This is a genomic window from Glycomyces mayteni (assembly GCF_042428885.1).
GTDB lineage: Bacteria > Actinomycetota > Actinomycetes > Mycobacteriales > Micromonosporaceae > Glycomyces > Glycomyces mayteni.
The window spans coordinates 1-50275 of the sequence record NZ_JBHMBP010000007.1; the positions used below are offsets into that span (position 1 = coordinate 1).

Annotated in this window: 39 protein-coding genes and 1 pseudogene; 21 read left to right on the forward strand and 19 right to left on the reverse strand. The window is 70.9% G+C overall.

Annotated features, from left to right (window positions below; all coding sequences use genetic code 11):
- Nucleotides 1-579: 579 nt before the first annotated feature.
- From rpmA to ACFFXY_RS25030, 3 genes are all read right to left on the reverse strand, one after another.
- Entirely contained in the window at nucleotides 580-849 is a 270-nt protein-coding gene (gene rpmA, locus ACFFXY_RS25020) for a 50S ribosomal protein L27 (protein ID WP_382357010.1), read from the reverse strand.
- A gap of 10 nt (nucleotides 850-859) precedes the next feature.
- Entirely contained in the window at nucleotides 860-1159 is a 300-nt protein-coding gene (gene rplU, locus ACFFXY_RS25025; RefSeq protein ID WP_359952230.1) for a 50S ribosomal protein L21, read from the reverse strand.
- Between the two features lie 290 nt (nucleotides 1160-1449).
- Complete coding sequence (locus ACFFXY_RS25030) at nucleotides 1450-4011, reverse strand: Rne/Rng family ribonuclease (protein ID WP_382357012.1); 2562 nt, start codon at nucleotides 4009-4011, stop codon at nucleotides 1450-1452.
- A gap of 521 nt (nucleotides 4012-4532) precedes the next feature.
- On the opposite strand from ACFFXY_RS25030, the gene ACFFXY_RS25035 reads away from it, so the two are divergent.
- Together ACFFXY_RS25035 and ACFFXY_RS25040 are read left to right on the forward strand one after the other, a co-directional pair.
- Nucleotides 4533-5216, forward strand: coding sequence for a hypothetical protein (locus ACFFXY_RS25035; RefSeq protein WP_382357014.1), 684 nt, complete (start codon nucleotides 4533-4535; stop codon nucleotides 5214-5216).
- 74 nt (nucleotides 5217-5290) lie between these two features.
- Entirely contained in the window at nucleotides 5291-6589 is a 1299-nt protein-coding gene (locus ACFFXY_RS25040; RefSeq protein ID WP_382357016.1) for a hypothetical protein, read from the forward strand.
- 143 nt (nucleotides 6590-6732) lie between these two features.
- Here the strand turns inward: ACFFXY_RS25040 and ACFFXY_RS25045 are convergent, their stop codons facing one another.
- A complete protein-coding gene (locus tag ACFFXY_RS25045; protein ID WP_382357018.1) occupies nucleotides 6733-8340 on the reverse strand; it encodes a hypothetical protein in 1608 nt (535 codons plus the stop codon).
- Nucleotides 8337-9593, reverse strand: coding sequence for a type VII secretion protein EccE (gene eccE, locus ACFFXY_RS25050; RefSeq protein ID WP_382357020.1), 1257 nt, complete (start codon nucleotides 9591-9593; stop codon nucleotides 8337-8339). Before eccE ends, ACFFXY_RS25045 begins: the two co-directional genes overlap by 4 nt.
- Before the next feature lie 186 nt (nucleotides 9594-9779).
- On the opposite strand from eccE, the gene ACFFXY_RS25055 reads away from it, so the two are divergent.
- Nucleotides 9780-11087, forward strand: coding sequence for a S8 family peptidase (locus ACFFXY_RS25055; RefSeq protein ID WP_382357022.1), 1308 nt, complete (start codon nucleotides 9780-9782; stop codon nucleotides 11085-11087).
- 167 nt (nucleotides 11088-11254) lie between these two features.
- On the opposite strand, the gene ACFFXY_RS25060 is transcribed toward ACFFXY_RS25055, so the two are convergent.
- Nucleotides 11255-11539 carry a WXG100 family type VII secretion target gene (locus ACFFXY_RS25060; protein WP_382357024.1) on the reverse strand — a complete coding sequence of 95 codons (285 nt, stop codon included), beginning with the start codon at nucleotides 11537-11539 and terminating at the stop codon, nucleotides 11255-11257.
- A 35-nt stretch (nucleotides 11540-11574) separates the two neighbouring features.
- Nucleotides 11575-11856 (reverse strand): WXG100 family type VII secretion target, encoded by a 282-nt coding sequence (locus tag ACFFXY_RS25065; RefSeq protein ID WP_382357026.1) that lies wholly within the window; start codon nucleotides 11854-11856, stop codon nucleotides 11575-11577.
- A gap of 513 nt (nucleotides 11857-12369) precedes the next feature.
- Here ACFFXY_RS25065 and ACFFXY_RS25070 point away from each other — a divergent pair.
- Nucleotides 12370-12957 (forward strand): hypothetical protein, encoded by a 588-nt coding sequence (locus ACFFXY_RS25070; protein WP_382357028.1) that lies wholly within the window; start codon nucleotides 12370-12372, stop codon nucleotides 12955-12957.
- 44 nt (nucleotides 12958-13001) lie between these two features.
- Nucleotides 13002-14258 carry a WXG100 family type VII secretion target gene (locus tag ACFFXY_RS25075; RefSeq protein ID WP_382357030.1) on the forward strand — a complete coding sequence of 419 codons (1257 nt, stop codon included), beginning with the start codon at nucleotides 13002-13004 and terminating at the stop codon, nucleotides 14256-14258.
- Between the two features lie 115 nt (nucleotides 14259-14373).
- Here the strand turns inward: ACFFXY_RS25075 and ACFFXY_RS25080 are convergent, their stop codons facing one another.
- Entirely contained in the window at nucleotides 14374-15624 is a 1251-nt protein-coding gene (locus tag ACFFXY_RS25080; RefSeq protein WP_382357032.1) for a S8 family peptidase, read from the reverse strand.
- 495 nt (nucleotides 15625-16119) lie between these two features.
- Here ACFFXY_RS25080 and ACFFXY_RS25085 point away from each other — a divergent pair, with 495 nt between their 5' ends.
- From ACFFXY_RS25085 to ACFFXY_RS25095, 3 genes are read left to right on the forward strand one after another with little or no spacing between them, the layout of a single operon-like run.
- Nucleotides 16120-16482, forward strand: coding sequence for a hypothetical protein (locus ACFFXY_RS25085; protein WP_382357034.1), 363 nt, complete (start codon nucleotides 16120-16122; stop codon nucleotides 16480-16482).
- Nucleotides 16483-16485: 3 nt separating this feature from the next.
- A complete protein-coding gene (locus tag ACFFXY_RS25090; protein WP_382357036.1) occupies nucleotides 16486-18207 on the forward strand; it encodes an alpha/beta hydrolase in 1722 nt (573 codons plus the stop codon).
- Between the two features lie 44 nt (nucleotides 18208-18251).
- Nucleotides 18252-18815 (forward strand): hypothetical protein, encoded by a 564-nt coding sequence (locus ACFFXY_RS25095; protein WP_382357038.1) that lies wholly within the window; start codon nucleotides 18252-18254, stop codon nucleotides 18813-18815.
- A 16-nt stretch (nucleotides 18816-18831) separates the two neighbouring features.
- On the opposite strand, the gene ACFFXY_RS25100 is transcribed toward ACFFXY_RS25095, so the two are convergent.
- Nucleotides 18832-19950 (reverse strand): hypothetical protein, encoded by a 1119-nt coding sequence (locus ACFFXY_RS25100; RefSeq protein WP_382357040.1) that lies wholly within the window; start codon nucleotides 19948-19950, stop codon nucleotides 18832-18834.
- 105 nt (nucleotides 19951-20055) lie between these two features.
- Nucleotides 20056-24090, reverse strand: a complete 4035-nt coding sequence (gene eccCa, locus ACFFXY_RS25105) for a type VII secretion protein EccCa (protein ID WP_382357041.1) — start codon at nucleotides 24088-24090, stop codon at nucleotides 20056-20058.
- Nucleotides 24091-24339: 249 nt separating this feature from the next.
- Between eccCa and eccD the strand changes: the two genes are divergently transcribed.
- From eccD to ACFFXY_RS25120, 3 genes are all read left to right on the forward strand, one after another.
- A complete protein-coding gene (gene eccD, locus ACFFXY_RS25110) occupies nucleotides 24340-25743 on the forward strand; it encodes a type VII secretion integral membrane protein EccD (RefSeq protein ID WP_382357043.1) in 1404 nt (467 codons plus the stop codon).
- A gap of 36 nt (nucleotides 25744-25779) precedes the next feature.
- Entirely contained in the window at nucleotides 25780-27360 is a 1581-nt protein-coding gene (eccB, locus tag ACFFXY_RS25115; protein WP_382357045.1) for a type VII secretion protein EccB, read from the forward strand.
- 129 nt (nucleotides 27361-27489) lie between these two features.
- Complete coding sequence (locus tag ACFFXY_RS25120; RefSeq protein WP_382357047.1) at nucleotides 27490-28263, forward strand: nuclear transport factor 2 family protein; 774 nt, start codon at nucleotides 27490-27492, stop codon at nucleotides 28261-28263.
- A 66-nt stretch (nucleotides 28264-28329) separates the two neighbouring features.
- Here ACFFXY_RS25120 and ACFFXY_RS25125 read toward each other — a convergent pair whose 3' ends face one another.
- Nucleotides 28330-29130, reverse strand: a complete 801-nt coding sequence (locus ACFFXY_RS25125) for an SGNH/GDSL hydrolase family protein (protein ID WP_382357049.1) — start codon at nucleotides 29128-29130, stop codon at nucleotides 28330-28332.
- 133 nt (nucleotides 29131-29263) lie between these two features.
- Complete coding sequence (locus ACFFXY_RS25130; protein WP_382357051.1) at nucleotides 29264-30067, reverse strand: GntR family transcriptional regulator; 804 nt, start codon at nucleotides 30065-30067, stop codon at nucleotides 29264-29266.
- A 224-nt stretch (nucleotides 30068-30291) separates the two neighbouring features.
- Here ACFFXY_RS25130 and ACFFXY_RS25135 point away from each other — a divergent pair, with 224 nt between their 5' ends.
- From ACFFXY_RS25135 to ACFFXY_RS25180, 10 genes are all read left to right on the forward strand, one after another.
- Nucleotides 30292-31191, forward strand: a complete 900-nt coding sequence (locus ACFFXY_RS25135) for a transporter substrate-binding domain-containing protein (RefSeq protein ID WP_382357053.1) — start codon at nucleotides 30292-30294, stop codon at nucleotides 31189-31191.
- A gap of 12 nt (nucleotides 31192-31203) precedes the next feature.
- Nucleotides 31204-31944, forward strand: a complete 741-nt coding sequence (locus tag ACFFXY_RS25140; RefSeq protein WP_382357055.1) for an amino acid ABC transporter permease — start codon at nucleotides 31204-31206, stop codon at nucleotides 31942-31944.
- Nucleotides 31944-32615, forward strand: a complete 672-nt coding sequence (locus tag ACFFXY_RS25145) for an amino acid ABC transporter permease (protein ID WP_382357057.1) — start codon at nucleotides 31944-31946, stop codon at nucleotides 32613-32615. The genes ACFFXY_RS25140 and ACFFXY_RS25145 overlap by 1 nt, the downstream gene beginning before the upstream one ends.
- Nucleotides 32596-33393: an ectoine/hydroxyectoine ABC transporter ATP-binding protein EhuA gene (gene ehuA, locus ACFFXY_RS25150; RefSeq protein WP_382357059.1), complete on the forward strand. Its 798-nt coding sequence runs from the start codon at nucleotides 32596-32598 to the stop codon at nucleotides 33391-33393. Before ACFFXY_RS25145 ends, ehuA begins: the two co-directional genes overlap by 20 nt.
- 184 nt (nucleotides 33394-33577) lie before the next feature.
- On the forward strand, nucleotides 33578-34258 hold the full coding sequence (locus ACFFXY_RS25155; RefSeq protein WP_382357061.1) for a potassium channel family protein: 681 nt from the start codon (nucleotides 33578-33580) through the stop codon (nucleotides 34256-34258).
- A complete protein-coding gene (locus tag ACFFXY_RS25160) occupies nucleotides 34255-35601 on the forward strand; it encodes a TrkH family potassium uptake protein (RefSeq protein WP_359952257.1) in 1347 nt (448 codons plus the stop codon). Before ACFFXY_RS25155 ends, ACFFXY_RS25160 begins: the two co-directional genes overlap by 4 nt.
- Before the next feature lie 91 nt (nucleotides 35602-35692).
- Entirely contained in the window at nucleotides 35693-38107 is a 2415-nt protein-coding gene (locus tag ACFFXY_RS25165; protein ID WP_382357064.1) for a sensor histidine kinase, read from the forward strand.
- Between the two features lie 11 nt (nucleotides 38108-38118).
- Nucleotides 38119-38526: a roadblock/LC7 domain-containing protein gene (locus ACFFXY_RS25170; protein ID WP_382357065.1), complete on the forward strand. Its 408-nt coding sequence runs from the start codon at nucleotides 38119-38121 to the stop codon at nucleotides 38524-38526.
- A gap of 228 nt (nucleotides 38527-38754) precedes the next feature.
- A complete protein-coding gene (gene ctaD / locus ACFFXY_RS25175) occupies nucleotides 38755-40431 on the forward strand; it encodes an aa3-type cytochrome oxidase subunit I (protein ID WP_382357067.1) in 1677 nt (558 codons plus the stop codon).
- Nucleotides 40432-40560: 129 nt separating this feature from the next.
- Nucleotides 40561-41115, forward strand: a complete 555-nt coding sequence (locus ACFFXY_RS25180) for an isochorismatase family protein (protein ID WP_382357069.1) — start codon at nucleotides 40561-40563, stop codon at nucleotides 41113-41115.
- Between the two features lie 58 nt (nucleotides 41116-41173).
- On the opposite strand, the gene ACFFXY_RS25185 is transcribed toward ACFFXY_RS25180, so the two are convergent.
- The 7 genes and pseudogenes from ACFFXY_RS25185 to ACFFXY_RS25215 form a co-directional block, all read right to left on the reverse strand.
- Nucleotides 41174-42424: a hypothetical protein gene (locus tag ACFFXY_RS25185; RefSeq protein WP_382357070.1), complete on the reverse strand. Its 1251-nt coding sequence runs from the start codon at nucleotides 42422-42424 to the stop codon at nucleotides 41174-41176.
- Entirely contained in the window at nucleotides 42421-42978 is a 558-nt protein-coding gene (locus ACFFXY_RS25190; protein WP_382357072.1) for an RNA polymerase sigma factor, read from the reverse strand. The genes ACFFXY_RS25185 and ACFFXY_RS25190 overlap by 4 nt, the downstream gene beginning before the upstream one ends.
- A gap of 110 nt (nucleotides 42979-43088) precedes the next feature.
- On the reverse strand, nucleotides 43089-43856 hold the full coding sequence (locus ACFFXY_RS25195) for an isoprenyl transferase (protein WP_360059792.1): 768 nt from the start codon (nucleotides 43854-43856) through the stop codon (nucleotides 43089-43091).
- A 64-nt stretch (nucleotides 43857-43920) separates the two neighbouring features.
- Complete coding sequence (locus tag ACFFXY_RS25200; protein ID WP_382357078.1) at nucleotides 43921-45777, reverse strand: phosphoenolpyruvate carboxykinase (GTP); 1857 nt, start codon at nucleotides 45775-45777, stop codon at nucleotides 43921-43923.
- Nucleotides 45778-46380: 603 nt separating this feature from the next.
- Nucleotides 46381-46935: an ATP-binding transcription factor AbmR gene (abmR, locus tag ACFFXY_RS25205; RefSeq protein ID WP_106366748.1), complete on the reverse strand. Its 555-nt coding sequence runs from the start codon at nucleotides 46933-46935 to the stop codon at nucleotides 46381-46383.
- Between the two features lie 96 nt (nucleotides 46936-47031).
- Complete coding sequence (locus ACFFXY_RS25210) at nucleotides 47032-47697, reverse strand: hypothetical protein (protein WP_382357074.1); 666 nt, start codon at nucleotides 47695-47697, stop codon at nucleotides 47032-47034.
- Nucleotides 47698-47740: 43 nt separating this feature from the next.
- A pseudogene (locus ACFFXY_RS25215) lies at nucleotides 47741-50065 on the reverse strand (FtsK/SpoIIIE domain-containing protein); the annotation flags it as partial.
- Nucleotides 50066-50275 lie beyond the last annotated feature (210 nt).

Sequence of the window (50275 nt, forward strand, 5' to 3'; positions counted from 1 at the left end):
CCCACACGCTGACCATCCAAACACCCTGTTGAGTTCTCAAACAACACGCCACAACAAAGACCTCATCCGATTTGGGATTCGTCCTCCGCCGGAGCAACCTCTCAACTCTAACAGTCTCGGATCGCTCTGCAAACTTCAGGTCGATTAACCTGTGTCACACACGATCGAGGCTCCAGTGAGTCTCTGAGATGTCCCGCGATTCAGCTTCCGGACCGCGCCTGACTCAGTGAGTCTGTCGCCGGTCTCCGGTGGCTTCCGGACCAGTCCTTCTCGGCTGTTCCGTTCCCCCGCGGGCAAAGACAAATATACACGGGGTTTTGAGCGCACGAAACAGGGGGGTCCCTTTCCGCTCGCGGCCGTGTTGAGCTGCGGCGATATGGCTGCACCCCAGGCTCATCCGCGGATGTTCCCGATCTGAACCTACTGGAGGGGTCCGACATTCTTGTGTCGTCGCAGTGAACGGACGGATGCGATCGGTGCCCGCATACGGGAGAACGGTGCCCGGGTACGGAAAAAGGGCCGGCCCCGTCTTTCGACGGGGCCGGCCCTCTCTGTCTTGAGAGCGTCGCCGCTCTGGTCTTACGCCGCGACCTCGATGGAGGCCGGGACGATGTTGACCAGCTTGCGTCCGCGCTTCTGCGAGAACAGCACCTCTCCCTCAGCGAGGGCGAAGAGGGTGTCGTCGCCGCCGCGGCCGACGAGGTCGCCCGGGTGGTACTTGGTGCCGCGCTGACGGATGAGGATCTCGCCGGCGCTGACGTGCTGGCCGCCGAAGCGCTTGACGCCAAGTCGCTTGGAGTTGGAGTCACGCCCGTTGCGGGAGCTGGATGCGCCCTTCTTGTGTGCCATGGTTCAACCCCTACTTGGTGATGCCGGTGATGCGCACGCGGGTCAGCGGCTGGCGGTGACCCTGGCGCTTGTGGTAGCCGGTCTTGTTCTTGTACTTGTGGATCTTGATCTTCGGGCCCTTGGTGTGCTCGAGAAGTTCACCGCTCACCGTGACGCCGGAGGCGTCGGTGACCACAGTGCCTTCGTCGACGAGCAACACCGCGGGCAGCGTAAGCGTGTCGCCGGACTCGCCCCGAAGCTTCTCGACTTCGAGGACGTCGCCCTCCGCGACCTTGTACTGCTTTCCGCCAGTCTTGACGATTGCGTACATGTCGACGCTGGTCTCCTTGGGTCCTCCCCGATGCGGGGACATGATGTCAGTTCCCCGCAGGGGAACGGTGTCTGTCAATTTCGCGGTGTCACGCACCGTGCCAACTCCGGCTTCGCGAACGTCGCCTGGGCTGGCCCGCCGATCGAGCTCCGCGCTCGCTCCCGCGTGAACGGGGGCGAAAAGCTGAGGGCTCTATAGGCCGCTCACTAGGGTACGTCATGTACCCGCTGGTTCCGGCATCGGTACCAGGCGGACGCCGCGAACGTCACAGTCCGCGGCGCCGCCCGTACCTAAGCCGGTGCCGATTCGGTCCCGGCCTCGTCGCCGTTGTCCGGTTCGGCGTCCGCGGGGACGGACGCCTCCGGGGCGGGAGCGGAGTCGGCCGCCTCAGTCTCGGCCGGAGCGTCGGCGACGGCCGCGGGGGCGGTCTCCTCGGCGGCCGGGACCTCGGTGGTCTCGTAGTCGTCGTCCTCGTGGCCGTGCTCCGAGGCGGCCGCGATCTTCGCGGTCGCGTCGGCGGTCGACTTGGACTGCGGCTCGGACTTGTCCTGCTTCCGCGACTGCTGCTGTTGCTGCTGCCCGGACTTGGACTTGTCCTTCTTCTTCTTGCCGCCGTTCTGGCCCTGGCCCTGGTTCTGCTGGCCCTGGCTCTGGCTCTGGCCGGAGTTGCCCCCGCCGCCGTTGCCCTTCTTGCGGCTGTTGCCGAGGATCTCGTCCGTGTGGACGATGACCCCGCGGCCCTTGCAGTGGTCGCACGGCTCGGAGAACGCCTCGATGAGGCCCTGGCCGACCCGCTTGCGGGTCATCTGGACCAGGCCCAGCGAGGTCACCTCGGTGACCTGGTGCTTGGTCCGGTCGCGGCCCAGGCACTCGGTCAGGCGACGCAGCACCAGGTCGCGGTTGGACTCCAGGACCATGTCGATGAAGTCGATCACGATGATGCCGCCGATGTCGCGCAGGCGGAGCTGGCGCACGATCTCCTCGGCCGCCTCCAGGTTGTTCCTGGTGACGGTCTCTTCGAGGTTCCCGCCCTCACCGGTGAAACGGCCGGTGTTGACGTCGATCACGGTCATCGCCTCGGTGCGGTCGATGACGAGCGAACCGCCCGAAGGCAGGTAGACCTTGCGGTCCAGCGCCTTGAGCAGGCCCTCGTCCACGCGCTTCTCGGCGAAGACGTCCTTCGTGCCGGTGTGGCGCTTGAGCCGCGGCAGCAGCTCGGGCGAGACCGACTCCAGGTACTTGTGGATCTCGTCGTACGCCTCGTCGCCCTCGACCAAGAGCTCCTTGAAGTCCTCGTTGAAGACGTCGCGGACCACGCGGATCAGCACGTCGGGCTCGGAGTGGAGCACCGCCGGGGCGTTGCTCTTCTTCGCCTTGGACTGGATCTCCTCCCACTCGATCTGGAGGCGGGAGATGTCGCGGGCGAGCTCCTCGGGACCGGCGCCCTCGGCGGCGGTGCGCACGATGACGCCCGCGCTCTCGGGGACCAGCTTCTTCAGCGCCGCCCGCAGGCGGGTGCGCTCGCGGTCGGGGAGCTTGCGGGAGATCCCCGAGGCGTTGCCGCCGGGGACGTAGACCAGGTGGCGGCCCGACAGGGCGACATGGCTGGTCAGGCGGGCGCCCTTGTGGCCGACCGGGTCCTTGGTGACCTGGACGAGCACCGAGTCGCCGGGACGGAGGGCCTGCTCGATCGAGCGGGCCTTCCCGGCCAGGCCGGTCGCGTCCCAGTTCACCTCGCCGGCGTACAGCACGGCGTTGCGGCCGCGGCCGATGTCGACGAACGCGGCCTCCATGCTCGGGAGCACGTTCTGGACCTTGCCGAGGTAGACGTTCCCGACCAGGCCCTGGGCCCCGGACTTGGAGACGTAGTGCTCGGCGAGGATGCCGTCCTCAAGGACGGCGGCCTGGGCGCGGCCGTTGCGGACGCGCACGACCATCTGGCGCTCGACCGCTTCGCGGCGGGCCAGGAACTCGGCCTCGCTGACGACCTGGACGCGGCCGCGGCCGGACTTGCGGCCGTCGCGGCGGCGCTGGCGCTTCGCTTCGAGGCGCGTGGACCCGGAGACGCCGCGCACTTCCTCATTCGAGGAGGGGCGGCGCTGCGGGGAGCGGACCTTGACGACCACTTCGGCGTCGTCGTCGGAGTCGTCGGGGCGCGACGAGCGGTCGGAGTCCTCGGACCCGGCCCGGCGGCGGCGGCGACGACGGCGGCGGGTGACCTCGGGGCCGTCGGCGCCCGAGTCCTCGTCGTCCTCGTCGGCCTGCGGCTCGTCGTCGTCCTCATCGTCGTCGTCGAGGCCGCCTTCGGCCCCGTCGACGCCCTTGCCGCGGCCTCGGCCTCGGCGGCCCCGGCGCCCGCGCCTGCGGCGCCCGGCCTCGGAGTCGTCATCGTCGTCGTAATCGTCGTCGTCGAAGTCCTCGGCGACCGGCTCGTCGGACTTGGGCTCGCGCTCGGCGGCCTTGTCCTCGGGGCCCTTGTCGCCGGGCCTGTCGGCGGAGCGCTGCTCGCCGCGGTTGCGCGTGCGCTTGCGCGTCGGCTGCTGCTCCTGGTTCTGGGCGGCCTTCTTGGCCGGAGCCTTCTTCGCCTGGCGGCGGGGCTCGGAGTCCTGGTTCCGGCGCGGCTCGGCCTCGTCCCGCTGGTCGCGGGCGTCGGCGCGGGAGCGCTCGGGCTTGGGTTCGGCCGCCTTGGGGGCCGTCTTGGGCGGGGGTGCGAACATCGCGGCGGTCGAGGCGGCGCGGGGCCGCTCGGTGCGCGGCGCCTCGGGCGCCGGCTCGTCGCTCTTGGGTTTCTGGGGAGCCATGAAGGTCACCGCGATCGCGGGCACCTGTTCGCGCGGCTCATTCTCGCGCATACGAATAAATCTCCATTCCAGCCGCCGCCCGGGCGCTGACGCGGATTGCGTCGGCTGCCGCACGGGCGCGGCATCAGCAGTGCGGTCCTCCCGACCGGGCGGGGGCCGGCGTCCGGCTCGCGTCGCCCAGCAGGCTCGCGAGCCTTGTTCCGGCGCTGTCCCCTGCCGTTCGGGCCGCTCTGTAAAGCCTCAACTCGCGCTGGGGAAACACCTCTGCCCCCAGCCGAGTCGTCAAGTCCGTCGCCGTCGTGAGGGACGCGGACAGGACATCTGCGGGTCGCACCGTCCGTGAAAATGTGCGGTACGACAAGGTCGAGTATCGCACACTCTGCGTCATTCGCCGAACAGGTGGACAAGCCGGTGCGGTGCCTCTCAGTGCGGCCGGTCACGATCGGGTGAGAAAACACGACTCCTCGTGGTTGGCACGGTTCGCCCGTGGCCCGTGTCCCATGTACTCGATAAGCTGACGGTTGGCGCGGCAGCAGAGCCCCCACAGTAAGGAAAGAGCCATCGCACTCCAGGTGATCGACTCCGACGAGACCGAGGAGCCCCGGGCGGACGGGAAACCCTCCACCTACCAGGGGCGGCATCGCGGTGCCGACCTCTTCCGGCAGCTCACCAGCGTCGGATGGGTCCTCGCGGTCGTCGCGGTCCTGCTCCTCGGCGGCGGGACCGTGCTGTTCTGGAGCTCCGGGATCGGCGACGAGAAGCCGCTCGTGGACGCCGACGCGGTCGGCGACCTCTGCGAGCGCGCCGTCAACGCCGAGCTGCTGGGCCCGTGGGCCGACACCGAGCAGGCGCGCAACCCCGCGGAGTCCGCGGAGGAGAAGGTCCGCAGCTTCGACTGCACCTACTCCGCGGAGTACGCCGGGGGCGACGCCTACCGGCTCGTGACGCTGTTCGCGACCGTGCAGGTGTACGAGGACCCGGCGAAGGCGCGGGCCGCGTACGCCGGGGTGCTGGAGTTCGAGGCGTCCGAGGGCCACGCGACGGCCGACGTCGGGGGCGTCGGCGAGCAGGCCGCCACCGCGGTGATCGCCGAGGGCGAGGAGACCGAGGTGCGCCTGCACGCGCAGGAGGCGAACACCACGCTGAGCCTGAACGTGTTCGTCACGGGCACGCCGCCCGAGGGCGGCGACGTGGCGGTGTTGGCGGAGGACCTGTCGGCGGGTCTCCTCGAATCACTCCCCCGGGCGGGGAATTAGGCGGCTCCCTTTAAGCTGACCGTGACTACCGCGGCGTCAAGTCGACACGCCGCAACCATTCGCGGAGGATCATCGTGAGCGCCACACCACCCTTTGGACCGGCATACGACGAGCAGCCCGACGACGGGCGGCGGTCGGGCTCCGGCCAGTGGAGGCCCCGTGCGGGCCGTCCGCAGGGGTCGGGCGAGCCGTACTCCGCGCAAGGAGACCAGGGCCAGTACCAGGGCGGGCAGCCGTCCCCCGGCCGCGGCCAGCAGCCGCAGGGCGGCGGGTACGGGCAGCAGCAGCCGGGGCAGCCCCAGGCGGGGCGTCCCTCGCCGCAGGCCGGACGGCCCTCCCCGCAGGCGGGTGCGCCGCGGGCGGGCGGCCCCTCGGCCGGGCGTCCTTCGCCGCAGGCCGGGCAGTACCAGTCCCCTCAGCAGCAATCGCCCCAGCAGTTCTCCCCGCAGCACGGCGGGTACGAGGCGCAGCCCGGAGGGTACGAGTCGCGGCGTCCGGGCGGTCCGGTGACCGGGTCGACGCCCCGCACGGACTCGCGGGGCGCGCTGCCGGGCGGGCGCGAGTACCGGCCGCGGCAGGGGGCTCCCGAGGGCGCGCCGCAGCAGCGCCAGGACCAGCCGTTCGAGGAGGCCGCGTTCGGCGACGACCGCGGCGGGGACGACTGGGGCGGCGGCGGCGAGACCACCGCGATCAAGGGCCTCGGCTCCAGGGAGCCGCGGCGGCGCTCGGACTTCCAGAAGGTGCGCAGCCGCGCCCGCAAGTCCAGCCCGTGGCCGAAGATCATCGCCGCGGTCGTGGCGCTGGGGCTGGTGGGCGGCGGCGTGTGGTGGTTCATGAACCGCGACACGGACACGGAGCAGGGCGGCGCGGCCGACTCGGGGCTGACGTACTCGGGTTCCGAGGAGCCGTGCGCGCTGGTGGACCCGGCGGCGCTGGGGTCGGCGGCGGGCGGCGCCGAGCCGACGGAGGCGGCGAGCGCCGAGCAGAAGACCGGCAGCTGGGACCAGAAGTGCGACCTGACGTACGGGGAGCCCGACCAGGCGGCGGCGATGCTGACGATCGAGGGCTCGGTGTACGAGTCCGACGCGATGGCCAGCGTCAACTTCGACCTGGGGACGCGCGACCTGGGCGAGATGCCCGAGCTGTGGACGGTCGTGGACCCGGCCCCGGCGGTCGGCGACGAGGCCGCGGCGGTGGCGCGCGTGGTGACCGACGGGACTTCGAACTACCAGCTCCATGTCAAGGACGCCAACGCCTACGTGGTGGTGCGGCTCGCGGTGTCGAAGGACGCCGCGGTGGACGAGGCGGCGCTGACGGACATGACGATGCAGCTCGCGGAGGCGTACTTGGCGAACTGGCGCGACGCGAGCTGACGTGAATCGCATTTCATAACAAAACGGACCCAAGAGGGACCCCTGGTTCAAAAATACCGAAAGGGTCCGACAGGCACGAAGGGCCGATCCCGCTGAGCGGGATCGGCCCTTTCACTCGTACGGGTGAAAACGCGCGGGGCGGGCTAGTACGTCCGCATCGGCGCGCCGAACATCTGCGACTCGATCGAGGTCGGCGCGCACCACAGGTAGCGCTCCTTCTGGCCCTTGCGGAGCATCGCGATCATGTCGTCGTGGAGCATCTGGAGCCACTGGAGGACCTCCTGGTTGACCCGGATCGCCGAGCGCGCGATCTGGGCCTCCTCGGCGGTGAGCCGCTGGAGGACCGTCATGTGGGCCTCGCCGGTGAGCGCGTCCGCGAAGTTCGTCAGGCGCGGGAGCACCGTGAGCTGCGTGCGCCACGGGCCGAGGACCGGCTTGGTCTGCGAGCCGCGCTCGCCCACGTCGTAGACGTACAGGGCCGGGGAGTGCTGGCTCGCCTCGACGGTCACCGGCTGGTCGCCGTGCAGGACCGCGAGGCGGTCGTTGCGGCCGGTCGCGGTCTCCCCCAGGCCGTTCCACTCCTGCGGGCGGGTCGTGCACACCGCGACGCGGGTGCCGATCGCCAAGGCGCGGAAGACGAGCAGGCGGGCGAGGTACACGCCGCCGATGAGGTTGATGCGCGTCTCCTCCGGGCGGAAGAACGGCGCGACGACCGGGACCTGCTCGGCGTCGCGGCCGATCACGAGCCCGGCGGGCGGGCTCGCCGACGTCATGAGCTCCAGGGCCCGAGCGGTCGGGATCTGCGAGACGGACTTGACCGGCTCGATCGGCTTGCCCGCGTCCCGGGCGGTCTCGACCGCGCGGTCGGTGACCGGGAGGCCGTAGACGGTGCCCTCCGTGGGGCCCGCCGAGACCTGCGACACGCCGAACAGGCCCGCGGAGGTCGGCATGGAGCTGACCGGGCCGCCGGTGATCGGGGCGCCCGCGCCCGAGTAGGGCACGCCGGAGTACGGCTGGGCGCTGGCGGGCTGCGCGGAGTACGGCTGGCCCGAGACCGGGCCGCCGGAGATCGGGCTGCCCGACACGGGCTGGCCGGAGACCGGCTGGGCCGAGACCGGGGCCGCGGACACCGGGGCGGCCGCGGGCGGCTGCGCGGGGCGCTGCTGCTGGGACGTCGGCTGCTGGTACTGCGGCTGGGACGGGCGCTGCTGCTGCGAGGACGGCCCCGGCGGGGGGCCGACCGGCCGCTGCGGCTGCGACACCGGCTGCTGGTACTGGGGCGGCGAGGACTGCTGCTGGGGCTGCTGCGGCCCGGGGCCCTGCGGCGGGCGCATCTCCGGGGGCCGCGGCGTCTGGTACTGCGGCTGCTGGGGATGCTGGCCGGCGGGCGGCTGCGGAGGCTGCGCGCCGCCGCGGGCGCTCGGGGGCTGGGGCGGCTGCTGCCCTTGGCGCGCGCCGTAGACGGCGCCCTGCTGGCCGGTCTGCGCGGGCCGTCCCGGCTGCTGCCCGGTCTGGCCCGGCTGGCCGTAGACGGGGCCCTGCGGCGGGCGGGCGGCGGGCGGCTGGGGCGCCTGCGGCGGGGAGCCGGGCTGCTGCTGGCCGGCGCGGGGCACGTTGAGGGTGCCGTCCTGGTCGTCGTCCACGGGGCGCTCGTCGTCGCCGGAGTGGCGGCCGCCGGGGCGCTGGTTCCCGTTCTGGTACGAGCCCCCCTGGTAGGTGCCGCCGCCGTAGACGTTGCCGCGGTCGGTCATCGGGGTCCTCCTCCGGTCGGGGCGGATGCGTAGGCGGCGGGGCCGTGCTCGCCGTCGAGGCGCTGCAGCCGCACGCCGAGCTGGTCGGCGACGTTGAGCAGCTGGTTCTGCGCGGACTCCCACGAGGCCTGGTCGAGCGCGAGGCGCACGATCCCGTCCACGGCGAGCTGGCGCCCCGTGATGCGGCCGTCGGGGTTGACCTTGCCGTTCGTCCCGGCGGTGACCACGGTCGAGACGGTCACGAACGCGGCGGGCACGCCCGAGAGCGCGTCCACGGTGCGGTGCAGGGCCACGGCGTCGGTGGGCCACTTGGTGATCCGGTAGGCGACGTGGCGCAGGCCGTCCGCGTACCAGTGGTTCCACTCCTCGGCGGTGCGCTCGCCCGGGACCGGCGCAAACGCGACGCCGAGCGACTGCTGGACCGCTTCGCGCACGCCCTCGGCGTCGAGGATCCGGTTGGGGACGCCGACGTTGCCGAGGAGCTTGCTGACGCGCTGCGCGGTCGAGGCCAGCGCCTTGTAGACGCCGTCGACCTCGCCGCCGCGCTCGGCGGTGGCCTCGCGGGCGTCGCGGGCGCCGAGGCGCACGGCGAGCCAGGCCTTGTGGTGGACCACGGCGGGGTAGTCGCCGAGGAGTTCGCGGTAGGACCGCGAGGACGGGCTGTTGTCGTAGGCGGCGAGGCCGACGGGGGTGGTGTGGCCGACGAGCTGCACGGTGGTGACGGGGACGGAGGTCTCGTCGAAGAGCCGTTCGAGGCGTTCGAGCGGGACGGCCTTGGTGCCCTCGTCGGTGGTGCCGATCTCGATGACCGTGAACCATCCGCCGTTGTCGTGGCCGATGCCGACGTTCTCGTCGCGGTCCTCGACTCCGGTGATGCCCAGGTCGGGGGCGATCCGGTGGAGGACCTCGGTGAGCTGCTGGGGGTCGAGGGCGCGGATGCGCCGGCGCATGCGGGACTTGAGCGGCCAGGTCTGGTACCACCAGTAGTCGCCCTTGCGCCAGAACACGACGACCAGCACGATGAGCGCGACGCCGCCTCCGGCGGCCAGCGCGATCATCCCGAGCGCCAGGCTCGCGAGCGCGATCGTGAGCGCGAGCTCCACCGCGATGAGCTGGGCGACGGTGAGCGGGCCGAGCCGTCCCGAGGAGCGGGTCGTGAACACGACCGACTCGCCGGCGACCGGGCCGCCTTGCTGCTGGGCCTGCACGGACGCGGTACCGCGTGCTTGCTGCTGCCCCTGAAGCATCGTCATTGGCGACGTCTCCATCATGAAGGTGAGTGGTCGTACCTATCGTAAGCGGACGAGACCACCTCTTGGTCCCCCGCCCTTGCGGTGTTTCGGCCCGGTATACGGCGGACCGGCCCTTTGGCGCTGCGGCGTTAGACTGTGCGGGTGCGAATCCTCCCGCGTATACCTCTCTATTCTGCGGCAGTCGCGATGGCGGCGGCCGGGTCCATCCTGCTGACCACGGCTCCAGCTCAGGCGCAGCCGCCCGTGGTGTCGGACGACGACCGCTCGCCGTGCACGACGGGCGAGGGCAACTCGGACGATCTGACGGCTCGGGACTGGGCCGGCGACTTCATCGGGCTCGGTGAGGCGCACCGGTTCAACCAGGGCGCCAACGACGACGGCGTGCCGGTGACGATCGCGGTGATCGACTCGGGGGTCTCGGCGGAGCGGACGGACCTGTTCGGGAGCCGGGTCAAGGCGGGTTGGGACGCTTGGGATGCCGAAGGCGACGGGACGTGCGACGCGTTCTACCACGGGACGGCGGTCGCGGGGATCGCCGCTGGTGCGGCGCAGGGCGAGCAGTTCGTGGGGGTGGCGCCTGAGGCGGACATCCTGCCGCTGCGGGCGTTCAAGGGCGACGAGGGGGCCGACGCGAACTCCGCGAACATGGTCGCGGGGCTCATCGAGTACGCGGTGGACCAGGGCGCGGACGTGATCAATGTGTCGATCGCGCTGCCGGACACGACCGCTTTGAAGGCGGCGGTGGACTACGCGATCGCGAGCAACGTGGTCGTGGTGGCGGCGACGGGCAACGAGAACCTGTACATGGACGATCCCTCGGTGAAGGCGGACCCGGAGAAGGCGAAGTTCTATCCGGCGAACTACCCCGAGGTCATCGCGGTGGGGGCGCACAACCGGGACGGGAACTTCTACCTGAAGACGAACTACGGGGAGAACATCGACCTGATCGCGCCTGGCGACCAGGTGATCGTGCCGCTGGCCGGCGGGGGCTGGATGGAGGACAACGGCACGAGTTTCGCCACGCCGTACGTGGCGGGCGCGGCGGCGCTGCTGAAGGCGGAGTTCGGGGACGAGGCGTCTCCGGCGTGGATCGAGCACCGGTTGCGGACCACTGCGCTCCACCCGCCGAACGACTTCAACATCTACCAGGGCTACGGCGTGCTGAACGTGGGCAAGGCCGTGTCGACGCCGGTGTCGCCGGGTGAGGACATCACGGCGACGTCGTTCGATGACGAGGTCACGGACGGGGAGTCGCCGTCGGTGGACGTCCCGGAGGGGGAGCCGTCGTCGATCGCGGCGATCGACGTCGACTACGACCCGCTGGCGTTCGAGAAGACGGTCGCCTGGGCGAGCGTCGGCGGGGCGCTGGTGCTCATCACGCTGGTGCTGGTGCTGCGGACGATCATTCCGAAGGGCCGCAAGCGGGGCTGGCGGCCGGGTTCGCGGAGGCCGGAGAAGGCGGCGCCTTCGCAGGAGGTCGAGGGGACGGCTTAGCGGCCGTCGTGTGAATACTCGGCGAACGGGGCGCCGGTCGGACCGGCGCCCCGTTCTGCTTGGTTCTGCTTGCCGGTCCCGGATCTGGGGCGGGGACGGCGGAAGACCCAGGCGATCGGGGGGATCGCCTGGGTCTTCGTTGAGAATCGCGTGCCGTGGGTTCCGGTCTAGCGGAACCGGGCGGCGTTGGCGGCCTCGGCGTCAGCGTAGTTCTGACGGGCGCGGTCGACGGCGCCGCCGATCTGCTCGAGGATCTCGTTGATCTTCGCCATCGACGAGTCCCACTCGGCCCGCTGCTCCATGTAGGCGTCGCGGTCCGCGCCTTCCCACTCGAGGGCGTCGAGCTTGGTGGCGAGGTCCGAGAGCCTGTCGTTGATGGAGCCCGACTCGCTGATGATCTGCGAGTACGCGGCTTCCATCTCTTCGTAGCTAAGGGCAATCTGTCCGGCCATGGTGGTTCACCTCTTCCTTGGGGTCTTGGGGGTTGCTAGAGAAGGCCTGCGAAGCCCTGCGAGCTGTCGTTGTCCTGGTCGGCCGTCGCGGTGGCGCTGTTGTCCAGCATGTTCGCGATGTTCTCCAGGGCCTCAAGGAGGTCGGTGGCTTCCTTGTCCCAGACGAGCATGACTTCCTGGAAGGACGCGGCGCCCGCACCCTGCCACGAGGCGGCGAGGGAGTCGCAGAGCGACTTCAGGCTCGCGAGGGTGCCGTCGACGTCCTGACGCGCGTTCAGGGTCTCAACAGCCGCATCGCGGACTGTCTCTTCTGTCATTGCGACCATGCGAAACACCTCCTGTTTCGTAACCGGGTGCCGCGGCGCTAGGTTCCTAGGCCGTCAGGGGTATCCCAGTGAGTTCTTCATCGATTCCGCAGTCACCATAACCCGTCCGTGCAAACTCACCGGGCTGGCGGTGCGCCTCCGAGTTTACTAGTAGTGACCGAGCCCGTGTATCCCCACTTAGTGCCACGTCGGGCGTACGGGGCAACCCGGGCGGACCCCCGGGTAGTCGGGTCGAAAGGGACGAGCCGTCACCCCTGATGCGGGAGTGGCCCCGGCTCGCGACCCGACGGGATCGCGGCTTCCGTCCCCGGTCGGGGGATCGGACTCGCTCCCTTGTGTCCCGATCTCCCCCGTTCGTGCCATGTCGTGCCGCCGCGGCGTCCGGATTGCGCCGCATCGGTATGCTGGAGGGAGCACAGATCGGAGCGGCCGTGTGCCCATCGCAGCGCGTCGAGGTTCGCGAGCGCCCGACCATACCCCCTGACGAATCTCATACCCGAGGTGATGACGTTGCTTCCTGAGGACATGGGCGGCGGTGCAGTCCAGAACCGCGACGGCTCCTACACCGTTACCGACTCCAGCGGCACCAGGTTCCAGATGACCGAGGAGTCCTTCGACGAGTTCATCTCGAAGATGGGCATCACCCTCGACGACCTTGAGCTGTACCGCAGCCAGGTCATGGGCGGATCAGTCGTCCGCCTCCGCGAGGGCGCCAACCCCGAGTACCTCAGCGCCGGCAGCTTCCAGCCCGTCGACACGGTGAACGTGCCGTTCGGCGGCTTCGACGACGCGCTGGAACTCGCCGAGTCGTACAAGTCGGTCTTCTACCCCGGCCGCGCCGAGCAGATCGACCGCGTCTTCCACGGCCTGGACACGGGCCGCGTGATCAGCGAGGAGATCAAGGTCGGCTACCTGGAGGCGGACGGCAACGTCACCGCCAGCGTCAACAGCGTCCAGAGCGAGTTCGACTCGCGCGGCGGCGGTCTCTCCCAGAACGACGTCAACGAGGTTCGCGGCGAGAACGAGCGCGAGACCGAAACCCCGGATTCCGGCGAGACGCCGGAGACCGACGACAAGCCCGAGATCCTGTAGCCCTGCGGCAGCAGACGACCTGAACCCCAAGGAAGGAGCCCGTCATGGTTGCCAAGGGCAAAGGCAAGGACTATTACAAGAGCACCTACACCCACGAGCAGCTGTGGGACATGCTTCAGGTAGGTGACGACTGGAGGGTCGAGCAGGCCGGCTCGATCTGGACCACCGCCGCGAGCGGCATGAAGGCCGCCCGCGAGGAGATGGCCGTCCACGTGACGACGCTGCGCACGCAGTGGACCGGCGCGGCCTCCGACGAGTTCCAGGGCCGCATGTCGATCGTCGAGGAATACAGCATCGAGTCCGAGAACGGCATGAAGCGCACCGGCGAGGTCACGATGCCGGACCTCGCGGGATACCTCAGGTCTGCCCAGACCGATGCCCAGGGCGCCGACCTGTACCCCAGCTCCACTGAGACGTACGACGAATGGCTTGAGAGCCAGGACATCGACAAGACCAAGCCTGAGTACGAGACCAAGAAGGTCCAGTACCAGCAGCAGTACGAGCAGTACCTCGACCAGCGCCACGAGACCATGGCGCAGATCGTGGCCGACCTCGGCGACCGGTACGCCCGGGTGAGGGAAGAGGACTTCGCCGAGCCCCCGCCCCCGCCCCCGAGCGACATGCCCGGGAACACGACGTACCAGGCGCCGACCGGAGGCGTCTTCGCCGACAGCGGGCTCTCGAACTCGAACGACGTCCCGGACGCCCCGGGCGGCAGCGACTCCTCCGTGAGCGGGGACACCTCCGGCGCCGACGGCATCGTCGGCACCGACGACGACCTGGACCCGGTGGACTCTGACTGGACCCCCGGCTCGTACGACGACGTCGACAACGGCGGTCTCGCCGGCGGCGGCGGCGTGGTCACCGGCGGCGGTGGCGGCTACGTCGGCGGCATGGGCGGCGGCGCAGGAACCACGGGCATCGGCGGGGCCAGCCTCACCGGTGCGGGCGCGGGCCTGTTCGGTCCGGCGCGCGGCGCCACGCCCGTCGGCGGCGGCGCGGGCAACGCTCCCGGCCGCGGCACGGGCGGCACGAGCCCTGCCCGCGCGGGCGCCTCTTCCGGTTCGGGCCGTGGCGGTTCGGGCAGCGGACGCGGCGGCCTGAACAACGGCAGCGGCGGCCGGGGCACCGGTTCGGGCAGCCGTCCCGGCAGCAGCAACAGCAATGGGCGCGGCGGCACCCGCTCCGGGTACAACGACGATGACGACGACGAGACCTACACCAGGGAGACCTGGCTGCGGGAGGACGACGTCGACTGGGGCCGCAACCGCGTCAGCGACGACGAACTCGACGAGGACTAGTCGGCGCTGACCAAGTCGATGAGGGGCGAGCGGGACTGACCGCTCGCCCCTTTCGTTTGCCTGGGAGACAGCGAGGGCCGCAACCGATGAATCGGTTGCGGCCCTCGCTTGCTGATCAGCGCTGGTTGGGTTCGCTCGGCCGCCACGGCGGACTCGGCTCACCCGGATTCGGCTGGCCGTACCCCTGCGGCGGGCTGCTGAAGCCCTGGCCGGGGGGCGGACCGGCGTAGGTCTGGCCGCCCCCCGGCGGGACGTACGGCTGCTGCTGCGCCCCTTGCTGGTACGGCGCCTGTCCCGGGCCGTTCCCGGGGTTGAACTGGCCCTGCTGTTGCTGTGCGGCGGCCTTCCGGCCGCGGCCGCGGAGCACCAGCCACACCGCGATGGCGGCGCCCACGAGGACGACGGCCGCCGCGACGACGATGATCGTGGAGAGGTTCGACTCCTTGTTGCCTTCGGCCGCAGCCGAAGGGCCGCCGGTGGCGGCACCGGGCTCCTCCGCGGAGTCGGACGGCGCGGGGTCGTCGGGGGTGGCTCCACTGGCGCCGGGCTCGCCCATCGGGTATCCGAGCGGGTTCTCCTGGACAGGTTCGATGCCTTCCGCGTTGACGGCCTGGTCGGCGTTCAGGAGCCCGAAGCCAGTGTCGTCATCGCGCTCGCCGTTCCCGTCTCCGGCGGTCTGGATGAGCCGCTGGATGACGTTGCTCGCGTCGAGGTCCGGGTGCGCGGCCCACGTCAGGGCCGCAACGCCTCCGGCGAACCCTGAGCCCATAGAGGTACCGCCGACGACCGTCCCGTAGATCTCGTCGGACCCGAGCGAACCCACCTGCGGTTTCGGCACCGTCATCTCATCGGCCGGAGCCGAGACCACGACCTCGGGGCCGGTCGTGCTGGTCTCCGCGAGCAGATTGCCGTTCGTGTCGGCACCGGTGACGGCAACGACCCCTTCAGTGGAGGCCGGGTACAGCACGGGGTCGCTGGGGTCGTTGCCGGCGGAGGCGATCACGATGAGGCCCTTGTCAATGGCGTACTGGAGGACTTCGATCGGTTCGCCTTCCACCACACCGTCGATGTGCCAGGGCATAACGAGGATGTCGGCGCCGTTGTCGATCGCCCACTTCACGGACTCGACGTCCGTTTCCCCCATGGCACCGCCGAGATCGGCCTCCGCTCCGGTGTCCATGCGGACAGGGAGGATCGTGGCCTCGGGCGCGGCGAGCAGCACTGCCGCGGCGACCGCGGTCCCGTGCCCGTCGGTGTCGTTCCAAGCATCAGCTTCATCGGAGAAGGCCGTATAACCCGGCAGGATGTCTTTGTCCTCGAAGAACGGGTGCTCGGTGATGCCGGTGTCCAGCACCGCGACCGTCACCCCTTCACCCTGAGTGGTCCCCCATGCCTCGGGAGCCCCGATCAAGTCGGTCGCCCAGGCATTGTCGTCGTTGAGCGTCGTGTCCTGTGCCAGCGCGACTCCCGGCCAAGCCGTGACCGCCGCCGTGGCGGCAAGGGCGGTGAGGGCGGAGGCGAGGGCGGTGCGGCGTGTTCGGCGTGGGGTTCGGGGAGCGGCAAGGGTTGGCGTGAGAGGTGTGGCCATAGGGATGGACCCCTTCCGTGTGCCGGTCGTTACAGCGCTGTCCGCTCTGCCCCACAACATACCGGACCTGTTTCCGCCCCGCGAGTCACGGAGGATCGCCGGGGGAACATAACGATCTGGTCACAGACGGGACGTTCCGCGTGCCGCCACTATCGGCCGTTTGCCTGGGATTTGTACGCTGTGTGTTGATCGGCACACGAGAGATTGGACCCCCCGTGAGCGCCCCACCGGTCTGTACCCTTCCTGCCCGCACCGCTTCCCTTGGGACCCAACATGGTTGATCTGTCATTGGATCCGGAGGAGATCAAGCGCGGCGGCGTCTCCATGTTCGCGGCCTCCGACGGGCTGTACGAGGACTTCAAACAGGTCGCCAGTGAGGGCGGCGCGCTGGCGGGCTCGGTGGACACCGGGTCGTTCACCGGCGTCAACGAGGTGGCCCAGGCGGTCGAGCGGTGGGAGGGCGCGATCGTGCCCGGACTGCGCGGCCGGGTGGAGGAGCTGGGAGCGTTCCTGGCGGTGTACTCGGTGCAGCACGTGGAGCTGGACGGGATGACCGCGGAGATGTTCGCGCAGTACGCGGACCCGGAGGTGTTCCCGGTCGATCCGGGGACCCGCACGACGCCGGCGCCGGAGTAGGCCATGGGGATCGGTTACGGCGCGCTGCGCGACGCCGACTTCGCGCCGCTCGCGGCCGTCGGGGAGCAGTGGCGGGCCCAGGCGGGCCGCATGGAGGAGCGGGAGTCCGAGCTGGACGACCTGCGGCGCAGGCAGATCGGCGAGGCCCAGTGGACCGGGACGGTGGCCGAGGAGGTGCGGTCGCGGGTGAAGCTCATCGGCGACGACACCGTGGAGCGGGCGGGCGAGTGCCGCCGGATCGCGGCGGCGATCGAGGACGCCGTGGAGGTGTTCAAGGCCCGGCAGGAGGAGCTGCTGGAGCTGCTCGCGTCGGTCCCGGACGGCCTGTCGGTGGACGCCGACGGGGTCGCGACCGGGGAGGCCGCCGACGTGGCGGCGTTCGAGCAGCGGTTGGACGCGATCCTCGACGCGGTCGCCGAGGCCGACGAGACGCTGCACGCGGCGGTGGCCGCGATCGCCGGGACCACGGACGCGGGCGAGCGCGCGGAGCTCGCGGCGGGAGTGGCGCTGGCCGACGACTTCCAGGACATGCTGGCCCGGGACGCGAGCCCCGCCGAGGTGAACGCGTGGTGGGACGGCCTGTCGCCGTTCGAGCAGCAGGGGCTGCTGGAGGCGCGGCCGGAGCTGCTCGCGCAGGTCGACGGCATCCCCTCGGGGATCAGGGACGACGCGAACCGGACCCTCCTGGACGGCGAGATCAACCGGCGGGAGGGCGAGATCGAAGCGGTCGAGGACCGGCTCGCGGCCGACCCCGGGAACGAGGACCTGCAGAAGCGCCTCGCGGACCTGCAGGGGACGCAGGAGCGGCTGACGGGCCTGCGGTCGCAGGTCGAGGAGCCGTACCAGGTCGGGGCGGGCGGGCCCGCGCTCGACCGGTACCTGCTGGGGTACTCCTCGGACGGGGACGGGCGGGCGATCGTGGCGATCGGGAACCCCGACGAGGCCGACAACGTGTCGGTGCTGGTGCCGGGCACCGGCGCCGACCTGGGGAACGTCGGCGGGAGCATCGACCGGGCCGAGCTCATGGCCGGGGACGCGTACTGGGCCGACCCCGACGCGAAGACCGCGTCGGTGCTGTGGCTCGGGTACGACGCGCCGGACGACATCGTGCCGCAGGCCATGGACCAGAAGTACGCGGAGGGCGCGGCGAAGGACCTGTCGTCGTTCGCCGCAGGGATGCGCGCGGTCGACGAGGACGGGCGGTCGCACGTGACGATGACCGGGCACTCCTACGGGTCGACCACGGTGGGAATCGCCGCGCGCGACGCGGGGCTGGACGTCGACGACATGGTGTTCGTCGGCTCCCCGGGCGTGGGCGTGGACTCGGCCGCGGACCTGGGCATCCCCCCGGACCGGGTGTGGGCCACCAGGAACGAGGAGGACATCATCGGCTGGGCCCGCGAGGACACGATCAGCACGATCGTCGGCGGGGGCGGCGGCGGGCTGCTGGGCGGACCCCTCGGGGGCCTGGTCGGCGGGGCCGTCGGGTACTTCACCTCCGACCACGACGACCTGATCCACGGCACCGACCCGGTCTCGGACGCGTTCGGCGGCAGGACGTTCCACAGCGACGCGACCCGCGACGCGGACGGCCTGGACGAGCTGTGGAAGGACAACGTGGAGAACCACTCCTCCTATTGGGACGGCGACAACGGGCATCCCCGCAACGCCGCCCGCGACAACATGGCCTATATCGTCACCGGTCAGACCAGCGGCGTCAGGTGAAGGCCCTTGCGCTCGCACTCCCACTACTGCTCGCAGGATGCTCGATGACAGCGACCGAACCGCCCGAGGCCCGGTACACGCAGGCCGAGGCGTACGCCCCGATGGAGGCCGCCGCCGCCGAGGCCGCGGCGGCGCTCCCGGACTTCCCCGGGTTCGCCTCGCGCACCTGGCACGAGCTGCCGTGCACGCATGGGGGCGCCGAGGACCCCGGCCATGTGGGCGTGGAGATCTCGTACATGTTCGCCGAGCCGCTGTGGTCCGATCCGCTGGTGCGCGAAGAGTACGCGGACGCGCTGCGCGGGAAGTGGGCCGAGGACGGCCTGGACGTGCACCGGGACGACTCGGTGACGCTCGCGACCGGCCGCACCGACCGCAACGTCGAGGCGCTGCGGGAGGACGGGATCAACCTCTGGTACCGCGTCTCCGGCGTCGTGGGCCTGGTCGTGCAGTCGGGGTGCGTGAGGCGCAGCGACCCCGGGGAGATCGAGTACGTGCCCCCGGCGGGCGGGATCGCGCCCGGGAGCGCGGGCGACCTGGTCGGCGAGTACTTCCCGGAGGGGATTCCGAAGGACGCCGCGGACGGCGAGGCCGACTACTCGTCCCTATGAGCAACGACGCTGTGAGTCAGTCCCGGCAGGCGATGCCGTAGACCCGGTCGGTGGCCGGCTCCCCTTGGGGCGGAACGCATCCGGGGTCGGGGGCGACGCGTTCGACGCAGCCGCTGGCGGCCGTCAGCGCGGGGGCGTCGCCGCCGGTGTAGCCGAGGGCGATCTCGTCGGTGCGCTCGGCGGTGATGCGGCGGACCCCGTCGAGGGTCGCGCCGTCGTAGGTGAGCGCGTAGTCGCCGTCGGACCAGAACGCCCGCACCGCCGCCTCGTACGCGGGGAGGTCGGCGGCGCGCAGCTCGTAGGTGAGGCTGTAGCGGAAGGTCTCCAGGCCCGCGGGGGTGCGGTAGCCGCAGGAGGCCACCTCGACGGTGCGGGCCGCGAAGCCGTCGGAGGCGGGGACGGCGGCGGCGGTCTCGGCGACGGCGGCTTCGAGCCGCTCCCAGGTGCCGTCCTCGGTGTACAGGCCGCGGGGGTCGCCGGGTTCGGCGGCGGCGAGCGCCCACTGGCGGACCTCGGCGCCGGCGGCGACGGCCAGGAGCAGCGCGAGCGACCACACGGCGGTCTCGATCCCGGCGATGCGCCCGCGCGGACGGTCGGGTTCGGCGCCGAGCCAGCCGCGGGCCTTCGCGGTGACGGCGAGGACGGCGCCGAGGAACACGATCGGGGCGGTCGCGGCGAGGAACACGGCGGCGACCTGCGCGGCGCCGTCGCTCATGGCCTGGCGGACCGGCATCGCCGAAGGCGTCAGGAGCAGCACCACCTGCACGAGCGCGAGCGACCCGGCGGCGGCGAGGTAGAGGCGGGCGCGGCGGCCGCCGCGGCCGAGCCAGATCGCGGCGAGGACGTTGACGGGCACCGAGGGGGCGAGGACCAGGAGGTACGCGAGGCCGCGCTCGGCGAGGCCGTTGTCGACGCCGGGCCACGCGTACGCCTGCACGCCGCGCCAGCTCCACAGCCACACCGCGGTCACCGCGGCGGCCTCGGCGAGCAGGAGCGCCTGGATCGCGAGCACCCCGAGCGGCGGCCGTGCCGGGCGGCCGGGCCGCGTCAGCGACGCGGAGTCGAGCTCGGGGGGCGTGAGCAGTGGGTTCAATTCGGGGCCCTCGGTGTGCGGGGGTGCGAGGGGGATTCGCACCGGTACGAGCGTAGTACGCCGCGGGGCCACCCCCCGGTTGCACGTGACGAAGCTTGCGAGTCACGTACGTTCACATACCGGTGGGCGGCCCCGCGCCGCTCGCGTCTAGCCCTGGCCGTTCGGGGGGAGCAGCGTCGTCTGGATGAGCTGCTCGCCGTCCTTGCGGCGCACCAGGGTGCCGCGGCCCGGGGGCTGCGGGCTGGGCTTGAGCTTCCCGAAGATCGCGCCCTCCTCCTTGCGGCCGCTCATGAGCAGGCCGGGGGATTCGAGCGACTTGATCTGGCCCACGATCGGGTCCATCAGGGCGCGGGCCGCACCGGAGGCGCGGCGGGCGATGATGACGTGGAAGCCGATGTCGCGCCCGACCGGGATCAACTCCTGGATGGCGGCCAGCGGGTTCACGCGCTGGGCGACCATCTCGTAGTCGTCGACGATCAGGTACAGGTCCGGACCGGTCCACCAGGAGCGGTCGCGCAGCTGCGCGGGCGTGACGTTGTCGCCCGGCAGGCGCTTCTCGATCGGGCCCTTGAGGTTCTTCACCGAGCCCTCGAAGTGCTTGCCGGACATGGCGTAGTCGAGCAGGGTCGGCTTCTGGATCTCCTCCAGCATGCCGCGCCGGTAGTCGGCCATGATGATCTTGGCCTCGTCGGCGGTGTACGTCGCCTGGATCTGCCGCGCGATGTGCCGCAGCAGGTTCGTCTTCCCCGACTCGGAGTCGCCGAACACGAGCATGTGCGGCTCGTTGGCGAAGTCGAGGTACACCGGCTTGAGCCCGGCCTCGTTGAGGCCGATCGGGATGCCCGGCTTCGTGCGGTCGACGGCCTTGAGGAAGTCGGCCACCTGGAGCTGCTTCGGCAGGAGGCGCACGGGCGGGCACGGCTGTCCGCGCCACGCCTGCTTGACCTTCTTGACGAAGTCCTCGACGCCCGGCTGGAGGTCGTCGCCGTCGCGGATCGAGTCGATGCGCGGGACGGCGGCGAGGATGTGGAGCTTCGAGAGCGACAGCCCCCGCCCGGGGCGGTTCTTCGGCACGTTCGCCGCCGCCTTGCGGTCGATCTCGGACTCCATGTTGTCCGAGAGCTTCAGCTCCAGCTTCAGGCCGAACATGTCGCGCATGTTCATGCGGATGTCGCCCCAGCGGGTGCAGGTGACCATGACGTGGACGCCGTAGGCGAGGCCGCGGTTGCCGATCGCGCGGACCTGGTCCACGAACGGGTCGAAGTCCTCGCGCAGGGTCATCCAGTTGTCGACCACGAGGAACAGGTCCCCGTACGGGTCGTCCTGGAAGCGGCCCTGCTCCTTCATGCGCCGGTAGGAGCCCATGCTGTCGATCTTGTTGGCCGTGAAGAACGCCTCGCGCTCGTCCAGGATGCTCGTGACCTCCTGGATCGTGCGCCGCACGCCCTCCTCCTCCTGCCGCCCGAAGACGCCCGCGACGTGCGGGAGGTCTTCGAGGCCGCGCAGGGTGCCGCCGCCGAAGTCGAGGCAGTAGAACTGCACTTCGCGCGGGGTGTGGGTGAGGGCGAGCGAGCCGATCATGGACCGCAGCATCGTGGACTTGCCCGACTGGGCGCCGCCCGCGATGGCGACGGTGCCCTGGGCGCCGGAGAGGTCCACGATGAACGGGCTGCGCTTCTGCTCGAACGGGCGGTCCTCCTCGCCGAGGACGGCGTGGAGCTTCCCGTTGAGGGAGAAGCCCTTCGGCGTGAGGCCCCGGACCGGGTCGACCTCCAGGGGCGGGAGCACCTGGTCGAGGGTCGGCGGCTCGGCGAGCGGCGGCAGCCACACCTGGTGGGCCGGGCGGCCCATCCCGATGCAGTTGTTGACCATGACTTCGAGTTCGGAGAGCTTCTCGTTCTCGTCCTCGGCCTCGGCCTCGACCACTTCCTCCTCGGGCTCCTCCTCGACCTCGGGCTCCGGCGGGAGCTCCACGAAGCCGGGCAGGAACCGCTGCACCTTGTGCTGGACGGCCGCGATGCGCTCGGCGCGCGAGGCGACCCGCTTCGGCGGCTTGTACGACCCGCCGACGTAGGCGGCGCGGAACCGCACCAGGTCCTGGGTGCCGACCTGGAGGTAGCCGTGGCCGGGGGCCTGCGGCAGCTCGTAGGCGGCGCCGGTGCCGATGACGGTGCGCGACTCCTGCGCGGAGAACGTGCGGAGCGCGACCCGGTACGACAGGAACGTGTCCAGGCCCTTCAGCTTGCCCTCTTCGAGCCGCTGCGAGGCGAGCAGCATGTGCACGCCGATCGAGCGGCCGATGCGGCCGATCTGGAGGAACAGGTTGATGAACTCGGGCTTGGCGACGAGCATCTCGGAGAACTCGTCGGCGATGATGAGCAGCGTCGGCATGGGGTCCATCGGCTGCCCGGCCTTGCGGGCCTTCTCGTACTCCCACCGGTTGGTGAAGTTGCCCATCGACCGCAGCACCTCCTGGCGCCGCACCAGCTCGCCTTCGAGCGCGTCGGCCATGCGGTCGACCAGCTCGATCTCGTCGGCGAGGTTGGTGATGACCGCGGAGACGTGCGGCAGCTCGTCGAGGGACGCGAACGTCGCGCCGCCCTTGAAGTCGACGAGGATGAAGTTGAGCTCCTCCGAGGAGTGCGTCGCGATGAGCGACCCCACGATGGTGCGCAGCACCTCCGACTTGCCGGAGCCGGTCGCGCCGATGAGCAGGCCGTGCGGGCCCATGCCGCCGACCGCGGACTCCTTGAAGTCGATGTCGACGATGGCGCCGTCCGGGCCGGGCCCGATCGGGACCTTCAGGTAGTCCTTGACGGGCTTCTCGCGCCAGTGCACGGCCGGGTCGAGCGCCGCGGCGTCGTTGAAGCCGAGCATCTCCGGCAGGCTCGACGGGGCGGCCATCGGCGAGGCGTCCTCGTCGCCCGACTCGGTGGCCCCGGTGGCGCCCTTGAGGGTGAGCCGCCAGGGCGCGAGCGAGCGGGCGATGCCCTCGGCCTGGTTGAACGACAGCGCGTCGGGCCTGCCGAGCACGCGGCGCCGGCCGGCCTGGTCCGTGTAGATCTCCTCCGCGGTGACGTCGTAGAGCTTGATCTGCGGTCCGGGCTTGCGCGGCAGGTAGCCGGAGAAGTCGAACACCGTCACGCCGGCCATGCCGTCGGCGGCGATGATCCCGGTCGGGTCCACCTCGCCGCCGTCGAGGACGACGACCAGGTGCGCCTGGCCCTCCCCCGCGGTCGCGCCCGGCGACCACGCGCCGCGGCTCGACAGCTGGTCGCGCAGCGAGTTCTCCAGCTGCGTGGTCGTGTTGAAGAACATCCGGACCGGCCCGGCCCCGTCCTCGGCGGACGGGTGCTGGAGGTGCGGCAGCCACTTCATCCAGTGCCACTCGGGCATCCGCTCGTTGTCCGCGACGACCGCGATGATCACGTCGTCGGGCGAGTGGAGCACCGCGAGTTGCGCCAGCTGGGCGCGCACGTTGTCCATGACGGTGGGCCGCTCGCCGCGCAGCACCAGCCGCGCGGCCTCGGTGTACTTCATCGACCGGGGGATGTCGATCACGTTCGAGTGCGCGGCGACGAACCGCCGCAGCGCCATCGACGTCATCGGCTCCAGGTCCTCGACCGGCTTGGTCTCCGGCGGCACCAGCTTCATGGTCATGCGCTGCTTGCCGATGCCGACGCGCACGTCCAGGGAGTCGTCGTCCTTGGACCGGCGCTCCCACATGCGGCGCGAGCCCACCAGCGACCACAGGGCCTTGGGGTCGGGGTGGCGCCACCGGGCCGCGCGCCACTGGCGCTCGGCGCCCTTGCGGGCACGGCGCCGCACCTGGTTGAGGTAGCGCATGTAGTCGCGCCGGTCGGCGTTGAACTCGGCCTTCTTCTGGGCCCGGTTGCCGCCCAGGTTCGTGGCCATCATGCCGACCATGGAGATGCCCATCATGGCGCCCATGGCGATGCGCATGGTGTTGTTGCCGCCGTTGCCGGTGCCACCGGTCGTGCGGCTCATCATCATCATGGCCATCGCCGCCGCGCCGGCGAGCATCGGCAGGATCATCAGATACTGCGCGATGTTCTTCGGCTGCGGGTCGGGCATGTCCGGCGGCGACTCCAGGAGGATGTCGCCGCGTGGGGCCTGGGGCCCGCGCTTTCGCGGCGGTCTGCGGAAGAGTTTGGTCGTCACAGAGGGTCCTTGTACTCACCGGGGGATGCGCCTGCCACGGCCGGCCCGGCCTCGTCTTGCGAGCGTCGGCGAGGATGCTTGCTAGCCGCGGCGTGGGCGCTGCCGTATAAAAGATATAAGTGCGCTCTGTCGAGTATCGCACTAACAGGGTAGAACCGCATCGCCACTCGGGCGGTACACCGACCGTGGCATGCGGGATTTATCCTTTTACAGTCCCCCCGATTCCGACCCGACCCGGAGGTTCGCGCGGTGAGCACCAAGTCGGCCACCCTCTCCAGGGTGACGATCGTCAGTCCTCGCACCAGGATCGACCTCGCACTGCCCTCAGACATCCCCCTGTCCGACCTCCTGCCCACGATCCTGCACCAGGCCGGCGAGTACTACATCGACGAGGCCGGCGACAACGGCGGCTGGATCCTGGCGCGCCTGGGCGAGGACGCCCTGGACACCGGGCACTCCTGCTCGCAGCTGTCGATCAGCGACGGCGAGATGCTGTACCTGAACCCGGCCGACGCGGCCAAGCCCGAGATCGTGTTCGACGACGTCATCGACGCCGTCGCCACCGCGACCGAGCAGCGCGGCAACCGCTGGGACCACCTCGCGACCAAGCGCTTCAGCGTCGGGGTCGGCACCGCCGCCCTCGGCGTCGGCGCCGTCGCGATCCTCCTCACCGGCCACCTCGCCAGCGCGATCGTCGGCCTGTCGATCGCATTGATCCTGGTCGGCGCCTCGGCGCTGCTCTCGCGCGCCGTCGGCGACTCGCGGGCCGCCACGTACTTCGGCGTCACCGCGGTCCTGTACTCGGGCGTCGGCGGGCTCCTCATCGCCGCGCGCGACCGGAGCCTGTTCGAGCTCGAAGGCCCGCACGTGCTCATCGCGGCCTCGGCGATCCTGCTGTTCAGCGTGCTCGCGATGGTGGCCGTGGGCGACATGGCCTCGGCCCCGGTGTTCATCGTGTCGATCCTCGGGTCCGTGGTCCTGGGCGTCTCCACGGCGCTCATGCTGGTCATCCCCGACGGGTCGGCAGCGACCGCCGCGGGCATCGCCGCGCCGCTGGCGCTGGCGATCCTCCCGGCCGCGCCGCGCCTGTCGCTGACCATGGCGATGGTGCCGACCCCGACGCTCCCCACGACCACCGAGGAGCTGAAGGAGGGCGACACCGAGGCCATCGACGGCAAGCGGATCCTGAAGCTCTCCGAGCACGCCGGGAACTACCTGGAGGCCCTGTACTCCTTCGCGGCCGTGACCGGGCTGGTCTCGGCGATCGCGCTGGCGTTCTCGGGCACCATGCCGGGCCTGATCCTGGCGACGATCCTGTCGCTGGTGCTGCTCAGCCGCGCCCGGACGGTCGAGGACCGGCCCGCGCGCATCGTGATGCTCACCGGCGGCATGGGCGGCCTCGCGGCGACCCTGGCCGCGGTCTTCGTCGCCAGCGGCGACAGCATCCTGGTGCGCCTGACGGTGATCCTCGGGGTGCTCACGCTGCTGACGCTCATCGCGATGGTCTACGGCCTGGCCGTGGCCGGCAAGAAGATCGCCCCGACGTGGGGCCGCAGCCTCGACATCATCGAGGCGCTGCTCATCGTGTCGATCCTGCCGCTGGTCGGCTGGGTCTGCAACCTGTACGAGATCGCGTTGTCGCTGCGGGGCTAGCCCCGACACCCCCTTCGACCTGAGAGGCGAAATCCGATGCCACAGATGCGCTCCCGCCGCGAGCAGGTGGACGCACACAAGTTCATCACCTCGCGGATGAACCAGGCGCTGGTGCTGGCGAACCCCGACTCGGTGGAGCGGCCCCTGCGGCGCATCGGCGTGTCGATCTTCGCGTCGGTGATGGTTCTGGCCCTGGTGTTCGGCGGCTTCGCGATCGCGACGCTGTTCGGCAAGGGCAACGACAAGCCGGAGGCCAACCACATCATCCAGGTCAAGGGCACGTCGGCGATCTACGTGTACACGACCGCGGACCCCAACGAGGAGCCCACGCCCGAGAACCTGAAGCTGTGGCCGGTCACGAACTTCACGTCGGCGCTGCTGCTGCTCAAGCCCTACCAGGGCGACCCGCCGGTGCAGACGCTGAAGCCCTCGTCGCTCAAGGACATCCCGCGCGGCTTCATGGTGGGGATCGACAACGTCCCGGCCCAGCCCCCGGCCGTGGAGGAGCTCCTCCAGGACCAGGACTGGAACGCCTGCTCGATGCCGCGCGAGATCGGCAGCACGGACACGCACCAGCTCACGCAGCTCGTCATCCAGGACATGGAGGAGCCCACGTCGTGGCTCGGCGACGAGCAGTGGGTGCTCGCGAAGGTCGCCGAGGACGCCGAGGCGGGCGAGGAGCAGTTCTACCTGCTGTGGAACGACCGCAAGTACCGGATCGACGACCAGGGCGTGCTCGACTCGCTGGGCCTGAACGCGAACCAGGCGGTCCCGGTCAACGACAACGTCATGAACACGATCCTGCCGGGCACGCCGCTGGAGATCGAGGACCTGGAGTACTTCAGCCAGGTCTCCGAGGAGGGGGTGCAGTCCGACAGCGGCGCCACGATCGCCTACGGCCAGCCGCTGGAGATCGCGGGCTCGTTCTACGTGCTGCTCAAGACCGACGACAAGGGCGACGAGTTCGCGCCGATCACCGAGACCCAGAAGGACCTCCTCCAGTCGCTGTACAACACCCCGGTGACGGTGAGCCCGACCGAGCGCGACGCGATCGGCGCGCAGGCGACGTACGGCGACCCGACGTTCCCGAAGGCGGTCCTGAGCGACGCGGTGTGGGCCCCGCAGGGCGCCCGCCCGGCGCTGTGCGCGAACTACGACCCGATGGACCAGGAGGACGGCCAGACCCGCATCCAGATCGGGCTGTACGACTCGGCGCCGAAGACGCTGACGGACGCGGCGAAGTCGGTCGAGTTCACCGAGGACGGCGACATCCACTCCAGCGTCGACGGCCTGGCCGCGCAGACGGTCCTGGCCCCGGGGCGGGCGGTGCTCGCGGACTCGCGCACCAACGAGGGCGCGACGGTGCAGAGCAACACGTTCCTGATCGACAGCCTCGGGTTCCAGTTCGGGATCGTCGACGAGGGTCAGACCGACTCGACGCAGGCGCTCCTGGGGTACGCGGGCGTGGACTCCGTGTCGGTGCCCGAGCAGATGATCACGATGATCCCGAAGGGCGCCGACCTGAGCCCGTTCGAGGCCCGCCAGCAGCTGGTGATGGACGGCAGCTCGGTGCCGCGGTTCGAGACCGAGGAGGAGTCGCCCGCCGAGGGCGGCTGACGATTCGTGCACGCCTGTGCCGCCGGGGGCCGTTCGGTTCCCGGCGGCTTTGGCGTTTTCTGGGGATTCAGGGAGGGTGCGCGCGTGTTAGCCTGGCGCGACACACTCCCGACAAAACGAGGAACCGTCATGTCCTACCCGCCGCAGCCGGGGTTCGACCCGAATCAGCAACCTTCCTACGGTCAGCAGCCGGGTTACGGGCAGCAGCCGCAGCAGCCCGGCTACGGCCAGCAGCCGGGATTCGGTTCCCAGCCCCAGCAGCCGGGGTACGGCCAGCAGCCCGGGTACGGGCAGCAGCCGCAGCAGCCCGGGTACGGCGCCCAGCCGGGTTACGGGCAGCAGCCGCAGCAGCCCGCGGGCTACGGGCAGCAGCCCGGATACGGGGCGCCCGGCCTGCCGCCGGCCCCGAAGTCGAAGACGCCGCTGATCCTGGGGATCGCGGGCGGCGCGGTCGTGGTGGTCATCGCGATCGTCCTGCTCGTGCTCAAGCCCTTCGGCGGCGGCCCCGGCGCGGGCGACTCCCCGACCGACGTGGCCGACGGCTACCTGAGCACCACGGTCGACGCGATGAACTCCGGCGGGTTCTCGGACCTGGAGGGCCTGGCCGCGGACCTGCGCCCGTACATGACCGAGGAGCTCCAGCAGGACATGGACGAGGGCCTCGCGGACTCCGACTCCGGCGACATGGCCGAGTTCGAGGACATGTTCGAGGGCGCCGAGTTCGACGTCTCGTACACGCTCGGCGAGGAGACGATCGACGGCGACACCGCGACGGTGGCCGCGACGCTCGCGGGCGACGCGACGATGGCCGGGGAGAGCTTCCCGATGGACCAGGAGCTGACCCTGGAGCTCGTCAAGGAGGACGGCGTCTGGAAGATCAGCGGCGACGGCGGCCTGCTCTAGGACTCGCAGACTGAAGGGCCCCACCGGATTGCGGTGGGGCCCTTCGGCGTCTCCGGGAGCCGGGGCTCAGACGAGGGCGTCGAGCAGCGGGAGGTAGCCGTCGCGCTGGCCCGCGGTGTTCGGGTGGTAGGACTCGCCGATCGGGTAGGAGATGCCGTTGACCCACTCGGTGTCGTCGCAGACGGCGTGGCCGGTGAAGGCGTCGCGCACGTCGATGTAGTCGAAGCCGTGGCTGGCGGCGACCTGGCCGGTGGTGGTGGCGAGGAGGTCGGCGGCGGCGTTGAGCTGGGACTGCTCTCCGGGGCTGATGCGGGTGATGGCGTTGCACTGCTCGCCGTTGAACAGCCGCGGGTAGCCGAGGACGACGACCTGGGCGTTCGGCGCGGCCGCCTCGATCGCGTCGTAGACGGCGTGGAGCTTGGCGGGGAGCTGGTTGCGGATGAACGCCTCGGCGTCGTCGATCTCCTCGTCGCAGGTCCACGGGTACGGGTAGGCGCACTGCTGGACGACGCCGGCCCAGCCGGTGTCGTTGCCGCCCACGGTGATCGTCACCAGGTCGGTGCTGGAGGAGAGGGCGCCGAGCTGCTTGGAGAGGACGTCGCCGGTCTTCGCGCCCGAGCAGGCGGCGAACTCCAGGTCGGCGCCCGTGGCGTCGGCGAACAGGGACGGGTAGGCGGACGCGGAGCGGGAGCAGCCGCTCCCGTCGTCGATGTACGAGCGGGTGCCCACGCCGGAGGCGTAGGAGTCCCCGAGGGCGACGTACTCGATGGTCTGGGCCTGGGCGGCGCCGCTGGTCAGCGCCAGAATCGACACGACGGAGACGGCCAGCGCCGCCGCCATTGTGGAGATTCGCCGGGGGAGGGACATTTTGGGCTCCGTCTCGAATTTTGTCCGAACTGGGAGCTTTAGTTATATCGGCTGCACCCGGCGCAGTCCACAGACGGAACATGCCAAGTAGGAAAATTTACTTCTTTCGATACCCCCTGGGCGGCAGGGGTTTTCAGAGCCCTTCGGGGAGGTCGAGGCGGTCGAGCGGCTGCGGCTCGTCGGGGGTCTCGGCGAGCAGCCGGTCGGTGTCGTCCTCTTTGGCGTCCTCGGGTTCGGCGAGGAGCCTCCGGACCTCGGCTTCGAGGTGGGCGCGGACGAGGATGCCGAAGCGCTCGCCGTCGTCGGCGGCGAGGGCCTCGACGAACGCGACGTGCTCGGGGACGAGGTCGCGGTGGACCTCGAAGTGCTCGAACATCGAGAAGGTGCACAGGCGCGTCTCGATGAGGAGGGTGGCGAGCATCCGGGCGAGGCGCACCGACCCGCCCCAGCTGGCGAGGACGCGGTGGAAGTCGAGGTAGGCGTCGCCGAGGGCGCGGGCGTCGTCGCGGCGCAGGGCGCGCTGCATGCGCTTGACCTCGGTGCCGAGCTCGGCGAGGACGGTGCGGCGCTCGGCGGCGGGGAGGGTGAGGAGGCGCCGGCCCAGCTCGGGCTCGATGGTGGCGCGGAGCCAGTGGATGTCGCGGACGTCCTCGGGGGTCATGGTCTTGACGGCGAGGCCGCGGCGGCGCGGGATGACCAGGAGCCCCTCGGCGGTGAGGCGCTGCATGGCCTCGCGGAGGGGGCCGCGGCTGACGCCGAGCTGGTAGGCGAGTTCGGCCTCGCCGAGGACGGTGCCGGGCGGGAGGGAGCCGTCGACGACCGCCTCGCGGAGCCGCTCGGCGATGAGGTCCACCGTCGAGGTGCGGCGCACGGGGGCGAGCCGCCCCACCTTGCGGTTGCCTTCGAGCCCGCCCAATCCGCTGCTGCGAGTCGCCACGTGTGTCCGATTCCCCTCTGTCTCTTCTGGGCAGCATTCTACTGCCGACCCGTACTCCACGTTCCGCGTCAGGTCCCGGTTGCGGTCCGGCGGGGTCGTCGCGCGGGTCCCTCCGGACGGCTTGCGCTTTCGTTACCGAACGTCGATAATCAGATTGTCGACAAACTTACAATAGAACGTTAGGGTCGGCAAGACACCCGAGTCCGACTCAGGAGGCGACCAACGTGTCGAACGAACTGCATCTGAACCGCCGTCATCTGCTCCTCGGCAGCTCAGCGGGGGCGGCGGCCCTCGCACTGGGCGCCTGCTCGCGGACGGACGGCGGCGGTGACGGAGGGCTGCTCGCCAAGGCGCAGGACGGCGGGACCATCCGCGTGGCCTACGCCGACGAGGCCCCCTACGCCTACACCGGCGACGACGGCGTGACCGGCCAGTCGGTGGACACCCAGGTCTACCTGCTGGACCAGCTGGGCATCAAGGCCGACCAGATCGAGTGGAAGCTCACCGAGTGGGACTCCCTCATCACCGGCCTGGGCACCAACCACGACATGGTCATCGCGGGCATGTACATCACCCCCGAGCGCTGCGAGGCCGTGGCCTTCGCCAACCCCGACTACGTGATGCCCGACGCCCTCATGACCCTGGCCGGGAACCCCGGCGGGTACACCGACTTCAACACCATGGCCGACTCCGACGGCGTCGTCGGCGTCATGAACGGCACCAGCGAGCACGAGATCGCCGACCAGACCTTCGGCGAGGACCGCATCAACGTGCAGGCCAACCTCGACTCGCTCATCCTCGAACTCAAGGCCGGGCGCTGCGACGCGATCGCCCTGACCAGCGCGAACCTGCGCCTGGCGGCGGAGTCCGACCCCGAGGTCGAGGTCTCGGAGGGCTTCTGGCTCATCGACCCCGGCACCGGCGAGGACATCATCGGCGCCGGCGCGGCCGTGTTCCAGCCCTCCGACGCCGACTTCCGCGACGCGGTCAACGGGGAGCTCGACAAGCTCCTCGCCGACGACGCGAAGTGGGAGGAGCTGACGAGCCCGTACGGGTTCACGCTCGACGAGAACCACCCCGAGGGCCTCACGGCCGAGGACCTCTGCCCGGACACCTACCAGTAGGAGGCGGGTTCCATGGACTTCCAAGCGGTCATCGAATCACTCCCCCGATACGGAGAACCGCTCCTGGTCACCATCGGCGTCACCGTGGCGTCGGCGGCGCTGGCGCTCGTGCTGGCGTTCGGCCTCGGGCTCATGACGGGCTCCAGGCACCTCGCGGTGCGCACCCCGGCCCGCGCGTTCGTGGAGTTCTTCCGCGGCTCCTCGGTGGTGGTGCAGCTGTTCTGGTTCGCGTTCGCGATGCCGGTGGTGCTGGGCATCCAGTTCGACTACCTCATCGTCGCGGGGATCATCGCCCTCGGCTTCAACTACGGCGCGTACTCCTCCGAGGTGGTGCGCGGCGCGATCGCGGCGGTCCCCAAGGGCCAGCTCGAAGCCGCGACGGCCCTGAACCTGACGCCGGCGCAGAAGATGCGCCTGGTGGTGCTCCCCCAGGCGTGGCCGGAGATGATCCCCTCGCTGTGCGCGTTCGCGATCATGCTCCTCAAGGCCTCGGCCCTGGTGTCGGTGATCGGCGTCCTCGACATCACCTGGCTCGCCGGGCTCCTCGGCAAGCAGCCCGGGCAGGACCGGCTGCTGCACTACGCCGTGGTGCTCGTCATCTACTTCGTGCTCGCCTGGCTCATCTGGACCGGGATGCGGGCGCTGGAGCGCAAGGCCAAGCGCGGCCTCGGCATCGAGGCGAAGCCCTACAAGGGCCTGGCCCCGGCCGTCGCCGCGGGCGGCGCCGCCGGAGCGACGGGAGGCGGCAGCTGATGCAGACGGGTTGGAGCAACGAGACCCTCCGGGAGATCTTCCCGGCCATCTGGGACGGCTTCATCGTGGTCCTCCAGGTCACGCTCGTGGCCGGGATCATCGCGGTCGTGCTGGGCCTGCTCGTCGCCATCGGCGAGCGCAACGGCCCGGCGTGGCTGCGGCGACCGCTCGCGCTGGTCTTCCAGTTCATCCGCAACACCCCCCTGCTGGTGCAGGTGCTCATCGTCTGGACGGCGACGAGCCTCTACATCAACCCCGACTGGAGCGCCTTCGCCGTCGGCTCGACGGTGCTGGGCCTCCACTACGCGTCCTACACCTCGGAGTCCTACCGGGCGGGGATCGACGCGATCCCCAAGGGCCAGTGGGAGGCGGCGACCGCGCTGAACCTCCCGCCCCGCCGGGTGTGGGGGGCGATCGTCCTCCCGCAGATGTTCCGCCGCTCCGCGGCGGCCGTCGGCAACTGGATCATCGCCATGTTCAAAGAGGTGCCGACCCTGTTCATCATCGGCGTCATGGAGATGATCGCGGAGGCCCGGGCCTTCCAGGGCCAGCACTACACCGGCGCCGTCGAGGGCTACACCCTCGCCGGGCTGCTGTTCCTCGCCGCCTCGTACCCGGTCGCGGTCGCGATGCGCAGATTGGAGAACCGCCTTGCAAAATCCAATTATTGAGTTCGACCGCGTCGACAAGTCCTTCGGCGACCTCAAAGTCCTCGACGAGCTGAGCTTCCGCGTCGACCCGGGCGAGCGCGTCACGCTCATCGGGCCCTCGGGCTCGGGGAAGACCACGATCCTGCGCCTGCTCATGACGCTGGAGACGGTGACCCCGAAGGCCGACCCCGCCGCCGACGGCGGCGTCGTCTGGGTCGAGGGCGAGCCCTACTCCCACATGGAGAAGAAGGGGAGGCTCGTCCCCGCGAACGAGAAGTGGCTGCGCAAGCGCCGCTCCCGCGTGGGCATGGTCTTCCAGCAGTTCAACCTGTTCCCGAACATGAAGGTGCTGCGCAACGTCACCGAGGCGCAGGTCCACGTCGCCGGACGCTCCAAGGAGGAGGCCGAGCAGAAGGCCCGCGACCTCCTGGACCTCGTGGGGCTCGCCGAGAAGACCGACGAGTACCCCGCGCGCCTCTCCGGCGGCCAGCAGCAGCGCGTCGCCATCGCCCGCGCCCTCGCCATGGACCCGGACATCCTCCTGCTCGACGAGGTGACCAGCGCCCTGGACCCCGAGCTCGTCGCCGACGTGCTCGCCGTCCTGCGCGACGTCGCCGAGACCACGAGCATCACGATGCTGTGCGTGACCCACGAGATGGGCTTCGCGCGCGACGTCTCCGACCGCGTCATGATGTTCGACAGCGGCCGGATCGTCGAGCAGGGCCCGCCCGAGGCGATGTTCTCCGAGCCGCAAGAAGCGCGCACTCAGGACTTCCTCAGAGCCGTTCTCGCGGAGTAGGCTTGGTGTTCTCCTCCATCCTTGGAGAGTGTTAGGGGTGTTCGAGGGGGGCGGTCATGAGGGGTTATCGACCGCCCTCCTCATTCCTTTCCCCGGGACCGAACGCCGCGGCACCCGCGGGGTGCGGACGGGTGGCACAATCAGTCTTCGTGTCAGCACCTGATCCAGCCCGAGGGATGCGCGGATGAACCTGTTCGGCCGGGGCGAGAACCTCCCCGAGGAGTCCATCGCGGTGATCGGCCTGGGCCGCTTCGGCTCCGCGGTCGCCGAGTCCCTCACCCGCCTGGGCCACGAGGTCCTCGCGATCGACGAGCGCCCCGAGATCGTCCAGCGCGCCTCCGAGACCCTCACGCACGTCGTGCAGGCCGACTCCACCGAGTCCGCCGTCCTGATCCAGCTCGGCATCGGCGAGTTCGACCACGTCGTCGTCGCCATCGGCACCGACATCGAGGCGAGCGTCCTCACCGTCCTCGCCTGCGAGGAGGCCGGGGTCCGCGAGATCTGGGCGAAGGCCATCAACGCCAAGCACGGCCAGATCCTCCACCGCACCGGCGCCCACCACGTCGTCTACCCCGAGTGGGCCATGGGCGAGCGCGTCGCGCACCTGGTGAGCGGCCGCATGCTCGACTTCATCGAGTTCGACGACGGCTTCGCGATCGTCAAGACCAAGGCCCCCACCGAGGCGGTCGGGAAGACCCTCGCCGAGTCGCGCCTGCGCTCCAAGTACGGCGTCACCGTCGTCGGCGTCAAGCAGCCCGACAAGGACTTCACGTACGCGACCCCCGACACGGTCGTCTCCGAGGGGGACACCCTCATCGTCTCCGGCGCCACGACCAAGGTCGAGGCGTTCGCCTCCACCACATGATCCCGAAGGTCAAGGCGTTCTTCCGCCACCCGGGCCGCCTCATCCCGCTCCTGTTCATGGGCGTGATCCTCGCCGGGACCCTGCTGCTCATGCTCCCGGTCGCCCACCTCGGCGACCGCCGGACCTCCTTCGCCGACGCGCTGTTCACCTCCACGTCGGCGGTGTCGGTCACCGGCCTGGCCGTCCTCGACACGCCCGTCCACTGGTCCTGGTTCGGGCAGTTCGTCATCATGCTGCTGTTCCAGATCGGCGGCCTCGGCATCATGACCAGCGCGGTCCTCATGGCCCTGCTCGTCACCCACAAGCTGGGCCTGCGCACCAAGCTCGCCACCCGCATGGAGATCAGCCAGGCCCTGAACCTCGGCGACTTCAAGGCGATCCTGGTGCGCACCATCGCGTTCACGTTCGCCGTCGAGGCGGTCGTGGCCCTGGCGCTGGCGATCCGGTTCTCGTCCTTGGACTTCGGGCTCGGCAAGGCCGTGTGGTACGGGGTGTTCCACTCGGTGAGCACCTTCAACAACGCCGGGTTCGCGCTGTTCTCCGACTCGATGATGAGCTACGCGACCGACCCGTGGATCTGCGTGCCGATCGCGCTCGGCTCGATCCTCGGCAGCCTCGGCATGCCGGTGATCTTCGAGATGACGCGCCGCCACTGGGGCCGGCGCCAGTGGTCGGTCCACACGAAGCTGACGCTCGTCGGCTCGGTGGTGCTCATCCTCGGCGGCTGGGCCGCGTACCTGGCGTTCGAGTGGTCGAACCCGGCGACGTTCGGCCAGTGGCCCTGGTACGACCGCATCCTGCCCGCGTTCTTCCAGTCGTCGGTGGTGCGCGCCTCGGGCTTCAACTCGATCGACATCGGCGCGATGCGCGAGGACTCGCAGCTGGCCTCGATCATCCTCATGTTCATCGGCGGCGGCGCCGCCTCGACCGCGGGCGGCATCAAGGTCACCACGTTCTTCCTGCTGCTGCTGGTGATCTGGGCGGAGGTCCGCGGCGAGACCGACGTGACGGTGTTCCGCCGCCGCATCGACCCGCCGGTGATCCGCGAGGCCCTCGCGGTGGCCCTGGTGTACGTGGCGTGCAACGCGTTCGGGGTGTTCCTGATGCAGCGCTTCGAGCCGGGCATCGAGATCACCGCGATCATGTTCGAGGTGACGAGCGCGTTCGCGACGGTCGGGCAGTCCACCGGCATCACGTACGACCTGTCCGAGCCCTCGGTGTGGCTGTTGACGATCGCCATGTACACCGGCCGCGTCGGACCGGTGCTTTTCGCCGCGTCGCTGGCCCTTCGCACACGAAAACGGCTATACCGGTACCCTTCGGCGCGCCCGCTCGTGGGGTGAGCCCCGCCTCAACTGCCCCTGCGGCGACAAGCGAAGATGGTGTCCAGCACGCCGCCACGCGGATCGTCGCCCCCAGAAAGGACGCCCCCCGATGTCCCGTAAAGCCCGGCAGCGCACCAGTCGTCTCCCCATCCGGATGCAGTTGATGCTCCCGATCGCCGCGGCGCTCATGGGGATGCTGGTGCTCGGGCTGTTCCAGACCGTCTCCGTGTGGGACGAGTACCAGAACGCGACGGACGCCGAGGTGCTCGCGGGGCTCTCCGCCGACCTGAACGACGCCCTGGAGGCGCACCGGCTGGAGGCCGGGCCCCTGGTGGAGTCGGTGATCAACGGCGGCGGCGGCCAGTTCGACTCGGCGGTCGCCCGCCGCGAGACCGACTGGGCGTTCGACCGGCTCGAAGAGGCGTCGGCCGGGGTGACCGCGCGCTTCCCCGACCTGGAGGACGACCTGGAGTCCCTGTTCTCCAAGGCCGAGGGCCTGGAGGGGGCCCGCGCCGCGTTCGACCGGCTCGCGGCCGGGGAGGCGGACTTCACCGACGAGGACGTCGCCGACGCGTACCTGGTGTACCGGGACGTCGCCAACAAGATCGTGAGCATCGCCGCGATCCTGCCGCGCATGGTGGACGACGCGGGCGTCGCCGCGCACCTCGACTCGCTCGCGGCCCTCATGCAGGCCAGCCGGATCGCCGCGGAGATCCAGTTCACCGTCGCCACGGACCTGGTGAGCCTCGACGAGGACCGGGCGGTCGTGGTCGGGCGCGCGGAGCTGTCGAACGTGGCGTACCTGTCGGGGAACTTCGACCGGCAGATCACCGAGTTCCAGGCCAACGCGTCCTCGGAGACGAGCGCGGTCTACAAGGCGGCCATGGGCTCCGAGGAGATCGAGACCGCGCAGGAGGCCCTCGGGGTGTACGTGCGCGGGAACGTGCCGACGATCAGCCCGCAGGACTTCTCGAACGCGCAGGGCGCGATCATCGCGGCCCTCGACACCAGCCAGGGCTCGGTGCTCGACGCGATGCAGGACGACGTGGACGCGATCCGCGACGCCTCCTCGCGGACCCTGCTGACGACGTTCGCGCTGGTGATCGTGCTGGCGTTGACCTCGATCATCTCCGCGGCGATGCTGGCGCGGCGCATCAGCCTCCGCGTCGACGGCGTCCGCGAGGCGACCCTGACCGCCGCGTACGACACGCTGCCGAAGACGGTGGCGGCGGTGTCGCAGGCGGCCAACGCCGACGAGGTGGACCGGCTGCTCCAGACCGCGAAGCGCCAGACGGTGATGAGCGCGGACTCGCGGTACGCCGACGAGCTCGACTCGCTCGCCGAGGCGTTCAGCGCCGCGCACCACCAGGCTCTGCGCCAGACCGCGAACCAGGCGCTGCTGCGCATCGACGTCGAGGCGATGATGAAGACGCTCGCCCGCCGCGGGCAGAGCCTCATCCGCCGCCAGCAGCAGGTCATGGAGTCCCTGGTCGAGCAGTCCCCGGACCACGCGGTGCCCGACGAGTGGCGCTCGGTCTACCACCTGCTCGCGCGCATGCGCCGCAACGAGGAGAACCTGCTGCTCCTGGCGGGCGGGGACCCGCAGCGCCGCTACAACCACCCGGCGAACCTCGACACGATCATCCGCGACGCGGTCGCCGAGATCGAGGACGCGGGCCGCGTCGTGGTCGAGAACCAGGTGTCGGCGCGGCTGGAGACCAAGCCCGCCGGTGACCTGGTGCGCATCCTCGCGGAGCTGCTCGACAACGCGGCGGCGTACTCGCCGCCGACCCAGTCGGTGCGGGTCACCTCGCGCCGTTCGGGTTCGGAGATCGTCATCTCCATCGCCGACGACGGCATCGGCCTCGCGCCGGAGCCGATGGCGGCGATCAACCGCCGCCTGGCCGAGCCGACCCAGCTGAACTCGGAGCTGACGGCGACCATGGGCCTGCTGGTGGTGGGGCGGCTCGCGGCCGAGCACTCGGTGAGCGTGCAGCTGCACTCCACGATGGGCAAGGGCACGCTGGCGCTGGTGCGCATCCCGGCGAGCGCGCACGCGGAGGACCCGGTGGGCCTCTCGCCCGACCAGGGGTCGGCCGCGCGGCTGGCGCTGTCGGCGCGCGCCGCGAACCTGCCGGTGACCGGGACGGGCGCCGAGGCGGCCGGTTCGGGCGCCGTGGAGCCGATCGTGCCGCGCCCGCGCAAGGCCGGTCCGGCCCCCGCGCCACGTCCCGTAGCTGGGGCAACACTGAACGGAGGCAAGCCGGTCGCGGCCCCTGCGGGCCCCGCTCCCGAGACGCTGGATGTTACCTTCAGGAAGGTGAACCGAGCACTCGAAAACTCCGGCAGGACCAACGGCGCCGAACTGCCCCGTCGCGCGCCGGGCTCCCGACTGCTCCCCGGCTCCGTCCCCAGCGCCCGGCAGGGCGGCGGCGCCGATCTCGACCCGGCGGAGATCCGGGACCGGCTCGCCGGTTTCGCCTCCGGCATCGCGGCGGCCGCCGCGCACGAACAACGCCAATAGAAAGCAGCGAGATGGTGGATAGCAACGACAAGAACGTCGGTGAACTCGACTGGCTCCTGACCTCCTTCGTGGAGAAGGTGCCGGACGTCTCGGAGGCGCTCACGGTGTCCGTCGACGGCCTCGCCATCGCCGCCTCAAGGGGACTGTCGACGGACCGGGCCGACCAGCTCGCCGCGATCACCTCGGGGCTCGCGAGCCTGACGACGGGGGCCGCGAAGGTCCTCGACGCGGGCCGCATCCGCCAGTCGGTGATCGACATGGACGAGGGCGTGCTGCTGCTCATGGCCGTCGGCGACCGGGCCCAGCTCGCGGTCCTCGCCAACGCCGGCTGCGACCTCGGCCAGGTCGGCTACGAGACCGCGCTGCTGGTGAAGCGCGTCTACGCCGCGCTCGAACCCGATGCGCGCGGCGGGATCTGACCGGCCGCGTAGGAGATTGCTCACCCGCGCCGGGCCGCGCCCATCGACGGCCCGCGCGGGCGGTTCCACCCCTATGACCTGTCGCGTATTCGACCTGCGACAACCACTGAGCGCCCATCGAACGGTCACGCTGCGCCACGCCGCTGAGGCTGCGCCCCTCCGCGTCGGCGGCGTTTCACGGGGCTATGCTGCGTTCGCTACCTGGAAATGAATCATGGAGGCCCACAGGTGACCACGGTTGAGCCCAAGCTTGAGCCAACGCCGATCGTCGCGCGTCCCTGGCCGGTGCGGCGGGAGCCCAAGGGCTCCTGGCTCGCCCGCACGCTCCGCACGACCGACGCCAAGCAGATCGGCCTGCTCTACTTCGTGACGTCGTTCGCGTTCTTCGCGATCGGCGGCGTCCTGGCCCTGCTGATCCGCGCGGAGCTGTTCCAGCCCGGACTCCAGATCGTGTCCTCTGAGCAGTTCAACCAGCTGTTCACGATGCACGGCACCATCATGCTGCTGATGTTCGCGACGCCGATCGTGTTCGCGTTCGGCAACTACCTGGTGCCGCTCCAGATCGGCGCCCCCGACGTCGCGTTCCCGCGCCTGAACGCGTTCGCGTACTGGCTGTACCTGCTCGGCTCGACCCTCGCGGTCGCCGGCTTCATCACCCCGGGCGGCGCGGCGTCCTTCGGCTGGTTCGCGTACCAGCCGCTGTCGAACGCCGTGAACTCCCCCGGCATCGGCGCGGACATGTGGTTCGTGGGCCTGTCGATCTCGGGTGCGGGCACGATCCTCGGCGCCGTCAACATGATCACCACGATCGTGACGATGCGCGCGCCGGGCATGCTCATGTTCCGGATGCCGATCTTCACGTGGAACATCCTCATCACCAGTCTGCTGATGATCCTGGTCTTCCCGATCCTGTTCGCCGCGCTGCTCGCCGTCATGGCCGACCGCACGCTCGGCGCGCACGTGTTCGACGCCGACACCGGCGGCGCGATCCTGTGGCAGCACCTGTTCTGGTTCTTCGGCCACCCCGAGGTGTACATCGTGGCGCTGCCGTTCTTCGGCATCGTCTCGGAGATCTTCCCGGTGTTCAGCCGCAAGCCGATCTTCGGCTACAAGACCCTGGTCGCCGCGACGCTCGCCATCGCGGGCCTGTCGATGGCGGTGTGGGCGCACCACATGTATGCGACCGGCGCGGTCATGCTGCCGTTCTTCTCGCTCATGACGTTCCTGATCGCGGTCCCGACCGGTGTGAAGTTCTTCAACTGGATCGGCACCATGTGGAAGGGCCAGCTCACGTTCGAGGCCCCGATGCTGTTCAGCATCGGCTTCCTGGTGACGTTCCTCCTCGGGGGCCTCTCGGGCGTCCTGCTCGCGAGCCCGCCGGTGGACTTCCACGTCTCCGACTCGTACTTCGTGGTCGCGCACTTCCACTACGTGCTGTTCGGCACGATCGTGTTCGCGGTCTACGCCGGCGTGTACTTCTGGTTCCCGAAGGTCGCCGGGCGCATGTACGACGAGCGCCTCGCGAAGGTCCACTTCTGGCTGACGTTCATCGGCTTCCACACGACGTTCCTGGTGCAGCACTGGCTCGGCGCCGAGGGCATGCCCCGCCGGTACGCCGACTACCTGGAGTCCGACGGGTTCACGACGCTGAACATGATCTCCACGATCGGCGCGTTCATCCTCGGCCTGTCGACGCTGCCGTTCATCTGGAACCTGTTCAAGTCCTGGAAGGCCGGGCGCGTCGTGGAGACGAACGACCCGTGGGGCTACGGCGGCTCGCTCGAATGGGCGACGAGCTGCCCGCCGCCGCTGCGCAACTTCGACCGCCTCCCGCGCATCCGCTCGGAGCGCCCCGTCTTCGACGAGAAGTGGGGACACCTGGTCAAGGAGGTCAAGGGCCACTAGCCCGCGACCTCGCAGTGAAGGCCCGGGAGCCGCGGTTCCCGGGCCTTCGCCGTGCCCTGGGGAGCGGAAATCGGCCACAGGCGCCCGCCTGCACTTCCGGTGGGGCGGGTCCGTCACTAGGATCGACGCATGAGCCGGGCACTGATCGTGGTAGACGTCCAGAACGACTTCTGTGAAGGCGGGTCGCTGCCCGTCGCGGGCGGCGCGGCCGTCGCGGCGGCCGTCACCGACCTCGTCAAGGCCGACCCGGGCCGGTGGGACCACGTGGTCGCCACCCGGGACTGGCACATCGACCCGGGCCTGCACTTCTCCGCGGAGCCGGACTTCAGGGACTCGTGGCCCCCGCACTGCGTGGTGGGCACGGCCGGGTCGGGCTTCCACCCGGACTTCGACCACACGCTCGCCGAGGCCGTGTTCGACAAGGGCGCCTACGAGGCCGCGTACTCCGGGTTCGAGGGCTCCTCGGGCGAGACGGGCCTGGCCCAGTGGCTGCGGGCCCGCGGCGTGGACGCGGTCGACGTCGTCGGCATCGCCACCGACCACTGCGTGCGCGCCACCGCGCTCGACGCGGCCGCGGAGGGCTTCGCGACGACGGTGCTCCTGGAGTACACGGCCGCGGTCGCCGAGGAGACCCGCGCGAAGGCCCTGGAGGACTTCGCGGAGGCGGGCGTGGCCGTCGCATAGACCGGACGCGGAGCGGCCCGGGGCTCGGAAGCCCCGGGCCGCTCCGCGTCCGGGCCCGTCAGGAGGTCGGCACGTCGTCGATGATGATCGCGGTGTTGTCGTAGTCGTTCTCGCCGTGCGGGTCGAACACGAAGTTGTCGACGCTGTAGACGAGCGGCTGGATCCACGCCTCGAAGTACAGGCCGCCGGCCTGTTCGTCGCCGTTCCAGTCGCCGAACGGCTCCGGGGTCAGGGTCCACTCCAGGGTCGTGGAGTCCCCGGCCTCCAGCGGGTCGAGCACGGCGACGCCGTCGGGGTAGCCCTCGCAGACGGGCACCGGCTCCGGGCCGTCGGCCCCGAGGCTCTCGCTGGCGCACAGCGCCAGCTGGACGCCGTGCGAGTCGTGGTCGCCGGAGTTGGTGACCGTGACCTCGCCGGTCCAGGTGCCGTCCCCATTGTCGGTCTTCTCGACCGCGACCGAGAGGTCGGTGACGCCCCACAGGTAGGCGTCGTCGGTGACGTTCGCGAGCTCCTCCCCCGTGCGGTACCTGAAGACGTCGTAGTCGAGGGCGATCTCCTGGTACATGCCGGTCGACTCCTGCTCCGGCACGAGGAGCAGCACGCCCGCGGTGGCCGCGGGGGCGATGTCCCACAGGGGGAACTCCGTGATGTCGCCGCGGGCGACCTCCTCGGTGACCTCCCAGCCGCCCTCGCCGTCCCCGGCGACGACCACGGCCTGGCGCATCATCGACTCGCTGGGGCTGCACCCGAACAGCGCGACGGCCTGCACCGGGCCGCCCTCCTCCAGCGGCGTGTGGACCACCTTGAGCAGCTGGACCGGTCCCCCGCCCGCGTCCCATTCGCCCGCTTCGGCGTCGGGCGTGCCGTCGGCGGGGACGGCCGGGGACACCGGGCACGCCGAGTCGTAGCTCGAGCTGCCGGGCACGAACGCCGGCAGCTCGATCTCGGCGCCCACGAGGTCCGCGAACGTGGGGAGGACCAGCTCGGTCTCGGTCTCCTGGCCCTCCGGGACCTCCCCGCTGCCGGTGCCGCCCTCCGCGGGCGAGGTCGGGCCCTCGGAGGTCTCGCCGGTGGAGGTCTCCGCGGGCTGCGGGTCGACCTCCTGCCCGTTGGAGTCCTGGAGCCACCATGCGGCCGGGACGGCCACGATGAGCGCGGCCAGCGCGGCGGCCAGGGCGCCCTTGGTGGTGCGCCGGCGCCGCACCCGGCCGTGGATCACGGCGGAGTCGACGGGGTCGACCATGAGCTCGGCGGAGTGCGCGAACTCGGCGAAGGCCTCCTCGAAGAGGGTCTCGTCTGGCGTGCTCATCGCTGCTCCATCTCGTCTTGGACGGTGAGTCGGCCCGCGAGCGCGGCCTTCCCCCGAGTGAGCCAGGAGCGGACGGTGGCTTCGGCGACGCCTTCCTGCTCTGCGATCTCCGCGACGGTCAGGCCCGCCATGTACCGGAGGATCACGGCCTTGCGGTGGTGCTCGCCGATGCCGGCGAGCGCGCGCATCAGGTCGACGCGGTCCCCGTCGGGCGGGGTCTCGTAGTTCTCGCGCTGCCGGTTGAGGAATCGCTGCACGACTCCGCGGCGGCGCAGGTGGCTGGTGGCGAGGTTCCAGGCCACGCGGCGCACCCATGCGGTCGGGTTCTCGTACTCGCGCACCTTCTTCCAGCGGGCGAGGGCGCGGCAGAACGCCTCGGCGACGAGGTCTTCGGCTTCGGTCCGGTCGCCGGTGTAGGCGAAGATCTGCCCGGTGATGACGCGGACGTTGGCGGCGTAGAAGTCGTCGAATTCGAGGCTGGCGCGCATCGGCAGCAGTTGCGCCGCGGCGCCTCCCTCCCCTGGTGGAGCAGAGCTGTCGCGGGTGGGCGTCATAGGGGCTCCTCGGCTACGGTACGGCGGCTTGGGGGTCCGCATGAGATACACGAGCCGGGGCGCGGGAGTGACGCACTCCTGTGTGGAGTTCTAGTTCACAGTATTCGGGTTCACTTGCCGTAGCGGCGGTCGCGGGTGGCGAAGGAGCGGACGGCGCGCAGGAAGTCGACGCGGCGGAAGTCGGGCCAGTTGGAGTCGCAGAAGTAGAACTCGGAGTACGCGGACTGCCAGAGCAGGAACCCGGAGATGCGCTGCTCGCCGGAGGTGCGGATGACCAGGTCGGGGTCGGGCTGGCCGGTCATGTAGAGGTGGCGGGCGATGGAGTCGGCGTCGATCGCCTCGGCGGCCTGTTCGAGGCTGGCGCCGGTGGCGGCCTGTTCGAGCATGAAGGAGCGGACGGCGTCGGCGATCTCGCGCTGGCCGCCGTAGCAGACGGCGAGGTTGACCTGCATGCCGCGCTTGTCGGCGGTGCGCTGCTGGGCGTGCTTGAGGGCGTTCTGGTGGTCTTCGGGGAGGAGGTCGAGGGCGCCGACCATGCGCAGCTGCCAGGGCTGGTCGTCGTCGGAGAGCTCGCCGGCGAGTTCGTCGATGATGTCGAGGAGGGGGTCGAGCTGGTCTTTCGGCCGGGAGAGGTTCTCGGTGGAGAGGAGCCAGATGGTCACGTGCTCGACGCCGAGTTCGTCGCACCAGCCGAGGAAGCGCTCGATGTGCTTGGCGCCGGCGCGGTGGCCGTCGTTGGGGTCGGTGAGGCCCATGTCGCGGGCCCAGCGCCGGTTGCCGTCGACCATGACGCCGATGTGCCTGGGCAGCGGCTGTCCGGTCAGCTCGCGTGCGAGCCGACGCTCGTATATCCGGTAAAGCAGGTTCGAGATCGCCACAACCGGCAATTCTAGGCCGGGGCCTTTCGGGGCCCCGGCCGTGTCCTCCGCCGGTGGGGCGGCGCTACCCTTCGAGCCGCTGCTTGAGGGCGTCGAGCTCGGCCCACAGGACGGCGGGGAGGCGGTCGCCGAAGCGGGCGAACCAGCTTTCGACGAGGGGGATCTCCTCGGCCCATTCGGCGGGGTCGACCTTGAGGGCGGCGGCGAGGTCGTCGTCGGTCAGGTCGAGGCCGTCGGTGTCGATGGCCCCGGGGGTCGGGCAGTGCCCGATGGGGGTCTCGACGGCGGCGGCGCGGCCTTCGAGTCGCTCGACGACCCATTTGAGGACGCGGGCGTTCTCGCCGAAGCCGGGCCACAGGAAGCGGCCGTCGTCGCCGCGGCGGAACCAGTTGACGTAGAACACCTCGGGCAGGAGGGCCTCGTCGGCGGCGGCCTTGCCCATCTCGATCCAGTGGCCGAAGTAGTCGGCGGCGTTGTAGCCGATGAACGGGAGCATCGCCATGGGGTCGCGGCGCACGACCCCGACCTTGCCGGTGGCGGCGGCGGTGGTCTCGGAGGAGAGCGTCGCGCCCATGTACACGCCGTGGACCCAGTCGCGGGCCTGGGCGACGAGGGGGACGGTGGTGGCGCGGCGGCCGCCGAAGAGGATCGCGTCGATGGGGACGCCGCGCGGGTCGTCGTACTGGTCGGCGAGGACCGGGCACTGCTTGATGGGCGTGCAGAAGCGGCTGTTGGGGTGCGAGGACGGCTCGTCGGAGTCGGGGGTCCAGTCGCGGCCCTTCCAGTCGACGGCGTGGGCCGGGGGCTCGCCCATGCCCTCCCACCACACGTCGCCGTCGTCGGTGAGCGCGACGTTGGTGAAGAGCGTGTGGCCCTGCTCGATGGTGCGCATCGCGTTGGGGTTGGTGCGGTAGTCGGTGCCCGGGGCGACGCCGAAGAACCCGTACTCGGGGTTGGAGGCCCACAGGCGCCCGTCCTCGCCGAAGCGCAGCCAGGCGATGTCGTCGCCGAGGGTCTCCACTTTCCATCCGGGGATGGTCGGTTCGAGCATGGCGAGGTTGGTCTTGCCGCACGCGGAGGGGAACGCGCCGGTCACGTGGTAGACCTTCCCCTGCGGGCTGGTCAGGCGCAGGATGAGCATGTGCTCGGCGAGCCAGCCCTCGTCGCGGCCCATCGCGGAGGCGATGCGCAGCGCGTAGCACTTCTTCCCCAGGAGCGAGTTGCCGCCGTACCCGGACCCGTAGGACCAGATCTCGCGGTCGCCGGGGAAGTGGGAGATGTACTTGGTCTCGTTGCAGGGCCACGGGACGTCGGCCTGGCCGGGGGCGAGCGGGGCGCCCACGGAGTGCAGGCACTTGACGAAGTCGGCGTCGGGGCCCATCTTCGCGAGGACCTCGGTGCCCATGCGGGTCATGATGTGCATCGACGCGGCGACGTACGCGGAGTCGGTGAGCTCGACGCCGAACATCGGCGCCTCGGCGTCGAGGGAGCCCATGCAGAAGGGCACGACGTACATGGTGCGCCCGCGCATGGAGCCGCGGTAGAGGCCGGTCATGGTCTCGCGCATGTAGTCGGGCGCGGTCCAGTTGTTCGTGGGCCCGGCGTCCTCGGGGTCCTCGGAGCAGATGAACGTCCGCTCCTCGACGCGGGCAACGTCCCCGGGGTCGGTGCGGGCGAGGAACGAGTCGGGCTTGGCGGGGACCGGGACGAGGGTCCCGAACGCGACGAGCTCGCCGGTCAGGCGCTCCCATTCGGCGCGGGAGCCGTCGCACCACACGATCCGGTCGGGATCGGTCAGCTCGGCGACCTCGCCGACCCAGGCGAGCAGCCGGTGGTGCCGGGTCGGCGGGTCGGTGAGGCCCGTGCTGGGGGCGGCGGTGTCGGCGGCGTGTTTCGCGGCGGGTTCTGCGGCGACTTCGATGCTCACGGTGGCTCCTTCGGTCGGCTTCTGGGCACGGACGCGGGCGCTCCGGCCGGGGCCGGTCCTTCGGACGCTACGGGAACGGGCGCGAACGCGCAGGAACTCGTGCGTGATTGAACGGGCGTTGAACAGGGACGCCGCCTGCGGACATTGATCTTGTGCGTATTCGGGCTCGCAACGATCACAAATACCTGCCCATTCTGCGTCACCGCGCAGAACCGAGCACGCTGCGTCGAATTTGACGATTGCTCTCAACTAATGCGCTCGGTTTCGATCATGGAACGAGCGCGTTAGATCGCCGCCGCGAAACGGTTACGGACCCGCGACGGGCGGCTTTTGCCCCGAACGCGCCCACGGCGGGGCGTCTTGGGCGAAGATGCACAGCAGCACCGATCTACCGCAGGCACGTAGGGTCGAACCGTTGGAGACGTCGATGGCGCACCGTGAACCGGAACCGCAGCAGGGCCGAGGCAGGACCGGGGCCGTGGCGTTCGCGGTCGCGCTCGCGGTGGTCCTGGCGATCGTGCTGGTGTACTTCCTCATGCGATGAGCACGCCGAACGGGCGGGGACGCGTCGCGTCCCCGCCCGTCGGGCACTCCGGGTCAGACCGAGGGCCCCCGGCGGCGCAGGTCGTCGACCGAGAGCATCGCCTCGCGCAGCTCCTTGAGCCAGTCCTCCGCGTGCTGCTCGACCAGGCGCACGCACCACGCCAGCGCGTCCTGCCGGGACGCGGCGACCCCGGAGCCGACGAGCGTGTCGAGGACGAGCCGCTCGGGCTGGCGCAGCCGGGTCGTCACCGGCAGCGACTGGTGCGTGAAGACCATCGTGGTGGACCCGCAGCGCGCCCCCCAGGACGCCTGCCGGTGGTACCGGTACTGGAGCTGCTGCGCGATCTGCACCCGCATGTCGCGGGTCGCCTCCCGGAACCGGGAGATCCGGCCCTCCTCGGTCGCGGCGCGGTCGGACTCGGTCGCGTCCGCGGGGTGGTCCGGGGTCGGCAGCGGGCAGATGATGATCATCTCGTCGCGGTCCACGGTGACCTCGGGCATCCCGGCGATCCAGCCGTCGGGGACGATCCCGTAGATCCAGGCCGGGGCGTCGTCAGTGGACGGCAGCGGGCCGTAATGCCACGAGCCGGTGTCGTCGATGGCGGCCATTGACGGGTCTCCTCACGTTTCAGGAACGCTCCAGGTGTACCCCATCGAGTCAAGCAGAGCCGATCGAGGGCTCGCAAGCGTCGCCCACCCCGCTGTTCACAGGCCCCGCATGAAGAACCCCGCGAGCGCGCACACCGCGAACACGGCCGCGCCCACGCACGCGAGCGTCTGCCCCGGGCGCGGGCGCACCCGGTACTGCCACGACAGCCACACCCCGAGCACGATCGGCCCGGTCGCGATGCCCAGGAACAACGTCAGCGCCGCGAGCGCCTGCCGCACCGCCGACCCGTCGGCGTGCAGCACCCCCAGCGCCACGGCGACGGCGAGCGCCCCGGTGGCCGCGCCGATGAGCGCCGCGGTCGCCTCGGTGTGCCGGGGCGCCTCGATGGGAAGTTCACCCTGCCGGGCGAGCGACAGCAGCCGCCCCGACCGCTCCAGCCGCATACGCACCCGCTCGGCGTCCGGCTCCGGGTCGGGCGCCCCCGCAGACGGGGTCGGCCCGGTCCTGCGGTGCCCCACGAAGTCCCCCAGCGACCGCCACAGGATCGCCACGGCCTTGTCGGTCTCGGCCACGAGCGTCGCCGCGGCCACCGACGCCCGGTTCGCCTCGTCCCGGGAGGCGCGCGCGGACTCGACGGCGGCGGCCAGGCGCCCGGACTCGTCCTTGTACGCCGCGTCGGCGGCGCGGATCTCGGCGTCGGCGTCGGCGCGGTCCTTCAGGTAGGCGGCGACGGCGCCGGCGTATCCGGTGTCGGTCGTCATGGCGTGCTCCTTCTCGGGCGGGCCCCGGATGCTCCGGCTGGTCCTAGGGCAGGTCGAGGACGGCCGACGGGTTCGGCAGCAGCGCCGTCGTCCGGTACGGGATCACGACCTGCGGGACCCGGTGCCGGGCCCGGTCGAAGTACAGGCCGCGCCGCGAGCGCGGGTACCACGCGGGGCCGCCGCTGGCGGGCGAGAGCGGCGCCAGCTCGGGGCCCTGCACGTCGAGCGCGAGCCACGCGTCCACGGCGTCGAACCGCGCGGAGAACCCCCCGAGGTCCTCGCGCAGCCGCGGCACCGACCGCCACCAGCCGAGCGTGTGCAGGTGGCGTTCGGGCCCGTCGATGAGCATGGCGCGCAGGCGGGCCGACCCGGCCGCGTCGAGCCGCGCGGACCCGGCGTCCACGGCGTAGAACAGGTTGAGGCGCAGCATCCCGTCGCAGCGCGACTCCCAGTCCTTGCACGCCGAGTCGAGGTCGTCGTGCCAGTCGACCTCGGCCCCTTCGGTCTCCAGCGCGGCGGCGAGCGCGAGCGCCGAGGACGCGGCGTCGGGTTCGAGGCAGCAGATGTCGACCCCGATGCGCTGGCCGCGGGCGGCGGTGAGGGCGGCGGCGGCGAGGATGTCGGCGGCCTCGGTGGTGCGGGTGCCGAGGATCGCGAGGTTGCGGCCGGGGGCGCGGTGGAGGGCGAGCTCGGCGCCGCGGGAGGCGACGTCGATGGTCTGGCCCAGGAGCGCGGTCTCGGGCGCGGGGACGCTCGCGGTGAGGTCGGGGACGTGGTCGCCGTCGAAGAGCGCGGGCGGTTCGTTGCCGGGCGGGCGGGCTTCCCAGAGGCGCTGCTGGAGGGGTTCCCAGGCGTCGGCGTGCCCGGCGTTGGGGATGGCGACGACGCGGTTGGCGCCGGTGTGGCCGGACTCGTCGTTGACGACGGCGTGGAAGCGGGCGACGGTGTCGGCGGCGTGGTTGGACTCGGCGAGGACTCTGCGGGCCTTGGGGAGCGCGATGCGCAGCGTGAACTGCGCGACGAGGCTGGGCCGGCCCCACAGGGCCTCGATCCCGGCGATGTCCTGCGAGGCGAGGACGAGGTGGATGCCCTGGCTGCGGCCGCGGCGGGCGAGGTCTTCGAGGAGCTGCACGGCCTCCTCGGTGACGGCGTCGCGCGCTTCGAGGAGCACCTGGAACTCGTCGACGACGGCGACGATGCGGGGCCAGTGGCCCCCGGGGTCGGCGGCGCGGAGCTCTTCGAGCTTGGTGGCCTCGTGGGCCTTCGCGGCCTCGGCGCGGCGGCGCAGCTCGTCCTTGAGGTGGCGCAGGAGCGCGAGGCCGAACTCGCGGTCGTCGTTGATGTTGACGCCGACGAGGCGCACGTGCGGGAGCCAGGTGGGGTCGCGGCGCCCGGAGGCGAAGCGCGCGAAGGAGACGCCCTCTTTGAAGTCGAGGAGGTACAGCGCGAGCTCGTCGGGGCTGTATTCGGAGGCGAGCCCGGCGATCCACGCGTACAGGAGGTTGGTCTTGCCGGAGCCGGAGGGCCCGCCGACGAGTGCGTGGGGAGGGTTGTCGCCGAGGCTGAGCTTCGCGACGTCCCCGGCGGGGGTCTCCCCGATCGCGGACTGGAGCCCGGACGCCGAGGAGGCGCTCCAAAGCCGCTGCGGCAGCAGATCGACCAGCCGCGCGGGCTCCTTCCCGGCGAGGTGCTTCTCGGCGACGGCCTTGGCGGCGTCGGTGACGGTGGTGGACGGTGGCGGCGGGTCGAGCTCGATCGGCGCGCCGGGGAGCGCGGTCGCGGCCTTGGCGGTGAGGCGCGGCAGGTCGGCGGGCCCGGCGGTGTCGTCGCCGACGATGACGAGGTGCACCCCGGCGGCGACGCCGGTGCGGCGCAGCCGCGCCAGCTGCGCCTGGTCGTGGGCGGGCCAGGCGGCGAGGTCGGCGTTGAGCAGCACGAGCACCCGCCACGGCTCGGGCCGGCGCCCGGTGGCGGAGGCCAGCGCGGCGAGCGAGTCGTGCTCTCCGGCGAGCACGTCGGCATTGACGCGCCGCACGGTCTCCACAAGCGAGTCCAGCTCCTCCCGCAGCCCCGAGGGCCCCACGAACGACAGGAGTCCGGCCTTCCCGAGCGCCGCGAACGCCGACAGCGACCGCCCCAGGTGCTCGGGGTCGTACACGTGCAGCCGCACCAGCCCCGCGGGCACGGCCCCCACGGCCCGCAGCAGCAGCCCCGGAAGCGCATGCGCCGCATCGGTGTCGATCCGCAGATGCGACCGGTCGAGCAGCGGTATCAGCGCGGGCAGTGAGGTGTCGGTCACTGAGGGTCCTGGATTGTCATACCCCCCTGCCACAATGGACGAGCCGGCTGATGCAGTCGCGGCCCCCGGGGGGATCCCCCCGCCGGCGGCGAGGTCATCACCACTCTCGACCGGAGCGCGCCCGGTCGAGGCGGTCTCCGGCAAGGCGGTGGCGGTGGTGGGTGGGGTGGGGGGGAGGGAGGGCCCCCCGGAAGGACTCGAATCAGAGGAGCTCGATTCGCTGGCGGCGATGCGGCCGACGCGCAGCAGCGGCGCCGCCCCGCGGGTCAGCCCCGACTC

Excerpts from the sequence above, each read along its gene's own strand:
- ACFFXY_RS25210 (WP_382357074.1), bottom strand. The coding sequence starts at position 47,697 with ATGACGACCGACACCGGATACGCCGGCGCCGTCGCCGCCTACCTGAAG.
- ACFFXY_RS25155 (WP_382357061.1), top strand. The coding sequence starts at position 33,578 with ATGAACCTGTTCGGCCGGGGCGAGAACCTCCCCGAGGAGTCCATCGCG.
- ACFFXY_RS25060 (WP_382357024.1), bottom strand. The coding sequence starts at position 11,539 with ATGGCCGGACAGATTGCCCTTAGCTACGAAGAGATGGAAGCCGCGTAC.
- abmR (WP_106366748.1), bottom strand. The coding sequence starts at position 46,935 with ATGGCCGCCATCGACGACACCGGCTCGTGGCATTACGGCCCGCTGCCG.
- ACFFXY_RS25165 (WP_382357064.1), top strand. The coding sequence starts at position 35,693 with ATGTCCCGTAAAGCCCGGCAGCGCACCAGTCGTCTCCCCATCCGGATG.
- ACFFXY_RS25170 (WP_382357065.1), top strand. The coding sequence starts at position 38,119 with ATGGTGGATAGCAACGACAAGAACGTCGGTGAACTCGACTGGCTCCTG.
- ACFFXY_RS25055 (WP_382357022.1), top strand. The coding sequence starts at position 9,780 with ATGGCGGCGGCCGGGTCCATCCTGCTGACCACGGCTCCAGCTCAGGCG.
- eccE (WP_382357020.1), bottom strand. The coding sequence starts at position 9,593 with ATGACGATGCTTCAGGGGCAGCAGCAAGCACGCGGTACCGCGTCCGTG.
- ACFFXY_RS25065 (WP_382357026.1), bottom strand. The coding sequence starts at position 11,856 with ATGACAGAAGAGACAGTCCGCGATGCGGCTGTTGAGACCCTGAACGCG.
- ACFFXY_RS25190 (WP_382357072.1), bottom strand. The coding sequence starts at position 42,978 with ATGACGCCCACCCGCGACAGCTCTGCTCCACCAGGGGAGGGAGGCGCC.
- ACFFXY_RS25075 (WP_382357030.1), top strand. The coding sequence starts at position 13,002 with ATGGTTGCCAAGGGCAAAGGCAAGGACTATTACAAGAGCACCTACACC.
- ACFFXY_RS25045 (WP_382357018.1), bottom strand. The coding sequence starts at position 8,340 with ATGACCGACCGCGGCAACGTCTACGGCGGCGGCACCTACCAGGGGGGC.
- ACFFXY_RS25085 (WP_382357034.1), top strand. The coding sequence starts at position 16,120 with ATGGTTGATCTGTCATTGGATCCGGAGGAGATCAAGCGCGGCGGCGTC.
- ACFFXY_RS25145 (WP_382357057.1), top strand. The coding sequence starts at position 31,944 with ATGCAGACGGGTTGGAGCAACGAGACCCTCCGGGAGATCTTCCCGGCC.
- eccB (WP_382357045.1), top strand. The coding sequence starts at position 25,780 with ATGCCACAGATGCGCTCCCGCCGCGAGCAGGTGGACGCACACAAGTTC.
- ACFFXY_RS25090 (WP_382357036.1), top strand. The coding sequence starts at position 16,486 with ATGGGGATCGGTTACGGCGCGCTGCGCGACGCCGACTTCGCGCCGCTC.
- ACFFXY_RS25120 (WP_382357047.1), top strand. The coding sequence starts at position 27,490 with ATGTCCTACCCGCCGCAGCCGGGGTTCGACCCGAATCAGCAACCTTCC.
- ACFFXY_RS25030 (WP_382357012.1), bottom strand. The coding sequence starts at position 4,011 with ATGCGCGAGAATGAGCCGCGCGAACAGGTGCCCGCGATCGCGGTGACC.
- ACFFXY_RS25160 (WP_359952257.1), top strand. The coding sequence starts at position 34,255 with ATGATCCCGAAGGTCAAGGCGTTCTTCCGCCACCCGGGCCGCCTCATC.
- ACFFXY_RS25180 (WP_382357069.1), top strand. The coding sequence starts at position 40,561 with ATGAGCCGGGCACTGATCGTGGTAGACGTCCAGAACGACTTCTGTGAA.
- ACFFXY_RS25185 (WP_382357070.1), bottom strand. The coding sequence starts at position 42,424 with ATGAGCACGCCAGACGAGACCCTCTTCGAGGAGGCCTTCGCCGAGTTC.
- ACFFXY_RS25070 (WP_382357028.1), top strand. The coding sequence starts at position 12,370 with ATGACGTTGCTTCCTGAGGACATGGGCGGCGGTGCAGTCCAGAACCGC.
- ACFFXY_RS25095 (WP_382357038.1), top strand. The coding sequence starts at position 18,252 with ATGACAGCGACCGAACCGCCCGAGGCCCGGTACACGCAGGCCGAGGCG.
- ACFFXY_RS25125 (WP_382357049.1), bottom strand. The coding sequence starts at position 29,130 with ATGTCCCTCCCCCGGCGAATCTCCACAATGGCGGCGGCGCTGGCCGTC.
- ACFFXY_RS25140 (WP_382357055.1), top strand. The coding sequence starts at position 31,204 with ATGGACTTCCAAGCGGTCATCGAATCACTCCCCCGATACGGAGAACCG.
- rpmA (WP_382357010.1), bottom strand. The coding sequence starts at position 849 with ATGGCACACAAGAAGGGCGCATCCAGCTCCCGCAACGGGCGTGACTCC.
- rplU (WP_359952230.1), bottom strand. The coding sequence starts at position 1,159 with ATGTACGCAATCGTCAAGACTGGCGGAAAGCAGTACAAGGTCGCGGAG.